At 72.6% G+C, this 54,126-nt stretch carries 59 protein-coding genes and 1 pseudogene (1 of these 60 cut by a window edge); 33 read left to right on the top strand and 27 right to left on the bottom strand.

The window, feature by feature from the left end; all coding sequences use genetic code 11:
- Positions 1 to 52: 52 nt before the first annotated feature.
- The gene (locus CHF16_RS08915) at positions 53 to 1,195 is read left to right on the top strand and encodes an acyl-CoA dehydrogenase family protein (protein ID WP_089325456.1); all 1,143 of its coding nucleotides are present in this window, start codon (positions 53 to 55) and stop codon (positions 1,193 to 1,195) included.
- Positions 1,196 to 1,263: 68 nt separating this feature from the next.
- Here the strand turns inward: CHF16_RS08915 and CHF16_RS08910 are convergent, their stop codons facing one another.
- The 4 genes from CHF16_RS08910 to CHF16_RS08895 all read right to left on the bottom strand — a co-directional run bounded on the left by CHF16_RS08910 (position 1,264) and on the right by CHF16_RS08895 (position 6,869).
- Positions 1,264 to 2,814: an acetolactate synthase large subunit gene (locus CHF16_RS08910; protein ID WP_089325455.1), complete on the bottom strand. Its 1,551-nt coding sequence runs from the start codon at positions 2,812 to 2,814 to the stop codon at positions 1,264 to 1,266.
- A 15-nt stretch (positions 2,815 to 2,829) separates the two neighbouring features.
- Positions 2,830 to 4,203, bottom strand: a complete 1,374-nt coding sequence (locus CHF16_RS08905; protein ID WP_089325454.1) for an FAD-binding oxidoreductase — start codon at positions 4,201 to 4,203, stop codon at positions 2,830 to 2,832.
- Positions 4,204 to 4,371: 168 nt separating this feature from the next.
- Complete coding sequence (gene htpG, locus CHF16_RS08900) at positions 4,372 to 6,237, bottom strand: molecular chaperone HtpG (protein ID WP_089325453.1); 1,866 nt, start codon at positions 6,235 to 6,237, stop codon at positions 4,372 to 4,374.
- 125 nt (positions 6,238 to 6,362) lie between these two features.
- Entirely contained in the window at positions 6,363 to 6,869 is a 507-nt protein-coding gene (locus CHF16_RS08895; protein ID WP_089325452.1) for a nuclear transport factor 2 family protein, read from the bottom strand.
- A 120-nt stretch (positions 6,870 to 6,989) separates the two neighbouring features.
- On the opposite strand from CHF16_RS08895, the gene CHF16_RS08890 reads away from it, so the two are divergent.
- Positions 6,990 to 7,928 (top strand): LysR family transcriptional regulator, encoded by a 939-nt coding sequence (locus CHF16_RS08890; RefSeq protein ID WP_089325451.1) that lies wholly within the window; start codon positions 6,990 to 6,992, stop codon positions 7,926 to 7,928.
- Position 7,929: 1 nt separating this feature from the next.
- A complete protein-coding gene (locus CHF16_RS08885) occupies positions 7,930 to 8,403 on the top strand; it encodes a GNAT family N-acetyltransferase (protein ID WP_089325450.1) in 474 nt (157 codons plus the stop codon).
- 28 nt (positions 8,404 to 8,431) lie between these two features.
- Here CHF16_RS08885 and CHF16_RS08880 read toward each other — a convergent pair whose 3' ends face one another.
- Entirely contained in the window at positions 8,432 to 9,448 is a 1,017-nt protein-coding gene (locus CHF16_RS08880) for a saccharopine dehydrogenase family protein (RefSeq protein ID WP_089325449.1), read from the bottom strand.
- A gap of 128 nt (positions 9,449 to 9,576) precedes the next feature.
- Between CHF16_RS08880 and CHF16_RS08875 the strand changes: the two genes are divergently transcribed.
- Positions 9,577 to 10,602, top strand: a complete 1,026-nt coding sequence (locus CHF16_RS08875; protein WP_089325448.1) for a helix-turn-helix domain-containing protein — start codon at positions 9,577 to 9,579, stop codon at positions 10,600 to 10,602.
- Positions 10,603 to 10,674: 72 nt separating this feature from the next.
- Here CHF16_RS08875 and CHF16_RS08870 read toward each other — a convergent pair whose 3' ends face one another.
- From CHF16_RS08870 to CHF16_RS08860, 3 genes are all read right to left on the bottom strand, one after another.
- Complete coding sequence (locus tag CHF16_RS08870; protein WP_089325447.1) at positions 10,675 to 11,229, bottom strand: serine/threonine-protein kinase; 555 nt, start codon at positions 11,227 to 11,229, stop codon at positions 10,675 to 10,677.
- Positions 11,229 to 11,906, bottom strand: coding sequence for a serine/threonine-protein kinase (locus CHF16_RS08865; protein WP_179271446.1), 678 nt, complete (start codon positions 11,904 to 11,906; stop codon positions 11,229 to 11,231). The genes CHF16_RS08870 and CHF16_RS08865 overlap by 1 nt, the downstream gene beginning before the upstream one ends.
- 61 nt (positions 11,907 to 11,967) lie before the next feature.
- Positions 11,968 to 12,306 (bottom strand): TraR/DksA family transcriptional regulator, encoded by a 339-nt coding sequence (locus CHF16_RS08860; protein WP_089325445.1) that lies wholly within the window; start codon positions 12,304 to 12,306, stop codon positions 11,968 to 11,970.
- 116 nt (positions 12,307 to 12,422) lie between these two features.
- On the opposite strand from CHF16_RS08860, the gene CHF16_RS08855 reads away from it, so the two are divergent.
- Both CHF16_RS08855 and CHF16_RS08850 read left to right on the top strand, forming a co-directional pair.
- Positions 12,423 to 12,647 carry a hypothetical protein gene (locus tag CHF16_RS08855; protein ID WP_089325444.1) on the top strand — a complete coding sequence of 75 codons (225 nt, stop codon included), beginning with the start codon at positions 12,423 to 12,425 and terminating at the stop codon, positions 12,645 to 12,647.
- A 366-nt stretch (positions 12,648 to 13,013) separates the two neighbouring features.
- The gene (locus tag CHF16_RS08850) at positions 13,014 to 13,427 is read left to right on the top strand and encodes a hypothetical protein (protein WP_089325443.1); all 414 of its coding nucleotides are present in this window, start codon (positions 13,014 to 13,016) and stop codon (positions 13,425 to 13,427) included.
- 104 nt (positions 13,428 to 13,531) lie between these two features.
- On the opposite strand, the gene CHF16_RS08845 is transcribed toward CHF16_RS08850, so the two are convergent.
- Positions 13,532 to 14,239 (bottom strand): polysaccharide deacetylase family protein, encoded by a 708-nt coding sequence (locus CHF16_RS08845; RefSeq protein WP_089325442.1) that lies wholly within the window; start codon positions 14,237 to 14,239, stop codon positions 13,532 to 13,534.
- Positions 14,240 to 14,270: 31 nt separating this feature from the next.
- Between CHF16_RS08845 and CHF16_RS08840 the strand changes: the two genes are divergently transcribed.
- Positions 14,271 to 15,335, top strand: coding sequence for an MGDG synthase family glycosyltransferase (locus CHF16_RS08840; RefSeq protein WP_089325441.1), 1,065 nt, complete (start codon positions 14,271 to 14,273; stop codon positions 15,333 to 15,335).
- Here the strand turns inward: CHF16_RS08840 and CHF16_RS08835 are convergent.
- Complete coding sequence (locus CHF16_RS08835) at positions 15,313 to 16,182, bottom strand: DMT family transporter (RefSeq protein ID WP_089325440.1); 870 nt, start codon at positions 16,180 to 16,182, stop codon at positions 15,313 to 15,315. The two genes, CHF16_RS08840 and CHF16_RS08835, sit on opposite strands and share 23 nt — an antisense overlap.
- Entirely contained in the window at positions 16,179 to 17,075 is an 897-nt protein-coding gene (locus tag CHF16_RS08830; RefSeq protein ID WP_089325439.1) for a DMT family transporter, read from the bottom strand. Before CHF16_RS08830 ends, CHF16_RS08835 begins: the two co-directional genes overlap by 4 nt.
- A 124-nt stretch (positions 17,076 to 17,199) precedes the next feature.
- Between CHF16_RS08830 and CHF16_RS08825 the strand changes: the two genes are divergently transcribed.
- Entirely contained in the window at positions 17,200 to 18,543 is a 1,344-nt protein-coding gene (locus tag CHF16_RS08825; protein WP_089325438.1) for a hypothetical protein, read from the top strand.
- Between the two features lie 119 nt (positions 18,544 to 18,662).
- On the opposite strand, the gene CHF16_RS08820 is transcribed toward CHF16_RS08825, so the two are convergent.
- The gene (locus CHF16_RS08820) at positions 18,663 to 20,303 is read right to left on the bottom strand and encodes a GMC oxidoreductase (protein ID WP_089325437.1); all 1,641 of its coding nucleotides are present in this window, start codon (positions 20,301 to 20,303) and stop codon (positions 18,663 to 18,665) included.
- A gap of 173 nt (positions 20,304 to 20,476) precedes the next feature.
- On the opposite strand from CHF16_RS08820, the gene CHF16_RS08815 reads away from it, so the two are divergent.
- Together CHF16_RS08815 and CHF16_RS08810 are read left to right on the top strand one after the other, a co-directional pair.
- Positions 20,477 to 21,556: an NAD(P)H-dependent amine dehydrogenase family protein gene (locus CHF16_RS08815; protein WP_089325436.1), complete on the top strand. Its 1,080-nt coding sequence runs from the start codon at positions 20,477 to 20,479 to the stop codon at positions 21,554 to 21,556.
- Positions 21,553 to 22,032, top strand: coding sequence for a carboxymuconolactone decarboxylase family protein (locus tag CHF16_RS08810; protein ID WP_089325435.1), 480 nt, complete (start codon positions 21,553 to 21,555; stop codon positions 22,030 to 22,032). Before CHF16_RS08815 ends, CHF16_RS08810 begins: the two co-directional genes overlap by 4 nt.
- Positions 22,033 to 22,186: 154 nt before the next feature.
- Here the strand turns inward: CHF16_RS08810 and CHF16_RS08805 are convergent, their stop codons facing one another.
- Both CHF16_RS08805 and sigJ read right to left on the bottom strand, forming a co-directional pair.
- A complete protein-coding gene (locus CHF16_RS08805; protein ID WP_089325434.1) occupies positions 22,187 to 23,086 on the bottom strand; it encodes a TauD/TfdA dioxygenase family protein in 900 nt (299 codons plus the stop codon).
- Positions 23,087 to 23,272: 186 nt separating this feature from the next.
- The gene (gene sigJ / locus CHF16_RS08800; RefSeq protein ID WP_089325433.1) at positions 23,273 to 24,190 is read right to left on the bottom strand and encodes an RNA polymerase sigma factor SigJ; all 918 of its coding nucleotides are present in this window, start codon (positions 24,188 to 24,190) and stop codon (positions 23,273 to 23,275) included.
- A 163-nt stretch (positions 24,191 to 24,353) separates the two neighbouring features.
- Between sigJ and CHF16_RS08795 the strand changes: the two genes are divergently transcribed.
- A complete protein-coding gene (locus CHF16_RS08795) occupies positions 24,354 to 25,820 on the top strand; it encodes an MFS transporter (protein ID WP_089325432.1) in 1,467 nt (488 codons plus the stop codon).
- A gap of 52 nt (positions 25,821 to 25,872) precedes the next feature.
- On the opposite strand, the gene CHF16_RS08790 is transcribed toward CHF16_RS08795, so the two are convergent.
- Genes CHF16_RS08790 through CHF16_RS08780 form a run of 3 tightly spaced genes read right to left on the bottom strand, consistent with a single transcriptional unit; the run spans position 25,873 to position 29,069 of the window.
- Entirely contained in the window at positions 25,873 to 27,144 is a 1,272-nt protein-coding gene (locus CHF16_RS08790) for an MFS transporter (protein WP_089325431.1), read from the bottom strand.
- On the bottom strand, positions 27,123 to 28,292 hold the full coding sequence (locus tag CHF16_RS08785) for a glycosyltransferase family 4 protein (RefSeq protein WP_218826595.1): 1,170 nt from the start codon (positions 28,290 to 28,292) through the stop codon (positions 27,123 to 27,125). Before CHF16_RS08785 ends, CHF16_RS08790 begins: the two co-directional genes overlap by 22 nt.
- A gap of 45 nt (positions 28,293 to 28,337) precedes the next feature.
- Positions 28,338 to 29,069: a hypothetical protein gene (locus CHF16_RS08780; RefSeq protein ID WP_143227922.1), complete on the bottom strand. Its 732-nt coding sequence runs from the start codon at positions 29,067 to 29,069 to the stop codon at positions 28,338 to 28,340.
- Positions 29,070 to 29,157: 88 nt separating this feature from the next.
- Between CHF16_RS08780 and CHF16_RS08775 the strand changes: the two genes are divergently transcribed.
- Positions 29,158 to 29,745, top strand: a complete 588-nt coding sequence (locus tag CHF16_RS08775) for a hypothetical protein (RefSeq protein WP_143227921.1) — start codon at positions 29,158 to 29,160, stop codon at positions 29,743 to 29,745.
- On the opposite strand, the gene CHF16_RS08770 is transcribed toward CHF16_RS08775, so the two are convergent.
- The 4 genes and pseudogenes from CHF16_RS08770 to CHF16_RS08755 all read right to left on the bottom strand — a co-directional run bounded on the left by CHF16_RS08770 (position 29,746) and on the right by CHF16_RS08755 (position 32,054).
- A complete protein-coding gene (locus tag CHF16_RS08770; protein ID WP_089325428.1) occupies positions 29,746 to 29,934 on the bottom strand; it encodes a hypothetical protein in 189 nt (62 codons plus the stop codon). It abuts the gene before it with no gap.
- Positions 29,931 to 30,128 (bottom strand): hypothetical protein, encoded by a 198-nt coding sequence (locus CHF16_RS08765; RefSeq protein ID WP_089325427.1) that lies wholly within the window; start codon positions 30,126 to 30,128, stop codon positions 29,931 to 29,933. Before CHF16_RS08765 ends, CHF16_RS08770 begins: the two co-directional genes overlap by 4 nt.
- Before the next feature lie 211 nt (positions 30,129 to 30,339).
- Positions 30,340 to 30,631 (bottom strand): annotated as a pseudogene (locus CHF16_RS08760) (IS481 family transposase); the annotation flags it as partial.
- Between the two features lie 178 nt (positions 30,632 to 30,809).
- A complete protein-coding gene (locus CHF16_RS08755) occupies positions 30,810 to 32,054 on the bottom strand; it encodes an HNH endonuclease signature motif containing protein (protein WP_179271445.1) in 1,245 nt (414 codons plus the stop codon).
- A 560-nt stretch (positions 32,055 to 32,614) separates the two neighbouring features.
- Here CHF16_RS08755 and CHF16_RS08750 point away from each other — a divergent pair.
- A complete protein-coding gene (locus CHF16_RS08750) occupies positions 32,615 to 33,454 on the top strand; it encodes a helix-turn-helix domain-containing protein (protein ID WP_143227920.1) in 840 nt (279 codons plus the stop codon).
- Positions 33,451 to 33,651, top strand: coding sequence for a DUF397 domain-containing protein (locus CHF16_RS08745; protein ID WP_089325424.1), 201 nt, complete (start codon positions 33,451 to 33,453; stop codon positions 33,649 to 33,651). The genes CHF16_RS08750 and CHF16_RS08745 overlap by 4 nt, the downstream gene beginning before the upstream one ends.
- Positions 33,652 to 33,662: 11 nt before the next feature.
- Here the strand turns inward: CHF16_RS08745 and CHF16_RS08740 are convergent, their stop codons facing one another.
- Positions 33,663 to 34,580 (bottom strand): hypothetical protein, encoded by a 918-nt coding sequence (locus CHF16_RS08740; RefSeq protein WP_245868297.1) that lies wholly within the window; start codon positions 34,578 to 34,580, stop codon positions 33,663 to 33,665.
- Positions 34,581 to 34,624: 44 nt separating this feature from the next.
- Here CHF16_RS08740 and CHF16_RS08735 point away from each other — a divergent pair, with 44 nt between their 5' ends.
- Both CHF16_RS08735 and CHF16_RS08730 read left to right on the top strand, forming a co-directional pair.
- Positions 34,625 to 35,461 (top strand): 2,3,4,5-tetrahydropyridine-2,6-dicarboxylate N-succinyltransferase, encoded by an 837-nt coding sequence (locus tag CHF16_RS08735; protein WP_089325423.1) that lies wholly within the window; start codon positions 34,625 to 34,627, stop codon positions 35,459 to 35,461.
- A 48-nt stretch (positions 35,462 to 35,509) separates the two neighbouring features.
- Positions 35,510 to 36,481 carry a hypothetical protein gene (locus tag CHF16_RS08730; protein ID WP_089325422.1) on the top strand — a complete coding sequence of 324 codons (972 nt, stop codon included), beginning with the start codon at positions 35,510 to 35,512 and terminating at the stop codon, positions 36,479 to 36,481.
- A 3-nt stretch (positions 36,482 to 36,484) separates the two neighbouring features.
- Here the strand turns inward: CHF16_RS08730 and CHF16_RS08725 are convergent, their stop codons facing one another.
- Positions 36,485 to 37,159, bottom strand: coding sequence for a 4'-phosphopantetheinyl transferase family protein (locus CHF16_RS08725; RefSeq protein WP_245868314.1), 675 nt, complete (start codon positions 37,157 to 37,159; stop codon positions 36,485 to 36,487).
- 29 nt (positions 37,160 to 37,188) lie between these two features.
- On the opposite strand from CHF16_RS08725, the gene dapE reads away from it, so the two are divergent.
- The 4 genes from dapE to CHF16_RS39345 all read left to right on the top strand — a co-directional run bounded on the left by dapE (position 37,189) and on the right by CHF16_RS39345 (position 39,864).
- The gene (dapE, locus tag CHF16_RS08720) at positions 37,189 to 38,265 is read left to right on the top strand and encodes a succinyl-diaminopimelate desuccinylase (protein WP_089325420.1); all 1,077 of its coding nucleotides are present in this window, start codon (positions 37,189 to 37,191) and stop codon (positions 38,263 to 38,265) included.
- Positions 38,262 to 39,062, top strand: a complete 801-nt coding sequence (locus tag CHF16_RS08715; RefSeq protein WP_089325419.1) for an LOG family protein — start codon at positions 38,262 to 38,264, stop codon at positions 39,060 to 39,062. The genes dapE and CHF16_RS08715 overlap by 4 nt, the downstream gene beginning before the upstream one ends.
- A 49-nt stretch (positions 39,063 to 39,111) precedes the next feature.
- Positions 39,112 to 39,552 (top strand): DUF6098 family protein, encoded by a 441-nt coding sequence (locus tag CHF16_RS08710; protein WP_089325418.1) that lies wholly within the window; start codon positions 39,112 to 39,114, stop codon positions 39,550 to 39,552.
- 132 nt (positions 39,553 to 39,684) lie between these two features.
- Positions 39,685 to 39,864 (top strand): hypothetical protein, encoded by a 180-nt coding sequence (locus CHF16_RS39345; protein WP_143227919.1) that lies wholly within the window; start codon positions 39,685 to 39,687, stop codon positions 39,862 to 39,864.
- A gap of 94 nt (positions 39,865 to 39,958) precedes the next feature.
- Here CHF16_RS39345 and CHF16_RS08705 read toward each other — a convergent pair whose 3' ends face one another.
- Positions 39,959 to 40,687, bottom strand: a complete 729-nt coding sequence (locus CHF16_RS08705) for a hypothetical protein (RefSeq protein ID WP_143227918.1) — start codon at positions 40,685 to 40,687, stop codon at positions 39,959 to 39,961.
- Between the two features lie 106 nt (positions 40,688 to 40,793).
- A complete protein-coding gene (locus CHF16_RS08700; RefSeq protein ID WP_143227917.1) occupies positions 40,794 to 41,330 on the bottom strand; it encodes a helix-turn-helix domain-containing protein in 537 nt (178 codons plus the stop codon).
- 220 nt (positions 41,331 to 41,550) lie between these two features.
- Between CHF16_RS08700 and CHF16_RS08695 the strand changes: the two genes are divergently transcribed.
- The 11 genes from CHF16_RS08695 to CHF16_RS08645 all read left to right on the top strand — a co-directional run bounded on the left by CHF16_RS08695 (position 41,551) and on the right by CHF16_RS08645 (position 50,390).
- The gene (locus CHF16_RS08695; RefSeq protein WP_179271444.1) at positions 41,551 to 41,790 is read left to right on the top strand and encodes a helix-turn-helix domain-containing protein; all 240 of its coding nucleotides are present in this window, start codon (positions 41,551 to 41,553) and stop codon (positions 41,788 to 41,790) included.
- Between the two features lie 112 nt (positions 41,791 to 41,902).
- The gene (locus tag CHF16_RS08690) at positions 41,903 to 42,721 is read left to right on the top strand and encodes a hypothetical protein (RefSeq protein ID WP_089325414.1); all 819 of its coding nucleotides are present in this window, start codon (positions 41,903 to 41,905) and stop codon (positions 42,719 to 42,721) included.
- A 9-nt stretch (positions 42,722 to 42,730) separates the two neighbouring features.
- Positions 42,731 to 43,084, top strand: coding sequence for a hypothetical protein (locus CHF16_RS08685; protein ID WP_143227916.1), 354 nt, complete (start codon positions 42,731 to 42,733; stop codon positions 43,082 to 43,084).
- Between the two features lie 259 nt (positions 43,085 to 43,343).
- Positions 43,344 to 43,571 (top strand): hypothetical protein, encoded by a 228-nt coding sequence (locus tag CHF16_RS08680; RefSeq protein ID WP_089325412.1) that lies wholly within the window; start codon positions 43,344 to 43,346, stop codon positions 43,569 to 43,571.
- A gap of 35 nt (positions 43,572 to 43,606) precedes the next feature.
- Positions 43,607 to 43,978, top strand: a complete 372-nt coding sequence (locus CHF16_RS08675; RefSeq protein WP_179271443.1) for a peptidoglycan-binding domain-containing protein — start codon at positions 43,607 to 43,609, stop codon at positions 43,976 to 43,978.
- Positions 43,979 to 44,033: 55 nt separating this feature from the next.
- Positions 44,034 to 45,176: an enolase C-terminal domain-like protein gene (locus CHF16_RS08670; protein WP_089325410.1), complete on the top strand. Its 1,143-nt coding sequence runs from the start codon at positions 44,034 to 44,036 to the stop codon at positions 45,174 to 45,176.
- A 103-nt stretch (positions 45,177 to 45,279) separates the two neighbouring features.
- On the top strand, positions 45,280 to 46,353 hold the full coding sequence (locus tag CHF16_RS08665) for a S1C family serine protease (protein WP_245868296.1): 1,074 nt from the start codon (positions 45,280 to 45,282) through the stop codon (positions 46,351 to 46,353).
- 102 nt (positions 46,354 to 46,455) lie between these two features.
- Positions 46,456 to 47,121: a TetR/AcrR family transcriptional regulator gene (locus CHF16_RS08660; RefSeq protein WP_089325409.1), complete on the top strand. Its 666-nt coding sequence runs from the start codon at positions 46,456 to 46,458 to the stop codon at positions 47,119 to 47,121.
- Complete coding sequence (locus CHF16_RS08655; RefSeq protein ID WP_089325408.1) at positions 47,118 to 48,026, top strand: ABC transporter ATP-binding protein; 909 nt, start codon at positions 47,118 to 47,120, stop codon at positions 48,024 to 48,026. The genes CHF16_RS08660 and CHF16_RS08655 overlap by 4 nt, the downstream gene beginning before the upstream one ends.
- The gene (locus tag CHF16_RS08650; RefSeq protein WP_218826594.1) at positions 48,023 to 49,675 is read left to right on the top strand and encodes an ABC transporter permease; all 1,653 of its coding nucleotides are present in this window, start codon (positions 48,023 to 48,025) and stop codon (positions 49,673 to 49,675) included. The genes CHF16_RS08655 and CHF16_RS08650 overlap by 4 nt, the downstream gene beginning before the upstream one ends.
- Positions 49,676 to 49,787: 112 nt before the next feature.
- The gene (locus CHF16_RS08645; protein ID WP_245868295.1) at positions 49,788 to 50,390 is read left to right on the top strand and encodes an LOG family protein; all 603 of its coding nucleotides are present in this window, start codon (positions 49,788 to 49,790) and stop codon (positions 50,388 to 50,390) included.
- A 42-nt stretch (positions 50,391 to 50,432) separates the two neighbouring features.
- Here CHF16_RS08645 and CHF16_RS08640 read toward each other — a convergent pair whose 3' ends face one another.
- Both CHF16_RS08640 and CHF16_RS08635 read right to left on the bottom strand, forming a co-directional pair.
- The gene (locus CHF16_RS08640; protein WP_089325407.1) at positions 50,433 to 52,241 is read right to left on the bottom strand and encodes a thiamine pyrophosphate-requiring protein; all 1,809 of its coding nucleotides are present in this window, start codon (positions 52,239 to 52,241) and stop codon (positions 50,433 to 50,435) included.
- Positions 52,242 to 52,308: 67 nt separating this feature from the next.
- A complete protein-coding gene (locus CHF16_RS08635; RefSeq protein WP_089325406.1) occupies positions 52,309 to 53,334 on the bottom strand; it encodes an SDR family oxidoreductase in 1,026 nt (341 codons plus the stop codon).
- Between the two features lie 114 nt (positions 53,335 to 53,448).
- Between CHF16_RS08635 and CHF16_RS08630 the strand changes: the two genes are divergently transcribed.
- Together CHF16_RS08630 and CHF16_RS08625 are read left to right on the top strand one after the other, a co-directional pair.
- Positions 53,449 to 53,922 carry a CBS domain-containing protein gene (locus CHF16_RS08630; protein WP_089325405.1) on the top strand — a complete coding sequence of 158 codons (474 nt, stop codon included), beginning with the start codon at positions 53,449 to 53,451 and terminating at the stop codon, positions 53,920 to 53,922.
- Between the two features lie 62 nt (positions 53,923 to 53,984).
- Positions 53,985 to 54,126: the start of an inositol monophosphatase family protein gene (locus tag CHF16_RS08625; protein WP_089325404.1), read on the top strand. 761 nt of this gene lie beyond the right edge of the window; the window shows 142 of its 903 coding nt (coding positions 1–142); its start codon is at positions 53,985 to 53,987; the stop codon falls past the right edge of the window.

Raw genomic sequence — 54,126 nt, 5'->3', positions numbered from 1 at the left:
AGTGTTACATTAATCATGTATCAGCACACACTTACTCGAGGGAGACCGCCGGATGGGACGGGACATCTACACCGAGGAGCACGAGGCCTTCCGCGACATGGTGCGCTCCTTCATCGCCAAGGAGGCCGCGCCGTACCACGAGCAGTGGGAGAAGGACGGGATCGTCTCGCGCGAGGTGTGGCTGGCGGCCGGCCGCGCGGGCCTGCTCGGCATCGACATGCCCGAGGAGTACGGGGGCGGCGGGAACGACGACTACCGCTACTACGTCATCTTCAACGAGGAGCTGGCCAAGGCCGGCGTCCACGGCCCCGGCTTCGCCGTCCACAACGACATCAACGGCGGCTACCTGCGCCAGCTCTGCACCGAGGAGCAGAAGCGGCGCTGGCTCCCCGGCTACTGCTCCGGCGAGATCGTCACCGCGATCGCGATGACCGAGCCCGCCGCCGGGTCCGACCTGCAGGGCATCAAGACCACGGCGGTCAAGGACGGCGACGACTACGTTCTGAACGGCTCGAAGACGTTCATCTCCAACGGCATCCTCGCCGACCTCGTCATCGTCGTCGCGAAGACCGACCCGTCCGCCGGGTCGAAGGGCGTGAGCCTGCTCGTCGTCGAGCGCGGTATGGAGGGCTTCGAGCGGGGCCGCAACCTCGACAAGGTCGGCATGCACGCGCAGGACACCGCCGAGCTGTTCTTCGACAACGTCCGCGTCCCGAAGGAGAACCTCCTCGGCGAGGAGGGCATGGGCTTCATCTACCTGATGACGAACCTCGCCCGGGAGCGGCTGTCGATCGGCGCGACCGCGATGGCCGCCGCCGAGCACGCCTTCGAGCAGACCCTGGAGTACTGCAAGACCCGCGAGGCGTTCGGCCGACCCATCGGCAAGTTCCAGCACAACCGCTTCACGCTCGCCGAGATGAAGACGGAGCTGACCGTCGCCCGCTCCTTCACCGACGACTGCATCGTCAAGGAGAGCGAGGGGGAGCTGACCGCCGACGAGGCCGCCATGCTCAAGTGGTGGAACACCGAGCTGCTCAAGCGGGTCGTCGACCGCTGCGTCCAGCTCCACGGCGGCTACGGCTACATGACCGAGTACCCGATCGCGAAGGCGTACCAGGACGTCCGCATCCAGACGATCTTCGGCGGCACCACCGAGATCATGAAGGAGATCATCGGCCGCGGCCTCGGCGTCTGACCGGCGACGGGCCGGGCCGCGACCGATACCGGACCGTCGCGGTACCGGACCGGGACCGCGACCCCGGCTCAGCCCAGCGGGGGCACCACCGCTTCGATGAGGTGCGGGCCCGGTTCGGCGAGCGCCTTGCCGAACTGGGCCGCGAACTCCTCGGCCGTGTGCGCGCGCGATGCCGGGACGCCCATCCCCGACGCCAGCGCGACGAAGTCGAGCGAGGGACGCGACAGGTCGACCATGTCGCGGGTGATGGTGCCCGGCTCGGGCGGGGCCGGGACGGCGCCGACGCGCGTGGTCTCCATCGACAGGATCGCGTAGGCGCCGTTGTTGAACACGACGGTCGTGACGTCGAGGCTCTCGCGCGCCTGCGTCCACAGCGCCGGGAGCGTGTACATGGCGCTGCCGTCGGCCTCCAGGCAGATGACCGGGCGGTCCGGGCAGGCGATCGCGGCGCCGGTCGCGACCGGCAGGCCCTGCCCGATCGCGCCGCCGGTCAGCGACAGCCAGTCGTGCGGCGGCGCGCCCGCGGTCGCGCCCGGCAGCCACAGCCCGGAGGTGTTCGCCTCGTCCGAGACGATCGCGCCCTCGGGCAGCAGCGCGCCGATGACGGCGGCCACCGTCTCCCCGGTCAGCGCCCCGGACGGCAGCTCGGGCCTGGCCGCGACCTGCACCGCCGGGCGCGCCCCCTTCGCGACCGAATCGGCGAGCCCGGTGAGCGCCCCGGTCGCGTCCGAGCCGAGGTCGTGCACCTGGCAGCCGTCCGGCACCAGGTCGCCGGGGAGGTCCGGGTAGGCGAAGAACGTCACGGGGCGGCGTGCGCCCGCGAGCACGATGTGCCGGACGCCCTCCAGCTGCGCCGACGCCATCTCGCCCAGGTAGGCGAGCCGCTCCACGGCCGTGACCCCGGCGCCGCGCTCCAGCCGCGCCGGGAACGTCTCGCACATCACCCGCGCCCCGGTCGCCGCCGCGATGCGCCCGGCGGCCTCCAGCCCGTCGCGCCGGGCCGCGTCCCCGCCGATCAGCAGGACGCACGGCTCGCCGCCGGTCAGTGCGGCGGCGGCCCGCTCCAGCGTCCCGCCCGGCACCGGCTCCGGGGGAGGGGCGGGGGACGCCGCCGCGGTGGCGCCGCCGTCCGACCAGGCCACGTCGGACGGCACGATCAGCGTGGCGACGCCGCCCGCCCGCGCCGCCGTGACGGCCTCGGCCGCCGCCTTGCCCGCCTCCGCCGCGCTCACCGGCCGGCCGAGCCAGGCCGACACCGACCCGGCCACGGACGCGATGTCGGACTGGAGCGGCGCGTCGTAGCGCTGGTGGCCGGTGGCGTGGTCGCCGATGACGTTGACGATCGGCGTCCCGGCGCGCCGCGCGTTGTGCAGGTTGGCGAGGCCGTTGCCGAGCCCCGGGCCGAGGTGCAGCAGGACGGCGGCGGGGTCGCCGGCCATCCGCCCGTACCCATCGGCGGCGCCCGTCGCGACGCCCTCGAACAGGCACAGCACGCCCCGGGCGCGCGGCTCGGCGTCCAGCGCCGCGACGAGATGCAGCTCGGACGTGCCCGGATTCGCGAACCACACGCCCACGCCGGCGTCCGCCAGCGTGCCCACCATGGCCTCCGCGCCGTTCATACGCCCTCCCAAAGCTCAGCCGAACAGGACACCGGGATTGAGTATCCCGTCCGGATCGAAGGATCTCTTGATCCGCCGCATCAGGTCCACCTTCGCGGGGTTCTCCAGGGCGCGGAAGTGGCGGATCTTCTCCCGGCCGATGCCGTGCTCCCCGCTGATCGTCCCGCCGAGGTCCGCGGCGGCTTCGAGCAGCTCGTCCATCACCCGGGTCAGCGCCTCCGGGTCCGGCTGGAACACCGACAGGTGGACGTTGCCGTCGCCGGCGTGCCCGCAGCCGCCGACCAGCGCGCCGTGCCGCCCCGCGATCGCGGGGACGGCCTCGAAGAACCTGGCGAGCGACGCGCGCGGCACGACGGCGTCGACGATCGCGTTGGCGCCGGCGTTCCGCGCCGCCCAGAACGCCTTCTCGCGGGCCGTGACCAGTTTGCCGAGGGAGTCGCCGCGCAGGACGTAGGCGTCCAAGGCGCCCAGGCCGGCCAGTTCCTCTCCGAGCGTCTGGACGTCCTCGTCCAGCCGCTCCGCCGACCGGTTCTCCAGCACGACCAGCAGGTAGGCGCCGGCGGCGGCGCGGACGCGCTCCGGCACCCCGAGGTCCAGCCCGGCGTTCTCGGTGATCGCCGCCATGGCGATGACGTCCACGTACTCCAGCACGAGCGGGTCGAGGCCGCCGCCGGTCAGCCGGGGCACCGCCGCGGTGACCGACTCGGTGCCGGGGAACGGCGCGAGCACCCCGGCCCGGTGCGGCAGCCGGGGCCGCAGCCGCAGCGTCACCTCCGTGACCAGGGCGAGGGTGCCCTCCGACCCCACGATGAGCTGCGTCAGGTCGTATCCGGTGGAGGTCTTCACGTACCGGCCGCCGGTCCGGATCACCTCGCCGGTGGCGAGCACCGCCTCCAGGCCGAGGACGTGGTGCCGGGTCACGCCCTCCTTCACCGCGTGCATGCCGCCCGCGTTCGTCGCGACCGTCCCGCCGACGCTGGCGCCGCCCTCGCCGGGGAAGATCGGGTAGACGAGGCCCTCGGCGGCGGTCGCCGCGTCGAGCTCGGCGAGGGTGACACCGGGCTGCACCACCGCGACCTGCCCGCCGGTGTCGATCTCCAGCACCCGGTTCATCCGCTCGAACGACACGACGAGGCCGCCGGGGCGCGGCACGGCGGCGCCCGACAGGCCCGTCCCCGCGCCGCGCGCCGTCACCGGGAGCCGGTGCGCGGTGGCGACCCGCAGCACCGCCGCGACCTGCGCGGCGTCCGCCGGCCGGACCACCCAGCCGGGACGGGCCGGGGCCACGCCCAGCGACTCGTCCCGGCCGTAGTCCTCGGGCACCGCGTCGCCCGACAGCACATGCTCCTCGCCGACGGCCTCCGCCAGCGCCGTCCCGACATCCGCCATGCTTCCCTCCCACCGGGAAAGGTTCCGCGCTCACCTCGCGGAAACCCCGCGGCTGCCAGGTTGGCCGCGTGGACGCACGTGACGAAGTGAACGCACTTGACGAAACGGTCGTACGGCTCGGCGCCGTGCGCAAGGCATTCGGCGGGGTCGCCGCGCCGGGTCGCGGGGCTACGGCGTCTCGGGTGCGCTCGACGTCAGGGAGACGAGGAGGTCGTTGAGGCGGGTGACGAACGCGGCCGGTTCCTCGATGCGGGCGCCGCTGGTGAGGACGGCCTGGTCGAACAGGACGTGCGCCCAGTCGGCGAGGCGCGGGTCGTCCTGCCCGCCGTTGAGCCGCTCGACCAGCGGGTGCCGCGGGTTGATCTCCAGGATCGGCCGGCTCGGCAGCCCCGACCCGCGCATCCGCTGCGCGAAGGTGAAGTCGGTCTCCGGCCCGTCCGCGACGATGCAGGCGGGGGAGGTGGTGAGGCGGCTCGTCACGCGCACGTCGACGGCCTTGCCGTCCAGGTGCTCCTTGAGCCTGCCGAGGAGATCGGCGTAGTCGGCGCCCGCCTGCTCGGCGGCCTTCTTGTCGGCCTCGTCCTCCAGGCCGCCGAAGTCGGGCGCGCCCTCCGCGACCGACTGAAGCCGCTTCCCGTCGAACTCCGGCATGGCGTTGACCATGAAGGAGTCGACGGGGTCGTCCAGCAGCAGCACCTCGATGCCCTTCTCCCGGAACGCCTCCAGGTGCGGGCTGGACGCGGCGTCCGACAGGCCGGGCGCGAGCAGGTAGTAGATCTTGTCCTGCCCGTCCTTCATGCGGGACGTGTAGTCGGCCAGCGAGACGCCGGTGCCGGTGGTCGTGGTGAACCGCAGGAGCCCCGCGAGGTCGTCCCGGTGGGCGGGGTCCTCGGGGACGCCCTCCTTCAGGGTGGCGCCGAACTCCTTCCAGAAGGCGGCGTACTTCTCGGGCTCGCCGTCGGCCATGTCCTTGAGCAGCCGCAGGACCCGCTTGACCGCGCTCGACCGGATGTGGTCCATGGCCTGGCCGCCCTGGAGGATCTCCCGGGAGACGTTCAGCGGCAGGTCGGCGGAGTCGATGACGCCGCGCACGAACCGCAGGTACCGCGGCATGAGCCGGTCGGTGTCCTCCAGGATGAAGACGCGCTGCACGTGGAGCCGCACGCCCTGGATCTGCTGCGCGAGCCACAGGTCGTACGGGGCCTGCGACGGGACGAACAGCAGCAGCGTGTACTCGAACCGCCCCTCCACCTTCGCGTGCACGTACGCGAGCGGGTCGGCGAAATCGTTCGTGAGCTGCCGGTAGAAGTCGTTGTAGTCCTGCTGCTTCAGCTCGCTCTTCGGACGTGCCCACAGCGCGGTGGCCTGGTTGACCGGGGTGTCGTCGTCGCCGAGCAGGATCGGCCGGCCGATGTGGTCGGAGTACCGCTTGATGATCGAACGCAGCCGGTACTCGCTGAGCAGCTCGTCCTCGCCCTCGCGCAGGTGCAGGACGATCGTCGTGCCGCGCTCGGCGCGCTCCACCGTCTCCAGCGTGTACCCGCCCTTGCCCTCCGACGACCAGCGGACGCCCTCCGACGCCGGCAGCCCGGCCCGCCGCGTCGTCAGCGTCACCCGGTCGGCGACGATGAACGCGGCGTAGAAGCCGACGCCGAACTGCCCGATCAGCGCCGTGTCGGCGCGCCCGTCGCCGCTCCGCGCGCGGAGGAACTCCGCGGTGCCGGACCGGGCGATCGTGCCGATGTTGTCGATGACCTCCTGCCGGCTCATCCCGATGCCGTCGTCGGCGACCGTGATGGTGCGGGCGTCCTTGTCGAAGGAGACCCGGATCCGCGGCTCGCCCTCCGGTTCCTTCCCGGCCGCCTCCGGATCCGCGTACCGCTCGATCCGGAACCGGTCGATGGCGTCGGACGCGTTGGAGACCAGCTCGCGCAGGAATATCTCCTTGTCGCTGTACAGCGAGTTGGCCATCAGATCGAGGATCTGGGCCGCCTCGGCCTGGAAACTGAAGGTCTCCTCCGCCGGCAGAGTCACCGTTTCCCTCCTGGTCAGCGCCTTCCGGACAACCCATCAGAATAGAAATGCGGCCTGGGGCGTGCAACCGGTCCGCCGAAGTGCCGGCCGAGGACGGCGGGGCGCCGGCCGAGGACGGCGGGGCGTCAGCCGAAGATGGCGGCGGGGTCGCCGCGGTACCAGGTGTTGTCGATGACCATCCGCCGCACGACCCAGCGCCGCCCGTCCCGGACCAGCTCGACGTCGTAGGGGTTCTTCAGCAGGGCGAACACGGTGTGGTCCGCGCTGAGCAGATGCTGCGCCTCCACCAGGGCGGTGAGCCGGGCGGTGTCGCCGTCGACGGCGATGCGCGGGTTGGTGACCTGGTGCGTGGTGTCCACCCGTCCCGTGAAGGAGCCGAGGATGGTGGTGACGATCGTGTCCCGTCCGGCCATCAGCGGCGGCCGCCCGCCCCACCGGGACGCCGCGGGCCGGAAGTCCAGTTCGGCGTCGGCGGCGAAGGCCGAGGCGAACAGCGCGGCGTCCTTGAGGTCCTGCCCGAGGGCGAACCGGTACAGCGCGTCCACGATCTCGGTCCGGTCCCGCAGCTCCCGCACCGCGGCGGCGGTGTCGCCTTCCGCGGCCGTGATCGCGTGCTCGTCCGTTACATACATGCCTGCTCCCGTGCACGTCAGAGGAATGATCCCCGTCACTCTCCGCCGGGCCGGACGCCTGATCAACGCGGCCCTGTGCAACGATCGTGAAGCGTGCATTAACGATCGGGAGGGGGCCGCGTGCTGGAGCGGCACGAGATCGAGTCCTTCCTCACCCTCGCCGAGGAGCTGCACTTCGGCCGGACCGCCGGGCGGCTGCGCGTCTCCACCGCCCGGATCAGCCAGACGATCGCCAAGCTGGAGCGCCGTACCGGGGTGGCGCTGTTCGACCGGACGAGCCGCCGCGTGGAGCTGACCCCGGCAGGACGGCGGCTGTACGACGAGCTGCGCCCCGCCTGGGACCGGGTCACCGCCGCCTTCGAGGAGGCCGTGGCGTCCGGGCGCGGGCTGACCGGCGTGCTCCGGGCGGCCTTCACCGACGCCGCGGGCGGGCAGCTGCTGGCCGGGGCCGCCGAGCTGTTCCGCCGCCGCCTGCCGGACGCCGATGTCGGGCTCCGCGAGGCGCGGCCGGGCGACCTCGTGCCCTGGCTGCGCGACGGCGAGATCGACATCGGGCTCGGCTGCCTGCCCGTCGACGAGCCCGGCATCGCCACCGGTCCCGCGCTGGTCTCGGAGGCGCGGATGCTGGCCGTCCCGGCCGGGCACCCCTTCGCGCGCCGGACGTCGGTCTCGCTGGAGGACCTGGCCCGGGTCGCCGTCCTGCGGTATCCCGACACCGTGTCCGCGTCGTTGCGCCACGACCGCGCCCCGGCCGCCACCCCGTCCGGACGCCCGATCGCGCCCGGCCCCGTGGTCGCCACGTTCGGCGAGATGCTCACCCACATCGGCGCGGGCGCGGGCGTCTTCCCGGTCGGCGCGCACGTCAGACGCTACTACGCCCGCCCCGACGTCGCGTACGTCCCCTTCGACGACGCTCCGCCCATCGAGTGGGGCCTGCTGTGGCGTGCCGGCGGCGAGACGGCCCGCGTCCGCGCCTTCGCGGAGGCCGCCCGGGACCTCCTCGGCGGGGACGGGGAAGAATGGTCCGGTATGTCAGCGCCGGCGGCGGGGAGAGCATGAGATGAGAATCGTCGTTGACGACCTGTCGGGGCCGCAGGTCGCGGAGTTCCTGGCCGAGCACCTCCGCGAGATGCGGGCCGTCACGCCGCCGGAGAGCGTCCACGCCCTCGACCTCGACGCGCTGCGCAAGCCCGACGTCACCTTCTGGACGATGCTGGACGGCGACGCCATCGTGGGCTGCGGCGCGCTCAAGACCCTGGACGTGGCCCACGCCGAACTGAAGTCGATGCGCACGTCCGCGGCGCGCAAGCGGAGCGGCATCGCGTCCGGGCTGCTCGTGCACATCATCGGCGAGGCCGAGCGGAGGGGCTTCAAGCGGCTGAGCCTGGAGACCGGCGCGGACGGGTTCTTCCTCCCCGCGCGCAGGCTCTACGAGAAGTTCGGGTTCGCCTACTGCGAGCCCTTCGCCGACTACCGCCCCGACCCGAACAGCGTCTTCATGACGAAGGAGCTCGGCACCGCCCCGCCCGGCTGAGCCCCCGCCCGGCTGAGCCCGCGCCCGGCTACCGGTCCAGCTCCAGGGAGATGTGCGGAGCGAGCGCGCGGAGGAAGTCGGCGGCGTCGAAGACCTCCCCGGCGGAGGCGACGCCGGTGGTGCGGGTCCGCCCGGTGAGCACGCGCTCGACCGCCTCCGCCGCCAGCGGCGCGGTGACGGCGTAGATGTCGCGGCCGGTCGCCACGGCCCGCCGCTCGGCGCCGCCGGAGCGCACGACCACGTCGACGAGGAACGTCTGCGCCGATCGTCCGTGCTCGTCGGCCGCGACCGGGGCCGGGGTCTCGGGGTCCGCCATGTCGCGGGCCGCCTCGACCGTCATGTAGGTGGTCACCTCGGGGATCGGCAGGTGGCTGGGGACGGTCACGACGTCGGCCATCGTGAACTCCCCGATGACGTCCCGGGGCCCCATCGGCTCGGGGAACGGCCACCGCAGCGCCGGCGGGTCGTCGCGGCGGTACTCCAGCCGCCCGTGCGCGTACCGGACGCGCCGCCCGTCCCGCCGGGCGTGCGAGACCGCGCCCGCGGCGCGCGTCCCAGGGGTCGGGTGCCAGCCGCTCAGCCCGTAGGCGATGTGCGCCTCGTCCGCGGCCGTCCAGTCGCCCATGGCGGCGGTGGCGAGCAGGTCGCCGAGGCCGCCGTAGAAGGCCATCGCGGGGACGACCACGGCCCCGGCATCGCGGGCGGGCCCGGCGAACCGGGCGAACGTGTCGGCGTTGGCCTCGATCTCGGCCGCGACGTCCACGTACGGGATCCCGGCGCGCAGGGCCGCCTCGATCACCGGGGCGGCCGTCACGGCGAACGGGCCCGCGCAGTTGACCACGGCCGCCGCGCCGGCGAGCGCGCGGTCGAGCGCGGCCGGGTCGTCCACGGGCGCGGGACGGGCCTCCAGCCCCGTCTCGGCCGCCGCCTTGTCCAGCTTGCCGGCGTCGCGCCCGGCCAGGACCGGGACGAACCCGCGCTCCCGCAGCTCCGCCACCACGAACCGCCCGGTGTGCCCGTACGCCCCGTAAACCGCCACCCGCATGAGGTCTCCTCTGTGCTCGTTCCCGCTGTGCTCGGTTCCGCTGTGCTCGGTTCCGCCGGGACCATCCTGGCGAGGGCGGTCATCCCACCGTGAGTGTCTGGAAGGCCAAGACCCATACAATTCCGGACATGAGATCGGTCGCGCTGGCCGTCACCGACGGCATGCTGCACTTCGAGCTGTCGCTGGCGCACGAGGTGTTCGCCGCCGCCCCGGCCGGCGTCACGGTCCCCTGGTACGACCTCACCGTGTGCGGGTCGGACGCGGTGCGGATCGGACGGTTCCGGCTGGAGCCCGACCACGGCCTCGACCGGCTCCGGGACGCGGACACCGTCATCGTCCCCGGCTGGGCGGACACCGACGTCGAGCCGCCCGGTGACCTGGTCGAGGCCGTGCGCGAAGCCCACGAGGCGGGCGCCCGAGTCGCGTCGCTCTGCACGGGCGCGTTCGTGCTGGCCGCCGCCGGGCTGCTGGACGGCAAGCGCGCGACCACCCACTGGGCGCACACCGCCGACCTCGCCGCCCGCCACCCCCGGGTGGACGTGGACCCGGACGTCCTCTACGTCGACAACGGAACGGTGCTCACCTCGGCGGGCAAGGCCGCGGCGATGGACCTGTGCCTGCACCTCGTCCGCCTCGACCACGGCTCCGCGATCGCCAACACGGTCGCCCGCCGCCTGGTCGTCGCACCGCACCGCGACGGCGGCCAGGCCCAGTTCGTCACCACCCCGGTGCCCGCCCCGGACGACCATCCGCTCGCCGCCCTGTTCCCCTGGGTGCTGGAGCGCCTCGACCAGCCGCTCACCGTGGAGGACCTGGCCCGCCAGGCGCGCATGAGCGCACGCCACCTGACCCGCCACTTCCGCGCCGTGACCGGCACGACGCCGCTGCAATGGCTGCTCACCCAGCGGATCAGGCACGCCCAGGAACTACTGGAGACCACCGACGACGGAATCGACGCGATCGCCGCGTCCACCGGCATGGGCACCGCCACGACCCTGCGCCGCAACTTCAGCCGCACCGTCGGCGTCCCGCCGGACACCTACCGCCGCACCTTCCGCGCACGGACCGGGAGCCTCACGCCCGATCAGGTGAACGCGCCGACGCCCTCGAAAGGCAACCCGCCGCCGCGGGCACCGGGACGCTACGACGGGTAGGCGTCGTACCGATCGATCCGGCGTGCTCGGCGTGCGGCGTTCGTCGTCCCGCTGTTGCGCGGTCCAGCGGGCCTACTTGTCGAGGGTCAGGCACAGGGTGACCGCGTGTTGCTCCTGTCCTGCGGGCAGCACCACGGTCTTCTCGGACGCCGGGCAGGACGTGGCACGCTCGTAGCGGTAGCTGAGCCGATAGTCGTCCGTCCACGGCAATGAGGTCGAGCAGGAATGCTTGCGCCACTGCCTCGACCCGCTGAGGTCCAGGCCGCCGAGCTGGACGCAGTCGTTCAGGCCGGCGCTCCGCGCACTGGAGCCGTAAGTCTCGACGTAGCCGACTCCCAGAACCAGCGGAAGGACGGCGATCGCCGCGACTGCGGCCCAGAGCCTCCGCCTCGGCGGACGCGACGCCGCGACCGTCCGTTCACCGTCGTTCCGCCGGGTCCGGGTCGTCACCGGGGACGCGAGGCCCTCGGCACCCGGCCGCCGACCGGAGGGGAGCTTGATCAGCTCGATGGCTTCGGCCGCCGTCGGGCGCGATTCGGGGTCCTTGGCGAGCAACCGGCCGATGAGGACGGCGAGCCCTGCAGCGTGCTCCGGACGTGGCGGTTCGTCGTGCAGGAGGGCCGTCACTACCTCGGCCGGTGTTTCCCGGCGGAACGGCGACACGCCCTCGACGCAGCGGTACAGGGTGACCCGAGCGAGAACAGGTCTCCGGCCGGGCCGTTGTTCTTGCCGCGCAGCCGTTCGGGCGCGAGGTACTCCAGCGAGCCGATGATCGCGCCGGTCGCGGTCATCGCCGTGTCGGCCTGGTGGACGGCGATGCCGAAGTCCGCGAGCAGCACCTCTCCGGTCCGGGTCAGCATCACGTTCGCGGGTTTGATGTCGCGGTGCACCACCCCGGCCGAATGCGCCGCGTCGAGGGCCTTCAGCAGCGCCTTCGCGATCCGGGTGGTCTCCTCGGCGGGGATGGGGCCGTCCTTCTTGAGCCGGTCCTCAAGGGAGTGCCCGTCGACGAGGCGCATGACGATCCACGGCACCTCGTCCCTGATGACGACGTCGTGGACGGGGATGATGCCGGGCTGGTCGCGCAGCCGCGCCGCGTTGCGGGCCTCGCGCCTCGCGCGGGCCAGGAACTGCGATCGCTCCGCGTCCGACACCGTGAGCGGCAGCCGCACCTCTTTGATGGCGACGTCCACACCGAGGGTCTCGTCATGGGCCTTCCACACCCGCCCGAAACCGCCCGCCCCCAGCTCCTGCACGAGCCGGTACCGGTCGCCTATCCGCTCCGGGCCGCCGCCGTCCGCCACGCGTCCCCCGCTATTCAACTCTGGCCGATGCGGCTCCATTATGGCCTTGCGAATAAGCGGATCAAGAGGCGGCGCAGGTGATGCAGGTGCGGGCGGCGGGACGGGCGGCCAGGCGCTCGGCACCGATCGGGCCGCCGCAGCGCTCGCACTGGCCGTAGGTGCCGTCGCGGACCCGGGCCAGCGCCCCGTCGATGTCGGCGAGCTGGGCTTCCGCCCTGCGCAGGGACGACTCGATCCGGGAGCGCTCGAAGGCGATGGTGGCGCCCTCCGGGTCGTGCTCGTCGTCCACCGAGGTCTGTGCCGACGCCTCGACGACGCCGTCCCAGTCGTCGCGCAGCGACGCCATGAGCTTCAGGACGGCGGCGCGGTCCGCGATCAGCCGTTCTTCCGCCGTGGTCATGCCTGGAGAACGCCCTCCGCGCCGCCCTCCATTCCAGGAGCGGGAAACGGGTGATCTCCACATAGAGGCGCACATATGGGGTAGGCGCGGAGCGAAGCCACATTGGGGGAGGAAACATGGCTGCTCAAGAGACAGGCCAGGTCACGGGGACCAAGGACAAGGACTACAACATCACCTGGTTCGTGGAGCAGTGCCTGAGCAACACCCTCAGGCTGGACTCCTACATCCAGGACGCCGAGCGCGAGGGGGACGTCGAGCTGGCCGACTTCTTCCGGCGGGCCCAGGGCGAGAGCCGCAAGGGCGCCGAACAGGGCAAGGAGATGCTCAAGCAGAGGCTCTGACCTGCTCTGACGCGGCACCGTAGCCCGTCCGGGCGGCCACCGCCTGGGCGGGCCGCCGCATGCCGCACCAGTCCCCCGAGCGATCGGAACGAACAGCGCGCCCGGCGCCGGCATAGGGAACGCGCACTGCGAAGGACCGGCATGACGCGGCGGCGGTTGAGGACGTTGCCGCCGTCACCCTATTTCGGTTGACTGATATGCCGGAAGTGAACTCGCCCTGGTGGAAGCCCCGACTGGTGGATGCTAGTTTGACCGACCAAATCACCGGCGGTGGTGACATTTTGACTGAATAGGGGCTCTCCAGGCGTTGTGTTCTCCCTTTCGCGGCGTGCGGTTCAGCGGGATCCGAGGAACCGTCGCAGGTTCATGTGGGTCCAGTTCTTCCGGCACGTGACGTTCGCCGTCATCTCGGGGGCGGTCGGGCTGGCCGGTGCCCTGGACGGCGACGTTCCGGTGGTCTTCGCACCGTTCTTCGTCGCGCTCGGCGCGGCTTTCGCCGGATCGGCGGTTCTCGCGGCGGCGACGGCGGTGGCGCTCGCCGGGCGCCGTCCCGCCGGGGCGCGGGGCGCCGCGTTCGCGGTGTGGGTCGCCGGGGTCGTCGGAACACTCGCCGCCGTGGGTTTCGTCCTCGGGGAAGAGCACGGCGCCTCGGCTCCGCTGATCGGGCTGCTCGCGGTCCCGTTCCTGCTCGTCGCGAAACCGCCGCGCCACCTGCCGCTCGACCCGGCCCCGCGCGGAGGGGCGCCGGCGGACGGCCGCCGCCCGCCCGGAACGCCGTGAGCCTCCCGTCGCGGCCGGGGCGTCGTGGCGGGGGTTCGATGAAACGGCCGTTGGTCCTACATAGAGGGCGGATGCCGGGGGAGTAGTAGCCCTGTGGCAGGGAGTTACGGGGGCACTCCGTGGTCGCGCAGGGGGCCGACGGCCAGGGCGGTGGCGCGGCATCGGGTCACGATCTCGGGCAGCGCGGCCAGGGTCGCCTTCCAGGCACCGGAGGCCGCGGTGACGTCGCTGTCGTGCAGCAGCAGGGTCGCGCCGCCGCGCAGGCCCGGTGCCAGGGTGCGCAGCACGGACTCGGCGGTCGCGGACGCCGTCCAGTCCCTTCCCCATGCCGTCCACAGGACGGGGCGCAGGCCGTTGCGGCGGGCGGCCACGAAGGCCTCGGTGCTCATGGCGCCGTACGGCGGCCGGTACCAGGACGGGGCGACCCCGCAGACGTCCTCGACCAGGTGCACGGTGTCGCGGATGCCCGCGGCGCTGCGGCCGGGGCGCGCCGTGAGGGTGTTGTCGTGGTGCCAGCCGTGGACGGCGATCTCGTGCCCGTCGGCGACGATGCGGCGGCCGAGGGACGGGGTCCGGCGCAGCATCGCGCCGAGGACGAAGAAGGTCGCGTGGCAGCCGAGGCGGGCCAGCTCGTCCAGGAACAGGGGCGTCGAGCCGGGGTCGGGGCCGTCGTCGAGGGTGAGGGCGACGTGGCGGGGGCCGCCGCGGCCGGCGACGCGGGGCGTCAGCCGCCGCACCGGGGGGAGCCAGGTGGCCGCGGGCAGGGCGTGGCCGAGCAGGGCGGCGGTCAGGACGGCGGCGCGGCGGGACATGAGATCAGTTTCACCGGGGGGAGTTCAACCGATGGGCAAACGACTCTTAATTCTCACGGCGGGCATGGGCGCGGGGCATGACGCGGTCGCCGCGGAACTGGCCCGGCGGATGGCGGCGCAGGGGGTGGAGGCGTCCGTCCTGGACGTCCTCGACCTGGTCCCGCTGCGGCTCGGGCAGGGGCTGCGGCACATGTACGAGGGGATGGTCCGGTCGGCGCCGTGGCTGTACGAGGGCATCTACCGGGCGTTCTTCACGTCCCGCCGCCCGCCGCCCTCGTCGCCGCTGACGTCGGTGATCGCGCGGCGGCTGGACGCGCGGATCCGGGAGCTGCCGCCCGACGCGGTCGTGTCCACGTTCCACGTGGCGGCGCAGGCGGCGGGGCGGCTGCGGCGGACCGGGCGGCTGGAGGTGCCGTCGCTGGTGCTGGTGACCGACTTCGCCGTCCACCGGATGTGGCTGCACCCGGGCAACGACCGGTACCTGTGCCCGGACGAGGCGTCCGCGAACGACGTGGCGGAGCGGACGGGCCGCCCGGCGACCCGGTGCGCGCCCGTGGTGCGCCCGGCGTTCCGCCGCCGGCGGGCGGCGACGGCCCGGCTGCGGGACGAGGTCGGGGCCCGGCCGGACGACCGGATCGTGCTGATCTCGGCGGGGGCCTGGGGCGTCGGGCGGGTCGTGGAGACGGCGCAGCACCTCGCCGCGTCCGGCCGGTACGTGCCGGTCGTGCTGTGCGGCCGCAACGAGCGGCTGCGCGAGCGCGTCTACGGGCCCGCCCTCGGCTGGCGGGACGACCTGCCGCAGCTGATGGCGGGCGCCTACGCGCTGATCGACAACGCGGCGGGGCTGACCTGCCGGGAGGCGTTCGCGTGCGGGCTGCCGGTGGTCTCCTACCGGCCGATCCCCGGGCACGGCCGGGACGGCGCGGCGGCGATGGCGCGCGCCGGGCTGAGCCGGTACGCGCGCGGGCCCGCCGAGCTGGTCGCCGAACTCGACCGGCTGGCGGACGGCGCGGAGCGCAGGGCCCGGGCCCGGTCGGCGGCCGCGCTGCTGCGCGCCGTCCCGGCCGAGCGGATCATTCAGGCCGCGCTGGGCTGACGTCGTGCTCCTCGTGCAGCAGCGGGGATCGGGCGATGCCGATGCTGCCGAGGAGCAGCAGCGCCATGCCGGCCACCTCCAGCAGGATCCACGGCCCGCCGCGGACGTCCTCGCCGAACAGGTAGACGCCCAGGATGATGCTGGCGACGGGGTCGGAGATGGTCAGGGCGGGCTGCACGGCGACGAGGCTGCCGCTCTGCAGCGCGTTCTGCAGCAGGAACAGGCTGGCGAGCCCGGCGAGGGCCATGGCGTAGAGCTGCCAGGACGTGAGGATGGCGCCGAGCCCGCGCTCGAAGTCGTGCGTGACGCTGTTCATGAACGCGGCCGTCAGCGCGAACCCGACCGAGGTCGTGATGCCCAGCAGGACGGCCCGGACCGGCCCGCGGAAGAGCCGGGACAGCGTGATGAGCCCGGCGATGCAGCCGGCCGTGCCGACCGTCGCGATGACCCAGGCGGTGTCGCTCGGCAGGTGGTAGCCCTCGTCGGGGGAGAGCGCGAGCAGCAGCACGGCCAGGCCCAGGCTGAGCAGGATCACGGCCGTCCACGGCACATGGGTCAGCCCGCGCGGCGGCAGCCACGCGATGAAGATCATGGTGAACGGCAGCTCCACCGCCAGCAGCGGCTGGACGAGCGACAGCCCCGCGATGGACAGCGCCGCCGCCTGCAGCACGAACGCGGCGATGAGCGCGCCGATGCCGCCGAGCCAGACGGGGCTGCGCAGCAGGTCCAGGATGAGCGCGATCTTGAACGCCTCCGACTCGGGCGCGGCCTTGGCGACCCGCCGCTGGAGCACGGACGCGAGGGCGTTGGAGGCGCCGGTGAGCAGCGCGAGGATGACGGCGATCACTGGTACTCCACCCCGTCAGGCGGCGCGGCGGCGGGGTGGTCGCCGGGCTTGCCGAGGTAGGGGGACCGGCCGAGGACGATGATCCCCCCGACCATCGCCGCGAGCCCGACCGCCTCCAGGGCGAGGTCGGACACCTCCAGCCGGACCCGCTCCCCGAAGATCACGATGCTGAGCGCGATGCCGGTCAGCGGCTCGGCCGCCGTGGTGGCGGGCAGCGAGATCCGCAGCGGCGCCGCGTCGAAGGCGCTCTGCGCGAACAGCAGCCCGAGCGCCCCGATGAACACCACCCCGTACGGCTGCCAGTTGACGAAGATCCGGGCGAAGCCGTCGTCGGAGATCAGCAGGACGCTGCGGGTCAGGGTGTCCTGGAGCCCGTAGAGCAGCCCGGCGCCGCAGGCCAGCAGCATCGCGCGGACGCGCAGGTCCCGGTGCAGCCCCCCGAACGCGCACAGGGCGACGAGGGCGAGCACCCCGGCGCCCGCGAGCCAGCGCACGGAGTGGACCCCCGGCAGGGCCCCGCCGTGCGGCACACCGATGCCGAGGAACAGCGCGACGCCCGCGGTCAGCAGCAGCGCCCCCAGCCACTCGTTGCGGCCGAGCCGCTCCCGGTAGATCACGTGGGCGGCGAACAGCGCGAAGACCAGGTTGACGGTGAGCACCGGGGTGACCTCGGAGACGTCGGAGATGTTCAGCGCGAACGCGAAGATGATCTGGCCGACGATCATCGAGGCGATTCCGGTGAGCCACAGCCTGCTGCGCACCAGGTCCAGCAGCAGCCGCGGGTGCAGGATCTCCTCCAGGGGCTCGCGGAACGCCGCGTGCTGCTGCGCCACGAACCCGAGCCCGATGAAGGCGGCCGCCACGACGGCGATGCCCATGCCGAGAATGCTCATCCGCGTCCACGATCTCCCCCGAGCGGCCCGTCCGCTCCCCAGAGCGGCCCGTCCGGATCCGGCCTCTCACATTCCACAAACCGACTGGACGGTATGTAATACGGAGGTCTGCCAGAGGAGCACCATGCGCATCCGAGCCCTCACCGCCCTCGTCGCGACCGTCCTCGCCTCGGTGGTCCCGCTGGGCCCGGCCCAGGCCGGCCGCACCCCCGATGACCAGCCGCTACCCGGATATACGGTCGACAATCCGCCGCTCCCGCCCGTCCAGGTGCACGGCGCGCCGTCGCGCGTGCTGCAGGGCGTCCACCGCCACGCGGCCTACATCATCGAAGTGCCGCCGCACTGGAACGGCAGGCTCGCGCTCTACGCGCACGGCTACGCCGGGCAGGGTTTCGTGCTCAGCGTCGGGCCGCCGCCGTTCGGGCTGCGGCAGCGGCTGCTCGACCAGGGGTACGCGTGGGCGGCGTCGTCGTACTACGCCAACGGGTACGACGTCCGCGCCGGTGTGCTGAGCACCCGCGACGTCTCCGAACTGTTCGCCGCCGAGGTCGGTCGGCCCAGGCAGCGCGTCATCGTGGGCGTGTCCATGGGCGGGCACGTGATCGGGCGGTCGATCGAGCAGTACCCCGGCTACTACGACGGTGCGCTCCCGATGTGCGGGGTGCTCGGCGACGACGAGTTGTTCGACTACTTCCTCGACTACAACCTCGTCGCGCAGGACCTCGCCGGCATCCGCGAGTACCCCGTGACGGACCGGTACGCGACGGTGACCGTCCCGAAGATCGAGGAGGCGCTCGGGCTGACCGCCCTGCGGCCGGGCGGGCCGGACACGGTCAACGAGCGCGGCGGACAGTTCCGGTCCATCGTCATCGACCGGACGGGCGGGACCCGTCCCGGCGCCGTGCAGTCGTTCGCCTACTGGAAGGACTACCCGTTCACGCTGGCCACGCCGTCCACCCCGGACGACACCCTCGCGGAGAACCCGGGCCAGCTCGCGACCAACCTGTTCACCCGGTACCGGCCCAACGAGCCGGTGGACGTGAACGCGTCCGTGCAGCGGGTCCGGGTCGCGAACCTGCCGGCGCGGCTGTCCAACCGGCTGTCGCAGGTGCCGCGCATCAACGGGCGCCCGCACGTGCCGGTGCTGAGCCTGCACGGGCTGGGCGACCTGTTCGTGCCGTTCTCGATGGAGCAGGTCTACGCGTCGGAGGTGGCGCGGAACCACCGGTCGCGGCTGCTCGTGCAGCGGGCGATCCGGACGACCGGGCACTGCGAGTTCTCTGCCGCGGAGGCGGGGACGGCCTGGGACGACCTGGTGCGCTGGATCGGCACCGGCAGGCGTCCGGCCGGGGACGTGACGACGAGGCCGCGGGAGGTGGCGCGTGCCGACTACGGGTGCCGGTTCAGTGACGAAGCCGCCTACGCGGCCGGGGCGGGGACGCGGCGGCTGTTCCCCGCCTGCCCGTGAGCACGCCTGCCCGTGAGCCCGCCCGCCCGGCGAGCCCGGGTGCGACAGCCCGGGTGCGGCTGTCCGGGTGCGGCTGTCCGGCCACACGCGCCCGTGGCCGGATCCCGTTCAGCGCGTCGTCACAGGTCGGTGGCGATGATCTTCTCGATGTTGCGCTCGGCGAGCGCGGTGATGGTCACGAACGGGTTGACGCTGGTGTTGCCGGGGATCAGCGACCCGTCGATGGCGTAGAGCCCGGAGTAGCCGCGCAGCCTGCCGTAGTTGTCGGTGGCCTTGTTCAGCACGGCGCCGCCGAGCGGGTGGTAGGTGAGGTGGTCGCCCCAGATCTTGTAGGCGCCGAAGAGGTCGGTCCGGTAGATCGTCCCCTCCTTCTTGTTGATCTTGTCGAAGATCGTCTTGGCCATGTCGATGCTGGTCTGCTTCCAGCCGGTCTGCCAGTTCAGGTCGACCCGTCCCGCCGCCGCGTTCCAGGAGAACGCGGCCCGGTGCGGGGTGTTGGTGATCGACAGGTAGAACGAGGCCCACGTCTCGATGCCGGTGGGCAGCGGCGCGACCTCGGCGAACGCGCCGCCCGCCTCCCAGTTGTCGATGCCGCCGGTCGGGATGGACGACTGGAGGCTGCCGGTCGGGTCCCAGAGGTGGTTGGCGCGGCCGCACATGACGTTGCCGTTGTCGCCCCAGCCCTTGCCGACCTCGCCGTTCAGCGCCGGCAGCGCGCCGGTCGCCTTCAGCTTGACCAGCAGCTTGCTGGTGCCGACGCTGCCGGCCGCGAAGAACACCTTGTCGGCCCGCACCGTCTTGGTGCCGGTGACGGCGCCGGTGGTGTCGATCTGCTCGATGGCGACGGTGTAGCCGCCGGCGGACGCGGGCGACACCGACGTGACGCGGTGCTGCGCTGAGATGGAGACGCGTCCGGTGGCCTTCGCCTGCGCCAGGTAGGTCTGCTGCAGCGACTTCTTGCCGTGGTTGTTGCCGTAGAGGATCTCCGCGGCCAGCGCCGACTTCGGCACCGCGCCCGCGGCCTCCTGCTTCATGTAGTTGAAGTCGTACACGTTCGGGACGTAGACGAACTCGAACCCCGAGCGCTCGGCGTGCTTCCGCCCCACCCGCGCGTACTGGTAGCAGTCGGTGCTGTCGAACCAGGCGCGGTCGACCGTGTTGACGCCGAGGCCCGCGTTGGCGCGGGGGTAGTACACGTCGTACATCTCGTCGGCGTCGACCGAGGGGAGGACGCCGCTGAACCGCGAGCGCTTCGGCGTCACCGCCATCCCGCCGTTGACGAGCGAGCCGCCGCCGACGCCCCGCCCCTGGTAGACGGTGATGCCGGAGAACTCCTCGGCGTCCAGGATCCCGGTGTAGCGGGGGACGTCCTTGTCGATCGGGAAGCCGAGGAAGTTGCTGAGCGGCTGCTTGGTGCGGGTCCGCAGCCAGAACGACCGGTAGTCGGGCGTCCGGGTGTTGGCGAAGATCTTGCCGTCCGAGCCGGGGGTGTCCCAGGCCATCCCCATCTCGACCATGTGCACGTCGACGCCCGCCTGGGCGAGCCGCAGCGCGGCCACGGAGCCGCCGTAGCCGGTGCCGATGATCAGCACCGGGACGTGCGCGCCGTCGCCGATCGGGCCGGCCGCGGCGCTGGACGCGGCGGCGGACGCGGCGGTGCCGCCCATCAGGCCGAGCCCCAGAATGGAACCGGTTCCAACAAGGAACCCGCGGCGCGAAACAGCGCCGAGACTCCCGTTGGGCATGACCGAATCGGTCATGTGACCTCCCTCACTGTCGCTGAGATTGGAACAGGTTCTATATCGACGAGCGAGGGAAGTCACTAGCTACGCAAAAGTAACTTACCGGTCATCACGGACGAGTGTTGCCAGGTCACAGGCTGTTAACCAAGTGCTTGCTTGGCAAGGCACGTGGGCTTTGTTACATTCCGCCCATGATCTCCGCGATCGTCTGGGGCACCGGCAACGTGGGGCGGCTCGCCCTGCGCGCCGTCGACGCCCATCCGGCGCTGACACTCACCGGCGTGATCGTCCACGACCAGGGCAAGGCCGGACGGGACGCGGGCGATCTCGCCGGCCTCGGCCGCGAGCTCGGCGTCGCGGCGACCACCGACATCGGCGCCGTCCTCGGCGCCCGGCCGCGGGCCGTGGTCTACGCGGCGTCCGGCGACATCCGCCCGGACGACGCCCTCGCCGACATCCTGAGGGCGATCCGGGCCGGCGCCGTCGTCGTCACCCCCGCGCTGTACGCGCTCTACGACCAGCGCAACGCGCCTCCCGAGATGCGCGAGGCGGTGCTCGACGCCATCGCCGAGGGCGGCGGCTCGCTGTTCGTCTCCGGCGTCGACCCGGGCTGGGGCAACGACGTCCTGCCGCTGATGATCAGCGGGCTGGGCGGCGTCATCGACGTCGTCCGCTGCCAGGAGATCTTCGACTACTCCACCTACGACCAGCCCGACTCCGTCCGCTACCTGGTCGGCATGGGCCAGCCCATGGACTACGAGCCGCCCATGCTGGCGGCGACCGTCCCGACCATGGTGTGGGGCGGGCAGGTCAGGATGATGGCGCGCGCGCTCGGCGTCGAGCTGGACGAGGTCCGCGAGACCTTGGAGCGGCGTCCGCTGGACGAGACCATCACCACCGCCTCCATGGGCGACTTCGAGAAGGGCACGCAGGGCGCGGTTCGGTTCGAGGTGCAGGGCATCGTGGAGGGCGAACCCCGCATCGTCGTGGAGCACGTCACCCGCATCCACCCGTCGTGCGCGCCCGACTGGCCCGTGCCGCCGGACGGCGACGGCGCCCACCGCGTCATCATCGAGGGCGTCCCGCGCATCGAGGTCACCGTCGAGGCCACCGACGAGCACGGCAACCGCGCCGCCGGCGGCAACGCCACCGCGGTGGGGCGGCTCGTCAGCGCCATCGACTGGCTGGTGGACGCCGAACCCGGACTCTACGACGCACTCGACGTCCCGCTGCGCCCCGCGGTGGGCAGGCTCGGAGGCACCCGCCCATGAACCTCGACGTCCCCGAAGGCAAGGACCCGATCCAGTACGCGTGGGGCGAGCTGGTGCCCGGCATCGGCCCCGCCGCGTCCCGCCTGTCGCTCGCGGTGTACGAGCACACCACCCTCGGCCTGCGCGAGTTCGAGGCGGCCCGGCTGCGCGTCGCGCAGCTCAACGGGTGCCTGTTCTGCCTCGACTGGCGGACGGAGCGGGACGGCCGGAAGGTCGAGGAGGGGTTCGCCGACGCGGTCGCGGACTGGCGCACCACCGACGCCTTCGACGACCGGACGCGCCTGGCCGCCGAGTACGCGGAGCGCTACATCCTCGACCACCACGGCCTGGACGAGGAGTTCTGGGAGCGGATGACCGCCCACTACGACCAGCGCGAGATCGTGGAACTGAGCATGTGCATCGGCTCGTGGCTGGCGTTCGGCCGCCTCAACCGCGTCCTGGGCCTCGACGCCATGTGCGTCCTGCCCAGACCCTGACACTGGACGGCCCGGGATCGGGCGGCTTGAGACCGGGCGGGCCCGGGGCCACCCCTGCCCCGGGCCCTGGTCTCCGGACGCGCGCGCGGCTCAGGCGGCGGACGGCTTGGCGGCGTGCGGCTCAGGCGACAGACGCCTCAAGCGGCGGACGGGCTCAGACGGCGGACGGCGTGTAGTGCGAGGCGTCGTCGCCCTCGACGCGGTAGCTCTGCTTCCCGTCCACGCCGACCGGGACGTCGCCGGCGGCGGTGACGCGGTGCAGCAGCCGCGGCAGGTCGCCGTAGTCGTCGGACGCGTAGTGCTGCGTGATCCGGTTGTCGAACACGATGAGGTCGCCCGGGGCCCACGCCCACCGCAGGATGTTCTCCGGCCGGGTCACGTACCGCTGGAAGAGGTCGAGCAGCGTCCGGCCCTCCTGCGGCGGCAGCCCGACGATGCTCTGCGCGAACCCGCCGATGAACAGGTTGCGCTCGCCCGACTCGGGGTGGACGCGGACGACCGGGTGCGCGGTCTTCCACGTCTGCGACACGAACGCCTTGCGGTGCTCGGCCGCCTTCACCGGGTCGGCGCCGCTGCTCGGCCGCTTCACGTAGTCGTAGTCGTTGGTGTGCACGGCCCAGAGCCGGTCGGCCAGCGTGCGCAGTTCCTCCGGCAGGTCCCGGTAGGCGGCTCCGGTATTGGCGATCAGCGTGTTCCCGCCGAAGGGCGGGATGACGAGGCCGCGCAGGGTGCTGATCTTCGGCGGCGCCTGGACGAACGTGACGTCGGTGTGCCAGTGGTTCGCCCGCTGCGCCTCGCCGTCGACCGGCAGGATCTCCCGGTGGTCGTCGGCCCCCGGGACGGTCGGATGCGCGCCGGTGAGCGGCCCGAAGCGGGCGGCGAAGGCGATCTGGTCCTCGTCGGTGAGGTCCTGGCCGCGGAACCCCAGCACCTTGTGCTCCAGCAGGGCCTCCTGGATCTCGCCGAACAGCGCGCCGCTCAGCTCGCGGACGTCGACGCCGACGACCTCGGCGCCGATGCGGCCTCCGATCTTGCGGATGTCGAACTGGGACATGGCCCACCTCCTGGATGACGGATGACGGACGGGTCGACGGGGCGGCGGTCCCGGGGCGCCTCGGAGCGGGGGCGTCCGGACCCGCTGACCGGTAGCGAAACACGACCCGGGCCAAAAAGCAACTATTCCGACTGATTTAGTAGGAATTTGGCGAGGTGCCCGCGCGAACCGGCCGCGGGCGGCGGCTCAGGCCCGGCCGTCGTCGGTGACGTGGGCGAGCTTGTCGGGGTTGGTGACGGCGTAGACGCCGCGGACCCGGTCGCCGTCCCGGTCCAGGTCGAGGACCATGACGGCGAACGGGGCGTCCGCGTCGAACAGCACCGCCGACGGGTCGCCGTTGACCGTCCGATAGCGGATGTCCAGGCCCGCCGTCCGGCGGCCCGCCGTGCCGGCGATGGCCCGCGCCACCTTGTCGGCGCCGCGGATGGGGCGCAGCGCCCCGCTGCGTCCGGGCTTGCCGCCGCCGTCCGTCCAGAGCGTCACGTCGGGGGCGAGGAGGCCCATCAGCGACGCGATGTCGCCGCCCATCGCCGCGTCCAGGAACCGCTCCGTCACCTGCCGCTGCACCTTCGGGTCGGCCTGGTAGCGGGGACGGCGCGCCTGCACGTGCTCGCGGGCCCGGTGCGCGATCTGCCGGACGGCCGCCGGGGTCCGGTCCAGGATCGGCGCGATCTCGGTGTGCCGGTACCCGAAGACCTCGTGCAGGACGAACACCGCCCGCTCCAGCGGCGTCAGCGTCTCCAGCACGACGAGCAGCGCCATCGACACCGCCTCCGCGCGCTCGGCGGGCTCGTCCGCGGCCGCCTCGTCCCGCACCAGCGGCTCCGGCAGCCACGGGCCGACGTAGGTCTCCCGGCGGCGGCTGATCGCGGCCTGCCGCGCCAGCGCCGTGTTGACCGCGACCCGCACCAGGTAGGCGCGCGGGTTCTCGACCGCCGCGGCGTCGCGGTCGCCGCGGCGGGCCGTCCACGCGAGCCAGGCGTCCTGCAGGACGTCCTCGGTGTCGGCGACGCTGCCCAGCATGTTGTAGACGACCGAGAACAGCAGCTCCCGGTGGTCGGCGAAGACCTTCGTGGCCTCGTCCCCTGCGGTGCCGTCCGGCATGGCTCGACCTCCTGTGCGCTCACCCCTGAGAGGTCGCGCCCCGCGCCGAGTGTGACATCGCCGGGCGAACTGTGATCTGGACCTCACACCGGCGGGCGGGCGTCACACTCCCGTCCCTCCGCGCCCTCCCAGGATCGCGAAACGACACCACTCGGAGGGCTCCATGACGGAGACACGACCGTCCTTCCTCGCGACCGGGCGCGGCAGGCTGACGCTGACACTGCTGTGCACGATCGCGTTCCTCGACTTCATCGACGCCTCGATCGTCAACGTGGCGCTGCCCGCGATACGCGGCGACCTCGGTTTCTCGTTGCAGGACCTGCAGTGGGTGCCGTCCGGCTACCTGCTGACCTACGGCGGGTTCATGCTGCTCGGCGGCCGCCTCGCCGACCTGCTCGGGCGCCGCCGCGTCGTCGTCGCCGGCACCGTCCTGTTCTCGCTCTCGTCCGTCGTCGGCGGCCTCGCGACCGCGCCCGGCATGCTGATCGGCGCGCGCCTCGCCCAGGGCGCGGGCGCCGCGCTGATGCTGCCGGGCACGCTGTCGATCCTGACGACGACGTTCCGAGAGGGCGGCGACCGGAGCAAGGCGCTCGGCGTATGGGGCGGCGTCGCGGGCGGCGCGTCCGCCGCCGGGGTGCTGCTCGGCGGGCTGCTCACCGACGGGCCCGGCTGGCGCTGGGTGATGCTGGTCAACGTCCCCGTCTGCGTCCTCGTGATCGCCGGGCTGTTCCTGCTCGTCGAGGGCGACCGGCGCAGCGCGCGCCTCGCCGACTTCGACCTGCTCGGCACCGTCCTCGTCACCGGCGGCATGCTGCTGCTCGTGTACACGCTGGTCAAGGCGCCGGACGCGGGCTGGGACGCGGCCCGCACCATCGGCGGCCTGGCCGGGTCGCTCGCCCTGCTGCTGGCGTTCCTCGCCGTCGAGCAGCGCGGCCGCAACCCGCTGCTGCCGCTGTCGGTCTTCCGGATCCGGGGCCTCGCCGCCGCGGACGTCACCCAGCTCGTCGCCATCGCCGGCATCGGCTCGATGTTCTTCTTCCTCAGCCTCTACATGGAGAACGTCCTCGGCTACTCGCCGATGCGGACGGGCTCGGCCTACCTGCCGCTGTGCTTCGGCGTCGGCATCGCCGCCGGGATCGCCTCCCGGCTGCTCACCCGCACCGGCACCCGCCCGGTGCTCGTCGCCGGGCTGCTGCTCGCCGCCGGCGGCGTGTACTGGCTGTCGCGCATCCCGGTCGACGGCTCCTACCTCACCGACCTGCTGCCGGGCCTGCTGGTCAGCTCGTTCGGGCTCGGCGCGGCGTTCGTCGCCGTCACGACCGCCGCCAACGCCAACGTCCCGCCGGACCAGGCCGGGCTCGCCGCCGCCCTGCTCAACGCGTCCCAGCAGCTCGGCGGCGCGCTCGGCCTGGCGATCTTCTCCGCGCTGGCGACGTCCCGCACCAGCGGGCTGCTCGCGGACGGCGCGCCGCCGAGCGAGGCGATGACCTCCGGTTTCTCCCGGGCGCTGCTGGCGTGCGCCGTCTTCCTGGCCGCCGCGTCGGCCGTCGCGCTGCGCGCCGCCAACACGCGCGGAGAGGCCGCCGAGGTCGAGGTCGGCACGGAACCGGAGCCCGCACGGGTCAGCTGAACGCGGGTCGGCTGAACGCGGGTCAGCTGAACGCAGGTCAGCTGAACACGGGTCAGCTGAACGACATCCGGCCGGTGCCGGGCGCCCGGATCAGGAAGGTGCCCGCCAGCACCACCAGCCCGGACGCGGCCAGCACGAACTGGCCCGGCGCCAGGCCGAGCGGCGTCGCGCCGGCCTCCTTCAGGAGGTCGGCCGCGACGCCCGACACCAGCGCCGCCAGCGCCAGCCCGAACCGCAGCACGGCGTGGAACGCGGTCAGCGCCAGGTTGCGCTCCACGCCGCTCAGCTGCTCCTGGAGGAAGGTGATGCCGCCGACCAGGGCGCTCGTCGCGGCGGCGCCGAACAGCACCGCCCCGATGTAGGACCACCAGATCGACCCCAGCGCCCCCATCGACGCGATCACCACGCCCTGCGCGGCCGTCCCCAGCTTGATCTGCGTCATCAGGCTGCCCGCGTTGCGGTGGATCAGCAGCAGCCCCGTGAGGGCGCCCACCCCGAACAGCACCACCAGCGCCCCGAACCCCACCGGGCCCGCGTCCAGGACGTTCCGGACGAACACCACGCCCAGCGAGAACAGCGCGCCCAGCCCGAGCGCCACCACCGCCACCCCCGGCAGGACGCCGCGCACCACCGGCAGTTGCAGCGACCGGAAGAAGCCGCCCTGCGCCTCCTTCTCGGTGTGCTCCATCCGCCGCCGCTCCGCCGGACCCGGCCCGAGGTCCGGGATCGAGCGGATCGCGAAGTACGACACGATGTACGTCACCGCGTTCAGCCAGAACACCACCACGTACCGCCAGTGGCCCTCCCAGCCCGCCATGTTCGACAGCCACAGCAGCAGCCCGAACGCGCCCGCGCCCACCGGGATCATCCCGTAGGACGTCGCCATCGTGATGCCGTTGGCCATCTCCAGGGTGCCGGTGTCGTGCTCCTCCTCCTCGTCCTCGATCAGGAAGGGGATGGCCGCGTCCCTGGCCGGCAGGAACACCAGCCCCACCACCTCGATGACGAACGCCCAGAAGTACACCCACACCAGCCACGGGACGATCGGCAGTGCCACCGCCATGCCCGTCCGGATCAGGTCCGACCACAGCATCACGCTGCGCCGCCGCCACCGCGTCACCACCCGCGCCGCCAGCGGCGCGCCCACCGCGGACGGCAGCAGCCGCAGCACCAGCACCCCGCCCACCGCCGTCGTGGAGCCGCTCAGCTCCAGGACGAAGTACATCAGCGCCAGCGTGCCCATCCAGTCGCCGAAGGAGGAGACCGTCTGCCCGACGATGAGCCGCCGGAAGTCCCGTCGGCTCAGCTGCTCCTTGAGTCCCACGCGGGCTCCATCCCCGGTCTCTCCGGCCGCGCCGGCGCGGCCGGGCCCGCCAGCAGCCCGGTGAGCCGGGCGGCGGCGGTGTCCCAGCTCCACGTCTCGCACGCCCACCGCCGCCCCGCCGCGCCCATCGCGGCGGCCCGATCCGGGGAGTCGAGCAGGCGGTGCAGGGCCAGCGCCAGCTCGTCCGGGCCCGTCGCGTCGACCAGCACCCCCGTCCGCCCGTCGAGCAGCGACGCGCAACTGCCCCCCGACCGTCCGACCACCACCGGCAGCCCCGCCGCCGACGCCTCGAGAACCGACAGCCCGAGCCCCTCCGTCTGCAACCCCCGCCGGTCGTCGCGGCACGGCAGCGTGAACACGTCGGCCGCGGCGTAGTAGCGCGGCAGGTCGGCCGCCGAGACGAGACCGGTCAGCGTGACCGTCCCCGGCGCGTGCACCTCCGCCATTTCCTCCAGCCGGCGGCGCATGGGGCCGTCCCCGACGATGACGAGCCGCGCGTCCGGGCGCCGCCGCACCACGTCCGTCCAGGCGCGGATCAGCATGTCGTGCCCCTTGCGCCGGACGAGCCGCGCCACGCTGAGCACCACCGGCCCGTCGCCGAGCCCGTGCCGCCGCCGGACCGCGGCCCCGTCCAGACCGGGCCGGAACCGCACCGTGTCGACGGCCCCGGCGAGCCGCACCAGCCGCGTCCGGTCGCCGACGGCGTCCGCCAGCTCCGGCAGCGTCTCCTCGCACAGGTGCGTCAGCACGTCGAACGACCGCGCCGCCGCCCGCAGCGCCGCCCGCGTCGGCGGCGCCCGGAACCAGCCCAGCTCCTGCCCGTGCGCCGAGACGACCAGCCGCCGCACTCCCGCCGCCCGCACCAGCGGCGCGTACATCCCGAACGGCGCCGCCGCGGTGATCCACCCCGTCCGCACCCGGTGCCGCGCGACGATCCGGCGCAGCCCCCGGAACAGCAGGTACCCGTGCCGCCGCACCACCGGGAACCCCAGCCCCGCGTCGAACTCCGCCGCCCCCGGCCGCGCCGGCGCCACCACGACCAGCCGCTCAGCCGGCAGCCGCCGCACGAGCTCCCATGTGAACGTCTGCACTCCGCCCGGTTCCGGCGGGAAATGCCCGGTCAGCACGAGGGTCCGCGGTATCTCCATGCGCACACGGATTCCCGCCCAGCCGCGCCCCAACCAACCAGTGCCCTACCGGCGAGCCCCACCGCCCCGCCGCCGGGCGGCATGGAACGGCGGCTCGGAAGAGCGCATGTGCAGAAGGGCCGGCGGGCCCGCACACTGAGGCCCCCAGCCGTCGGCCATGACGATGGTGATCTCGGCGGTGAAGTCCGAGTCGGGGGTGATGCGCAGGGCGTCGGTCCATATGTCCCGCCAGTGTGCGTCGCCCGTCAGGCGGGCGCCCCAAGACTCGTCCGCGGTGGACGTGAGCCGAGATGCGCATGTGCGCCGCAGCGAGATCCTGATGCTCTTGATGTGCAGGTCGACGAAGCGTTCGGCGACCGGCTCGGACTTGAACTCGGCCCATGCGACGCCGCAGCCGCCCCCCGGGTTGCCGAACAGGGTGAGGGTGCCGAGGTAGGTCCCGTCCACCGTATGGATCGGAATTGCGCCATATGCCTTGGTGTGGCCGCGCTTGATACCGGCCAACGACAGATGCAGGCCGTGGCGTTCGACCACCTGGTGGGCTTTCGTCGCCTGGAGCCAGACGAGGAACGGCAGGCACAGCGTGATGGAGAGCGCCTGCAGTGCGGCGGCGAGCAGTATGACGAGGTCGCGGCGGCGGAGGCGCGTCGGGCCGATGTCGGTGGACGCCGCCGGAGCCGGTGGTGCCGGGGGCGGTGCCACGAAGACCGGCGCGGACTCTCGCGGCCGGTTGTCCACGCGACTGCGGGGACGGGGAGCGGACGAACGCAGGATCACGCGCCCCCTCGCATCCGGTAGGACGGCCCCTGAAGCCGCCCGGGGCGTTGTCCGGGTTCCTTCTGCGCCTCCCGAGCCGATGCCCGCGATGCCGGACGGTGCCGCAGAAGCAGCCGACCCCAGGGCCGGGCAGGACCGTCGCGGCGTATGGGCGTCCATCGCGGTGACGCTGGTGGTGCTACTGCCGTTCCTCGCCTGGACGCTGGTGGTGCATACGAGGGGACCGCGCACCATCCACGTGGAGCTCCGGCCGACCGCCATCCCGGTTCCGGCCACACTGAACCCGGCCGGCCTTCTGCCTGACAACAGCGACCCCATCGTCGCCAACTGCAAGGCGAAGCGCGGCCGGACCAAGGCATACCGCGCGGAGAAGGTCCGTACGGAGGACGGCACCTACCTGGGCACCCTCACCCTGTTCGGCAACCCGGAGGGCGGCTGCGGCGTCGCATGGGCCGAGTTCAAGTCCGAGCCGGTCGCCAGACGCTTCGTCGACCTGCACATCAAGAGCATCACGATGTCGCTGCGGCGCGAACCACCACTGCCCTTGACGTCCACGCAGGACGAATACTGGGGCGCCCGCCTGACGGGCAACGCACACTGGCGAGACATATGGACCGACGCCCTGCGCATCACCCCCGGCGCGGTCTTCGCCGCCGAGATCACCATCGTCGTGTGATCACCACCGGGACCGCATGGCCTGGCGTCCCGCGAGCGGGAGCAGCCGTTGGACGAGATGCTCCGGGGACGCGGCTTCGATCAGACGGTCCGGGCGACCGGGGACGAAGGCCCACCACGAGCGCGTGTAGAGCCCGTACCAGACCTGCAAGCCGGGGATCCAGGGCTTGAGGCCGGCGGCCGGATTCACTGGCTCAGCTCCCCGCCGCTCGGCTGGACGGCCAGGGCCGCGCGCAACTCGTCCTCGGAGTCGGCGATGACGGTCGGAGGCAGCGACGAACTCGGGTCGCGCCGCACGGCGCCCCAGTACGCACCCTGCCGTGACACCCACACCATCCACGCCGGAAAGTCACGCTCGACCCCGGCCGTCCTCGTGTTCTTCATCGGCTGACCTGTCCCTTCGCCGCCGCCGGTCGACGGCGCTCGATATGCGGGACAGATTGCTAGGGGGCGATCACTGCGAGCTACGAAGTGGTGTCAACCGCACATCCACCTCCGGTGGAGCCGCGTAACCGGGTGCAGCCGTCAGCGCGGCGGTTCCCCGAAGGCACCACGATCACAGGCGACCCGGACTACCTGAAGAGGTCGAAGGCGTGCGGACGGCCCGTCCGGCGGCGCCGTCCAGGTGCCCCAGTCGGGGCAGGCCGTAGCGGGTCAGGACGCGGTGGACGGTGGCGGGGTTAAGGCCGAGCAGGTAGGCGATGCGGGCCGGTCCCAGCGGCGCAGCATCCGTACTGTGACGATCCGTATTTTGACGATCCGCTGCTCGGTGCTGGTGGGCGGCGCGGGACGCGGTGCGGGCGCGAGGACCAGTCGGCGGCCCGACGCAGCGGCCAACGGGCCTCCACGACGCAGCGGGCCGGGCACAGCCGTCCGGTCTCGGTCAGCGGGGCGGTCCAGTGAGGCCCGAGGGCCGCCCTCCTTCACCTTCAAGATCATCTGGCCGTGCCGCCGTGTTCAGTACCTCCGATGGTCAGTACATCTAGCGCGGCAGGTCATTGGGTATGGCAGCCAGGCCCGGGCCCGCGCCGCTGTGGCGGGCGGGCTCGGGTGTCGGTCTGTTGTTCATGCGGCTTCGGCCCATGTGGGTGGTGGTCTTCGGTGGTGGAGGGCTCCGGTGTCGGGTGGGTGGAGGCGGTAGGTGTAGCGGCCGTCGGGTGTTTTGGTGATGTGGAGTCGGTTGGGGTGGGTGTGTTTGTAGCGGTTGTGCCAGCCGCAGGTGAGGGTGAGTTGGTCGATGTCGGTGGGGCTGTTGCCGAGGGCCCAGCCGTGGACGTGGTCGACCTCGCACAACGTGCCCGGTACTTCGCACCCCTGTACCGCGCAGGTGTCGTAGAGCGTTTCCAGGACTTGGCGCTGCGGGACGGTGGCGAACCTGACCCGATGGCCCAGGTAGAGCGGCGTGTTGCCGGTGCCGAGTAGGAGGGGCGAGACCCCCGCCGTGAGCGCGATCCTGCGAGCCTGGGCTGCCGGGATCGGGGTGCCGTCGGTCAGTCTGGCCGGGGTGGTGCCGCCGGTGAGGGTGTCCAGGTCGCAGATGACGGTGACTTTGGTGGCCGTGTGCCCACCCGCCAGCACACCGGTGAGCGCGGCCGCCGTCCGCTCCGACAGATCACGGTGGTCGTCGGTTCCGGCGGGCTTGGCCAGCGGTGCCAGGGTGCCGTCCCAGATCGCGGCGTCCTCGGCGTTCAACCAGCCCTTGATGTACCGCCCGCCGTCCAGGGAGCGGGTGGAGTCGATCCAGGACCGCTCATATCCGCGTGCCACGTCCTGGGGGGCTTGTTCGCGTCCGTCGCGTTCGGCGATGACGTCGCGGATCCGCTTACCGAAGCTGGCGACCTTCCCGGCCGAGAAGCCCTGGTCGACCATGCCGAGCAAGGTGGTCTCGGCAGCGGCACAGTCATCCTCGTCCAGACGGGCGGTTGCCTCGGCGATCGTCGCGGCGTACCCGGCCGACAGTTCACCGGTGGTCCACCGCTCGGTGACCTCCGTCAGGCGGTGCCGCTGCCGCGCCAGCGTGAGGCGTTCCTTGGCGCGGGATTCGCGCATGCCCATGCGGGACCGCAGCCAGGAGCGGGTGGAGGGGAAACCCCACCGCTGCACCTCACGGGCCCCGTCCACCACGCCGACGAGTCCGGCCAGAGCGGCCTCCTGCAGATCGATGGCGGCGGCGAGCGCCTCGGCCAACTCCAGGCAGGCGGCGGGCGAGTCGGGGGCGGTACAGGAGGTGAGTTCAGCAGCGATCGCCGACACCGCGTTCACCAATTCCATGGTGCACCCGGCGTCAAGATCGCCCGTATTCGAACTCATGCATCCATGATATCCGCCAGGACGCCACATCGCTCCCTAGAATCGAAAAGCGATCATGATTCATTCGAACTCTCATGATCGTCGTCGGTCGGTTTTTGCATATATCGCATTTCGGGCATCCTGCTTTTGCTAAGGTGATTTCATCCTCATCTGTCCTGGTAGTCGAGAGTACGGATCGCTTTGTGGTGTAGCTCTGGCGAGGCCCGGATGAGATCGCCGCGCGGATCGATGGAACTGCATGCTCAGGTTATGGCGGCGATGCTTGCCCGAGAAGTAAAAACGATCACCTGCGCTCGACAGCCGGGGCCTCGACCTACCCGGAGCTCTTTCGAGTACCCGCGCGCCGCGCGGCCCGCGATCAGCCTGTGTCGGTGCGCTGGTGCGGGGCCTCCTCGGATCGATGATGCCGCCGGCTCCGTCCGGGCAGGTCAGTTCGAGGAAGCAGCCGCTGTGCGATTATCGAGACAGAGTGTGGTTGGTTGATTACTATCGGCTATGAAGTGCTCTCAACCGGACGTCCCCCTGACGCCCCCATCATCCGAGTGCCGGAGGCCCCCGCCATGGCCAGTGACCAGCACGACCTCGATGCCCTGCGCATACACTTCGGCGAAGAGCTGCGCCGGATGCGCCAGCGCGCGAAGCTGTCCCAGAACCAGCTCGCAGCCGCGCTCGGCTGCACGCCGCAGTGGATCTGCCAACTGGAGAAGGCTGACAAGACCGTCTCCGAGCAGACGGCCCTCGACCTGGACACCCACTTCAAGACGGACGGCTGGGACCAGAACGACGGCCACTTCCTGCGCCTGTACAAGACCATCCGCCGCGCAGGCCGCCACCGCGTCCTACGCCCGGGCTTCGAGGCGTACCTTCAGTTCGAGCCGAAGGCCATCGGCATCCGGTGCTTTGCAGCTCAAATCCTGCCGGGCTTGCTCCAGATAGAGGATTACGCTCGGGCGATCATGGACCCAAGTGAGCCAGCGGGGACTTTGGACAAGCGTGTAACGAGCCGTATGGAGAGGCAAGGGCTGCTCTTTCGTGAGAAGCCCGCGATGGCGACCTTCATACTGGACGAGTCAGTCCTTCGGCGGCCGGTGGGCGGGCCGGAGGTGATGGGAAAGCAGATCGATCATCTCATCTCCATGGCGCGATTGCCCCACGTGCAGCTGTTGATCATGCCGTTCGAGCGGATCACGCCAGAGGCGCTGTCGGGCGGATTGATTCTGCTGAGCTTCGTGAAGGACCCGGACCTCGTCTACATCGAGTCGGGAGCCATCGGCCAACTGCTCGACGACAAGGACGAGGTCTTCATGACCAGCGTATATTTCAACAGGATGATGGGCGACGCCCTGAGTCGGCTTGAAACCATCGAGTTCATGCGCCAGGCCAAGGAGGCTTACCTATGACCCAGACGAACCAGGTGGCTGTGCGATGGCGCAAGAGCACCCATAGCAATGGTGTGGGTGGTGAGTGCGTCGAGGTCGCCACGGTGTCGGGGCATGTCCTCATCCGTGACTCCAAGGACCCGGAGGGGCCGGTTCTCAGCCTTGACCTTGCGGCGGCGCGTGGCCTCATGAGCCGTCTGCGCGGGGTGCGGAGCTAGCCACCGCGTGGTCACTGGACGATGACGGCGTCCTTCGGGGCGTCCTCGTCTTCCGTCCAGCCGTCGTGGCCGGCGTCGGACTTCCAGTGCTTGCCCGCGTAGCGGACCTCGGTGAGGCCGTACGCCTGCGCGTGGGCGACGGCCCAGCTCGCGACGGCCCAGCCCTCCCGCGGGGTCGATGCCTTCACCGAGTTCCACTTGGCCGGGTCGGACGGCGCGCCCTGCGTCAGCGGGCTCGGGCCGGCGACCTTGAGGCGGCTGCCGAAGGCGCGGCGCATCTCCCGGATCGCCGCCGGGCGCCGGGACTCGGTCTTCTTGTCGGGCGGGAACCAGCAGCGCGCCGTGGCGGGCTCGCGGCCGGTGAACGCCGCCGCGAGCAGCTTGCCGTCCGGCTCGTGCTGGGCGTAGGCGGTGCCGTCCGCGCTGCGCTGCACCCGCTGGGCGGCGTCGTGCAGGTCGCGGTCGAGGTAGTCCTTCACCTTCACCAGCGCGTCGAAGAACTTGCTCGTGGACTGGACGGGGTCGCGGAGCTTGTCCGGGGTGCCCCAGCCCTGCGACGGGCGCTGCTGGAACATGCCCACCGAGTCGCGGTCGCCGCCCGGCAGGTTCCGGATGTGCGACTCCTGGATCGCCGTCGCGTACGCGATCACCACGGCGCGTTCGGGCAGCCGCTTGCGGAACGCCACCGCCGAGATCGTCGCGGCGTTGGCGGCCTGCTCCAGGTCGAGCGGCATCGTGCCCTGGGTCGTCCGCACCTCGCAGCCCGTCCCGTGCAGGTACGGGCGGGCGCGGTCGAACAGCACGAACCCGCCGACGGCCAGCACCATGACGGCGACGGCCAGACCGACGGCCCAGCGCAGGCCGCGGCGGCCCCCGCCACCGTCCGCGCCCTCCTCGGGACGCTCCTTCAACCTCGCCCAAACAGCCACGCGAAGAAGGTACCGGGAGTCGGGTCCCAGTAAGCTCATGAGGCATGACCGAAACGTTCACCAGCCCGATCTCCGGCGGCATCGACGAGCTGTGGGAGCGGCGCGCCGAGCTCACCCCGGACGACGCCGACGCGCGCGCCGCCATCGTGGCCGCCGTCGACCAGATCGACACGGGCGAGGCCCGCGTCGCCCGCATCGACCCCGCGACCGACGAGGTGGTCGTCGACGAGCGGGCCAAGCGGGCGATCCTGCTGAGCTTCAAGGTGCTCGGCATGGCGCGGGCCCAGGTGGGCGACTTCCGCTACCACGACCGCATCCCGCTGAAGAGCCGCCTGGACGGCGTCCGCGTCGTCCCCGGCGCCATCGCCCGCTGGGGCGCCCACCTCGCGCCCGGCGTCGTGCTGATGCCGTCGTTCACCAACATCGGCGCCTACGTCGACTCCGGCACCATGGTCGACACCTGGGCCACCGTGGGGTCCTGCGCGCAGATCGGGAAGAACGTCCACCTGTCCGGCGGTGTCGGTATCGGCGGTGTGCTGGAGCCCCCGAACGCCAAGCCCGTGATCATCGAGGACGAGGCGATGATCGGCAGCCGTTCGATGATCGTCGAGGGCGCGCGGGTCGGGAAGGGCGCCGTGGTCGGCTCCGGCACGAACCTGTCGGCGTCCATGCCGGTGATCGACGTCGAGACCGGCGAGGAGATCAGCCGCGGCCGCATCCCGGACTGGTGCGTCGCCGTGGGCGGCACCCGCTACAAGGAGTTCAAGGGCGGCACCTTCGGCCTCCCCGCCGTGCTGATCCTCAAGCGGCTGGAGGAGGGGCAGCGCCACGACAAGGCGTCCCTCAACGACATCCTCCGCGACCACGGCATCAACACCTGAGCCGAGGGCGCGCCCCGCTGTCGGTGGGGCGCGCTACGTTCGCGCGCCATGACACGCACCACGCCGCCGCGCCCCGTGGACATCGCGGCCGTGTTCCCCGAGCTCGCGCCGCTCGCCCGCACCGCCACCCGGCTGCACCCCCGCCCCGGCTCACCCGGCGTCCGCGACAGTTCGGTGGGCGGGCCGCTGCTGTGGCCGGCGGACGAGCCGTGGCCCGTCTGCGAGGAGGAGCACGACCCGGTCGAACCCATGCTCGTGGACGGCGAGCGGCGGCGCAGGCGCGTTCTTGCGGCGCTGTGGGGCCGGACGCCGGCGGGCAGGGGGTTCACGGACGAGGAGCAGGCCGAACTCGACCGCCTCGAACGGCTGGACGAGAAGGCCGATCCGGACACGCCGGCGACGATGCTCGCCGTGGCCCAGCTCTACGCGAAGGACGTCCCCGACCTGGCGGCGCCCGATCAGGCCGACGTCCTGCAGGTCCTGTGGTGCCCGCGCGACCACGACTCCCTGGACGCGCCTCAGCCCGTGCTGCGCTGGCGCCGGGCGTCCGACGTCGCCGACGTCCTCGCCGAGCGGCCCGAGCCCGAGATCATGGAGTACGGGTACCTGCCCGAACCGTGCGTTCTGCATCCGGAAAGGGTCGTCGAGTATCCCGACGCCCGGACCCTGCCCGCCGGGCTGCGGGAGGGGATCAGGGAGTGGGAGGAAGCGAGCGGCCACCGGTACTCGGCTCTGGCGGTCGCCGCCGGCTGGAAGGCGGGCGGGCACGCCTCGCGGGGGGACTCGAGCCCCGAGCCGACGGCCTGCGACTGCGGCGCCGACCTGGAACCGCTGCTGACGGCCGCGTCCGCCGAGTGGGACGAGACCGGGTACTGGCGCCCCGCCGAGGACGCCGATACCGGCGGCGGGTTCCCGCCCCGCGCCGACCCGACCCGCGTATCGATCGGCGGCGGCGGCGCGTTGCAGATCCTCCGGTGCCCGGTGGCGCCCGACCACGGGTTCGGGGTGTCCGTGCGGTAGGCGTCAGCCGGGCGGGGTCTCGATGATCTTGAGGGGGCGGTCGGTGAGGACGGCGGCGGAGGCGGCGTAGCCGGGGCCCGGGTCCAGGTCGGCGAGGCGGACGGGGGAGACCGCCGCGTCGCCCTCCCAGGCCAGCACCTCCGGCGGGTCGTCGGGGCCGGAGACGTGGATGTCGGTCATGGGGGCGGCGAGGCCGTGGCCCGTCGCCTTCAGCAGGGCCTCCTTGCGGCTCCAGTAGGCGTGGAAGCCGCGCCTGCGGTCGGCCATCGCCGCCAGCACCGCGCGCTCGGGGGCGGCGAGGACCATCTCGGCGAGGCGGTCGATGTCGCGGTCGCTCTCCCGTTCGACATCCACGCCCACCTCGGCGCCTTCGGTGAGGACGAGCACGACGCGGTCACCGGAATGGGACAGGGAGAAGTCGAGGTCGCTGCCGGGCAGGCGGGGCTTGCCGTGCGTGCCGCCGCAGTGCGGGCAGTCGGTGGTGAAGCGGATGGTCTCGGGGGCCAGACCGGTCGCCTCGGCGAGGGCCGTGCGGGCGAGGAAGCGGCCGGTGACGAAACGGGCCTTGTCCTCGGCGCGCAGGAAGCGGTCGTAGCGGTCGCGTTCGCGGTCGTCGAGCAGGGCGCGCATGGGGGGCTCGTCGACCGGGGCCGCCCAGCGGACGGCGCACTCCAGCATCTCCACGAACGTGATGATAGGACTTGGGCATGGGGCTGGATCTCTTCTCGGACGTGGCGGAACTGACGGCGGCGCTCGTCGACATCGAATCGGTGAGCGGTGGTGAGGGGCCGCTCGCCGACGCCGTCGAGGAGGCGCTGCGGGCGCTCCCGCACCTGGCGGTGGAGCGGTCGGGGAACAACGTCGTCGCACGTACCGAGCTGGGACGCGGCGAGCGGGTCGTGCTGGCCGGGCACCTCGACACCGTCCCGCTGAACGGCAACCTCCCGTCGCGGGTGGACGGCGACCGGCTCTACGGGTGCGGCACCACGGACATGAAGAGCGGCGTCGCGGTCGCGCTGCGGCTCGCCGCGACCGTCCCCGAGCCGAACCGCGACGTCAGCTACGTCTTCTACGAGTGCGAGGAGATCGAGGCCGAGCGCAACGGGCTGCGCAAGCTGGCGGCGGAGCGTCCCGAACTGCTCGCGGGCGACTTCGCGGTGCTGATGGAGCCGACGGGCGGCCAGATCGAGGGCGGCTGCCAGGGGACCATGCGGGTCGAGGTCACGGCGCGGGGGGAGCGGGCGCACAGCGCGCGCGCCTGGATGGGGTCGAACGCCATCCACTCGGCCGGGCGGATCCTCGACGTGCTGCGCGCCTACGAACCGCCGCGTCCGGTTGTGGACGGCCTCGAATACCGCGAGGGCCTGAACGCCGTGTTCATCTCCGGCGGCGTCGCCGGCAACGTCATCCCGGACGAGTGCGTCGTCACGGTGAACTACCGGTTCGCCCCCGACAAGTCGGTGGCCGAGGCGGAGGCGTACCTGCGGGAGCTCTTCGCGGGCTTCGAGGTGACGGTCACCGACGCCGCGTCCGCCGCCCGCCCCGGGCTGACGCACCCGGCCGCCGCCGCGTTCGTCGAGGCCAGCGGCGCCGAGGTCCGCGCGAAGCTCGGCTGGACGGACGTCGCCCGGTTCGCCGAGCTCGGCGTCCCGGCCGTCAACTACGGGCCCGGCGAACCCACCCTCGCCCACACCAGGGACGAGTACGTCGAGTTGCCTCTCATCGCCGAGTGTGAGCAACGTATGCGCACGTGGCTGGCCGGTCGCACTAACGTGGCTCCATGACTCTCAATGCGAATTCCCCCTCGCGACGCCAGGGGCCGGCCATGCTGCGCGGGCGGGCGGTCCCGAAGACGACCACCGACCAGCGGCTGCTCGACAGCCGCGGCCCCGCCGACTGGGTGCACGCCGACCCGTGGCGCGTGCTGCGCATCCAGGCGGAGTTCGTCGAGGGCTTCGGGCTGCTCGCCGAGCTGCCGAAGGCGGTCAGCGTGTTCGGCAGCGCCCGCACCAAGCCGGACTCGCCGGAGTACGAGCTCGCCGCCGACATCGGCGGCCGGCTGCACGAGGCGGGCTACGCCGTCATCACCGGCGGCGGCCCCGGGATCATGGAGGCCGCGAACAAGGGCTGCGACGAGCGCGGCGGCCTGTCCGTCGGGCTCGGCATCGAGCTGCCGTTCGAGCAGCGGCTCAACGACCACCTCGACATCGGCCTGGAGTTCCGCTACTTCTTCGTCCGCAAGACGATGTTCGTGAAGTACTCGCAGGCGTTCGTGGTGCTGCCGGGCGGCTTCGGCACCCTGGACGAGCTGTTCGAGGCGATCACCCTCGTCCAGACCAAGAAGATCACCCGCTTCCCGATCGTGCTGGTCGGGACCCAGTTCTGGGGCGGCCTCCTCGACTGGGTGAAGCAGGCGATGCTGCCCAGCGGCAAGATCTCCCCGCAGGACATCGACCTGATCCACCTCACCGACGACCCGGAGGAGGTCGTCCAGATCATCGTCGAGGGCCACACCCGCGCCGAGCAGGAGCTCATCGAGGCCCGTGCGCAGGCCGAGGCGGGGCCGACCGCCGCCGAGTGACCCCGGCGAAAGGGAGAGTCGAGCCGCGCGTACGGGGAAGGGCGCCCTCATGGCGCTGGACGTGATCACGACGCTGGAGCAGCTCGCGGCGCTGCTGGAGGACCGTCCGTCCCTGTACGTGCGCTGGTCGGCGGACCCGGAGGCCGACGAGTCCCGCCCGCACAGCGCGGACGGCCTGACCGGCGCGGAGCTGCCGGGCCTGTCCGCCAACCCGCTCGCCGTCGAGGAGTGGTGGGGCGACCGGTCCACGATCCTGTGGGTCGCGCGGCGGCTGCACGACTACTCCCACCTGGAGCGCGCCCGCGCCCGCGGCGCGCGGCCGTGGGTGCTGGAGGGCGAGGAGGCGGGCCGCGGCCCCGACAACGAGCCGGTCGTGGCCCGTCCCGCCGCCGTCGCGCTGATCGACCGGCGCGTCCTCGACGAGGCCGAGCGCCTCCTGAAACGCGACGCGAACACCGACTGGGGCCCCCTGGAGCGCGAAGGCGGCTGACCGACCGGGCCAGGTCCGCCACCAGGGTGCGCGGGGCTGAGGTGGTGCGGGCGGTGTGAGGGGGCCCGGGGCGGGTAGGGCGGCGCCTGGACATCGCGAAAGGCCTGGACATCGCGAAAGGGGGGAGCGGTCATGAGCGAGCGGGCGCCGGAGGGAAGGGCCGGTGACGCGGGACGTCCTCAGGAACCGCAGGCGGGCGGTTTCCGGGAGGTGTCGGAGGCCGAAGAGGTGCATCCGGAGCCGTTCAGGCCCGACTCCACCGAAGGGCGCGGCGGGCGGCCCGAGGATCTCAATCCGGACGACTTCGAATGAGCACGTGCCGGACGGCGAGGGTGCCCGCCTCGCGCGGAAACGCGCGGAGTGGAAGAAGCGAACACCCTCGAACGCACTTTCGTCAGTACGTCGATCAGTACGTCGAATCCAGGTCGTGCGAGGGGAGCGGCACGCCCGGCCATGGAGGGTGGCGGTCGAGCGGCCCGCTGTTCGCGGGCGACTCGTCACGTCGCGTTAACGGGAGCAGTTCGAAGTTCGGGGACATCGCGTACGCGCTCTCCGCCCGCACCTCCACGGCGCTGGGCGGCACCGCGCCGGAGAATCCGGCGGCGGCGGCGGTCGCGGCCGTATGGCCGTAGAGCAGCGTGCAGATGCTCAGCAGCGGAATGGCGGACAGTTCCATGAGCCGGGTCGCCGGGCGGCGTCTTTTGGCGCCCTCCCGGAGCATTCGGGCGGCGCGCGAGACCTGCCCGCGGCGCAGGTCGCGGTTGATGACGATGATGGTCCGGCCGCTCTGCTCGCGCAGGTACCCCAGCAGCCGGCTCGGCATCCGGGCCCGCGCGAACGGCCCGATCCGGCCACGCGGCAGGACGGCGGTCTGCAGGTGCCGCCACACTTCGCCGGCGGCGTCGGGCTCCTCCTCCTTTCCGGCTTTGCCGCCGCTGATCAGAATGAGCGTCGGTTTTTCCGGCATCAGCGATACCGTGAGGCACTGCCACCCCCGGGCCGAACGGAACGCCCGTTCGAGATCGAGCGGCGGGTACCACTGCTGCGCCACGGCAAGCTGAGTGCGCAGTTTCTCATTCTCGCGGGTCAGACGTTCGATGGTCTCTTTGAGGCGATGTTCATCAGGAAAATCCATGACGTCTCCCGATCGCGTCATCCGCGTCGTTCCGCACCCCCGCACAGCACGATCGCGCAGACAGAAAAACTGGGTAGCAGATGCGCCTGCTACCCAGTTACCGACACTATATGTTGTCGGCTTTCCGCTGACGACCCTGTTGTTCGTCGAGAGGTCGGGGAACCGGTCGTCGCCGCTTCAGCAGGACGCCCGTCACTGCCGCCCATTTGTCCTCGTCGTCGGCGAGTGATTCGGGGGCGTCCCAGATGAACCGCAGGAAGGGGTCGCCGACCACTTCCTCGGGATAGTTCCCGTCGTGGGAATGCTCGGCGGCCGGCGCGGGCGCCGGAGCCGCGGGGGCAGGAGAGGGGGCGGCGGCGTCCACGAGCACGGGCTCGCCGCCGTCGAGGATCGAGCGGAAGCTGCCGCGCCGCCAGCCGAGCCGGTCCTCCAGAGGGATGATGACGCGGTCGGTGTAGTCCCGGCCGCGGCCGGTCTCGATCTTGTTGACCACGGAGAGCGACGGGCCGCCCTCGGCGGCGAGGCTCGCCTGGGAGCCGAAGCCGAGTTCGATCCGCCGCTGCCGGACCATCTGCCCCAGCCGCCGCCAGGCCGCCGGCGGGTGGCCGGGCATGTCCTCGTCGAGTCCGTCCAACTCGTTCAAGGTGATCAGGCTCCTTCTCGTGTCGCGGGGTGACGGCCTGACACGGTGCGTAAGTGTAGCGGAGCAAAACGGACTTTGACGAGTCGTAACGCGTTTTGGCCGGTCGGCATCGGATGCATGCACAACTGCATGCACAACGCAGTGCATCGAGCACCACATGAGATGGTTAAAACGCGTCTTGATGCTGCACGACGCACTGAGATGCGTTACGCTTCCGGGCATGTCAAGATCTCCAGGCAGCGAGATTCCCGTGGAGCGCCTCCTGTACACGCCGCAGGAGGCCGCAGAGATCACGTCGTTCACCCGTGACTGGCTCGTCCGGGCGGCGAGCCGGGGTGAGATTCCGCACCGCCGCTACGGCAAGCGCCTGTTCCGGTTCGCGCACGAGGACCTCGAAGCGATCAAGGACATGGGCGCCTGCCCCGTCGAGCCCGCCGAGCAGTGGGACCGGGCGAACTGAGCCCCACGGGTGCCGCGAGCCCCGAAGACAGCCCCGCACGAAGGAACGTCACCATGAGCACCGCACCACCGCCCTCTCCTCCCGCCGGCGCCGATCCGGCCGGAGGTGACCGATGAACTGGCTCAGCCAGGGCACCATCGACGAGCTGGCCTCGTTCGTCGCCGAGCACGAGGTCGCCATCGAACGGGCCCACGAGCAGCTCGAGAACCACCGCAAGGCGGCCTACCAGGTCATGGAGGTCCTGCACCGGCACCAGGGGCTGGCCGCCGAGGCGAAGTTCCTCCTGACGATCGCGCACGGCGCCGCGCCCATCCCGTCCCCCGGTGAGATCCGCGAGGTCGCCGGGGAGGACGAGGGGCTCGGCCTCGCGATCGGCAGCATCCGCATGGCGCTGCCGCCGGACGCGTCCACCGCGCAGTACGGCCAGCTGGCCGAGTCCATGCGCGCCCTCTACGCCGCCGCGCACGTCGTCGCACTGCACGCCGACGAGCGCGCGCGCACCTCCGCGCCTCCGCAGCCCCGCCTCGCGCCGGAAACGGAGGCTCCGGCCGCCGTCCCCCGCGCGCTGGCGTCCCTGATGGGCTGCCAGGTCCGCGTCGACAACGCCGACGGCACCCACGACGTCGGCCTGCTCAGCTCCGTCGAAGGGGGGCAGCTCACCCTCCTCGACGAGGACGGCGTCCCCGTCGCGTGGCCGCTGCTGGACGAGGTCCTCGCCGTCCGGGCCTGGCCGCCCCCCGACGGGGCCGACGAGCGCGAGCCCGACGAGCGGGAGCACGGCGCGCCGGAGCGCGACCCGGACGACGAGCCCGCCGACGCCCTCGGCGGGTCCGGCCGGGAGGCCGGCGACCAGGCCGAGCGGCCGCGCACCGGCGGTGTGGTGTCGCTCGTGCGGCGCGGCGGACGAGCGAGAAGCGCCGCGGGAATGTGAGGTGACGGGGTGAGTGGAGAACACGCCTTGACCGCCGTCCTGGTCGCGGCGCTGCTGCTGGGCGCGCTGGCCCTCGCCGTCCGGCGCCGCCGCCGGCTGTACTGGCGGGCGTCCGAGACGCTGGCGCAGCTCCGCAGGGCGGAGAAGGCCGTCCGCCTCATCGCGGCGCAGCGCGACGAGGCGGTGGCGGCGCAGAACCGCGCCGAAGCGCTGGGGAAGACCGCTCTCTCCGAACACCGCTCGCTGACCGAAGCCTGCTACGACCTGGCCAAGCGCTGGGACGCGCTGCCGCGCGAGCACTCCGGCGCGCACGCCGAGCAGCTCCGCCGCGTCGTCCGGCTGCACAGCTGGGACCTGCGCTGAGGCGCCACCGACCACGTCGTCCCCTGGCTGGGGGGTAGGGGGACGACCTCCGGGGGCGGGTCTCGAATGGGGGAGGAGATCCGCCGTCGCCGGCGGCCACGCCCATCGCCCAGGCGTGGCCGCCGGCCTTTCCAGGGCCCGCCGCCGCGGCCCGTCCCTCCCGCGGCCGTCCAGCGGCGAGCCGCTCTCCGACCGGGCGCGACCCTCTGACCGCGCCGCTCCCTCCGGCGCGGCCGAACCGACCTCCATGGAGTGAGCCATGACCGTGCACGAACCCGAGATCGCCTCCCCGCTCCGGCTGGAGCCGCCCGACGCCTCCCTCGGGGCGGACGCCGCGCTGCCGCCCTTCCCCGGCCGCCCGCGGGTCTGGACGGACCTCGCCCTGATCGTGTGCGTCGTCGCGCTGGCGCTGCTCGGCGCGATCGTGATCGGCGTCGAGATGTCCCGGCTGGCCGCGGCGCCGGCGCCCTGCCTCGCGCCGCGCTGATGTCCGCAGTGAGAACGATGAACGGTGGGTTTCCGATGAATCAGGACGTGATGGGGACGGCCGGCGCGGCGTCGGAGTACGCCGCGCCGGCCCAGTGGGCGCCGTGGTCGCAGCGCGGGTTCGGCGGCAAGCACCGCAGGCCGCGGCGCAGCATCGCCCAGCTGGTCAAGGGCATGCCGCCGTTCCCGCGCCGGACGCTGAAGTACGCCGGCCCGGGGACGCCGATCATGCACGGCATGGACGTCGAGCAGTGGCAGCGGCAGGCGTGCAAGAAGGGCTACACGCTGCGCGTCGACGGCTGGTACGGGCCGCGGTCGAGCAAGGTCGCCAAGTCGCTGCAGCGCCGCGCCGGGCTGGTCGACGACGGGGAGATCGACGCGATGACCTGGGCGGCCACCTGGGACTGACCCGCCCGCGCCCGCGCGCCCGTTTCGGCCCCGCCTTCAGCGGTAGGGGACGCGCGTGGGCAGCCAGAGGCGCGCGGTCGTGGAGGACGTCGCCGTCCACGCGTTCGAGGTGCCGGTGGACGGCCCGGACGGCCTGGAGGAGGACGGCACCCTCCGCTGGGACTCGACGACCCTCGTCCTCGTCGAGGCGCGGGCCGGCGGGTGCGCCGGGATCGGCTACACCTACGGGGACGTCTCGGTCGCCGAGTTCGTCCGGTCGAAGCTGGCGCCCGCCGCCCGGGGCGCCGGCGCGCTCGATCCGCCCGCGGCCTGGGCCCGGATGTCCGCCGCGATCCGCAACGCGGGACGCCCCGGCGCCGGCGCGATGGCGGTGTCCGCCGTCGACATCGCGCTGTGGGACCTGAAGGCGCGGCTGCTCGGCGTTCCGCTGGTCACGGCGCTGCCCGCGTTCCACGACCGGGTGCCCGTCTACGGCAGCGGGGGGTTCACGAACTACTCCCTGGACCGGCTCACCACCCAACTCGGGGGCTGGGTGGAGCAGGGCATCCCCAGGGTGAAGCTGAAGACGTCCCGGCGTCCGGAGGACGATCCGCGGCGGCTCACCGCGGTCCGCGAGGCGATCGGCGCGGGCCCGGAGCTGTTCGCGGACGCCAACGGGGCGCTGACCCGCAAGGAGGCGCTGTACTGGGCGCACCGGCTCGCCGCGGAGTGGGACGTCCGGTGGTTCGAGGAGCCGGTGCCCTCCGACGACACCGCCGGGCTGCGGCTGGTGCGCGAGCGGGGGCCGGGCCGGACCGAGATCGCCGCGGGCGAGTACGGGTTCGTGCTGAAGGACTTCGCGGACCTGCTCGCGGGCCCGGCGGTGGACTGCCTGCAAGCCGATGTCACCCGCTGCGGCGGCGTCACCGGCGTCCTCCAGGTCGCCGGGCTGGCGGCGGCGCACCAGATCGACCTGTCCGCGCACTGCGCGCCCGCCGTGTCCGCGCACGCCTTCTGCGCGGTGCGGCGGCTCCGCCACCTGGAGTACTTCCACGACCACGTCCGGGTGGAGCACCTGCTCTTCGACGGGAACCTCACCCCCGTGGACGGCGCGCTCCGCCCGGACACCGGCCGTCCCGGGCTGGGCTTGAGCGTCAGGTGGGACGACGCGGAACCGTACCGGGTGTACGGCTCCCGCCCGGCCCGGGGCGGGCACTGAACGCCAAGAACTGAGCGCCCGGCTGTGAACGCCGGGGCAAAACGTGACCTTGCTCTGCGGCTGATTCGCGCAGCGCGGGAAGTGTCCTCTCCGGAGGTGGAGCGTGGACAGGAACGTGAAGACCGGTGCCTGCGCGCTGGCCGTGGCGGGGATGCTGGCGCTCGGCGCGTGCAGCGGAGGGGACGACGACGCCGGGAACGCCGCGGCACCGGCGGCGCGGACGTCGGCGCCCGTCGGCGACTCGGCGGCGGGGCTGGAGCAGCAGTACGAGAAGGTCGTCACGGCGGTGCTGCCGTCCGTGGTGAAGATCCAGACCGACCAGGCGGAGGGTTCCGGCGTCGTCTACGACGCGCAGGGGCACATCGTCACCAACGCGCACGTGGTCGCCGGGGCGAAGAAGATCCAGGTGACGTCGTCCAGCGGCGGCGCGACGCTGGACGCCGACCTGGTCGGCGCGTTCGCGGCCGACGACCTGGCCGTCATCAAGACGGACGGCGGGAACCTCAAGCCGGCGTCGTGGGGCGAGTCCGGCAAGGCGCGGGTGGGGCAGATCGTCCTCGCGATGGGGAACCCGCTGGGCCTCGCCGGGAGCGTGACGAACGGGATCGTGTCCGCGCTCCACCGGACGGTGTCCACGCGGGGCGAGGGCGCCTTCCAGGGGTCGACGATCGCCGACGCGATCCAGACCAGCGCGGCGATCAACCCGGGCAACAGCGGCGGCGCGCTCGTCACGCTGAGCGGGCAGGTCATCGGCATCCCGACGGCCGCCGCGTCGGACCCGTCGGCGGGCGCGGCGGCGGCCGGGATCGGGTTCGCGACGCCGAGCGACACCGTGAAGCGGATCGTCCCGCAGCTGATCCAGAGCGGGAAGGTGTCGAACTCGGGGCGGGCGGCGCTCGGGGTGACCGTCCGCACGATCGTCGACCCGCAGAGCGGCCGGGGCTCGGCGGTCGCGGTGGTGAACGTGGAGCGCGGCGGCGGCGCCGCCAAGGCGGGCATCGTGCCCGGCGATCTGATCATGTCGGTGAACGGCACCGCGACGCCGGACCAGACGGCGCTGTCCTCGGTGCTCGCGAACCTGAAGCCGGGCGACACGGTCAAGGTCGAGATCCAGCGCGCGGACGGGTCCAAGAAGACCGTCCAGGTGACGCTCGGGCAGCTGCCCGGAGGCGGGTGATCCCGGGCCGGCGGCGCGGGCGGCCATCCCCTTGACGGTGGCCTGTACGGGAGTACAGTGTACATCCGTACAGGCCACTGAACATTTGTACAGGGGGTGGGGATGGCGGCCGAGCGAGCCGACGACCTGACCGGACGCGCCCGCATCCGGGACGCCGCACTGCTGGAGTTCGCCGAGCACGGGGTGAAGGGCGCGACGATCCGCGGCATCGCCAGGGCGGCCGGGGTCTCGCCGGCGCTGGTGCAGCACCACTTCGGCACGAAGGAGGCGCTGCGCCGGGAGTGCGACGAGTACGCGCTCGCGGCCGTCCGCGAGATCAAGGAGGAGTCGCTGAGCGGGGGGATGGGCGACCCCGCGTTCCTGGCGCTCGCGATGCGCACGGCCCTGCCCATCCAGCGCTACTTCGCCCGGGCTCTGACCGACGGGTCGCCGGCGGCGGTCGTGCTGTTCGACGAGACCGTCGCCTATACGGAGGAGGTCCTCGGGCAGGGCAGGCCGGGGCTGTCCGCGCCCAAGACAGAGGACCTCCATGCCTACGCGGCCGTCATGACGACCATGACGTTCGGCCTCATGACCCTGCACGAGCACATCTCCCGCGCCCTCGGCGCCAGCACGCTCACCTCCGAGGGCTACTCCCGGATGGCGCTCGCGATGATCGACCTCTTCGACGACCGGCTGCTGGAGCCGGAGCTGGTCGAGCAGGCGCGCGCCTCCCTGAAGACGATGCTCGCCGCCGGCGGGCAGCCTCCCGACAAGGAGAACAGGTGACCGCGAACACGCCCCCGATAGCCGTCTCCGGCCTGGTCAAGAACTTCGGCCGGACGCGCGCGCTGGACGGTCTCGACCTGACCGTCCGGCCCGGTGAGGTGCACGGCTTCCTCGGCCCGAACGGCGCGGGGAAGTCGACCACGATCAGGGTCCTGCTCGGCCTGCTGCGCGCCGACGCGGGCACCGTCCGGCTCCTCGGCGGCGACCCGTGGCGGGACGCGACCGAGCTGCACCGCCGCATCGCCTACGTCCCCGGCGACGTGACGCTGTGGCCGAACCTGTCCGGCGGCGAGGTCATCGACCTGCTCGGCCGGATGCGCGGCGGCACCGACCCGAGCCGCAAGGCCGAGCTGCTCGACCGGTTCGAGCTGGACCCGCGCAAGAAGGGCCGCGCCTACTCCAAGGGCAACCGGCAGAAGGTCGGCCTCGTCGCCGCGCTCGCGTCCGACGCCGAGCTGCTGCTGCTGGACGAGCCGACCTCCGGCCTCGACCCGCTGATGGAGGAGGTCTTCCAGGAGTGCGTCCGCGAGGAGCGGCGCGCCGGCCGGACCGTCCTGCTGTCCAGCCACATCCTGTCCGAGGTCGAGGCGCTCTGCGACCGCGTGACGATCATCCGGAACGGCACCGCGGTGGAGACCGGCACGCTGGACGAGCTGCGGCACCTGACCCGCACCTCGATCCGCGCGGAGCTGGCGGCGCCGCTGGACGGGCAGCCGCTGCCGGGCGCGCACGGCCTGCGGGCCGAGGGCGCCACCGTCACGTTCGAGGTCGACACCCCGCAGCTCGACGCCGCGCTGCGCGCGCTCACCGAGATCGGCGTCCGCAGCCTGGTCAGCCGGCCGCCGACGCTGGAGGAGCTGTTCCTGCGGCACTACAAGGACGAACTCCAGGAGGCCGTGCGATGAGCGCCGCGAACCCCGGGGCGGCCGCCCCGCACGGGTCGCGCACGGCGCCGCTGACCGGGACGTGGGGGCTGATGCGCCTGATCCTGCGCCGCGACCGGTTCCTGCTGCCCGCCTGGGTGTTCTGGATCGCCGTCATCCCGCTCAGCCTCGTCGGCGCCACCGACGCCCTCTACCCGGAGGCCGCCGACCGGCTCCAGTACGCGCAGACCACCGGGACCAACCCGACCTTCCTCGCCCTGTACGGGCCGATGTACGGCACCGACCTCGGCAGCATCATCGCGCAGCGGGCCGGGTTCGTCCCGGTGGTGATCGGGCTGATCAGCGCGCTCACCGTCATCCGGCACACCCGCGCCGAGGAGGAGGCGGGCCGCCGCGAGCTGCTCGGCGCCACCGTCACCGGGCGGGGCGCCGGGCTGGCCGCCGCGCTGCTGGTGACGATGGCGGCGAACCTCGTCCTCGGCGCCCTGCTCGCCGCCGGGCTCACCGCGCAGGGCCTGCCCGCCGCGGGGTCGCTGGCCTTCGGCCTGCAGATGGCCGCCGCGGGCTGCGTGTTCGCGGCCGTCGCGGGCGTCACCGCGCAGCTCAGCGAGAGCGCGGGCGCCGCCCGGGGGACGGCGCTCGCCGCGCTCGGCACGGCGTTCGCGGTCCGGATGGCCGCCGACGTCGGCGGCGCGGGCAACGCGCTGACCTGGCTCGGCTGGCTGTCCCCGCTCGGCTGGACCGGCCGCGTCCGCGCCTACGGCGACGAGCGCTGGTGGACGCTCGCGCTGGCCGTCGCGTTCGCCGCGCTGCTGGTGGCCGCCGCCGGCGCGCTGTCGGCCCGCCGGGACGTGGGCGCGGGCGTGCTGCCGCCGCGGCTCGGCAGGTCGGACGCCCCGGCGCGGCTGTCCGGGCCGGTCGGGCTCGCCTGGCGGTTGCAGAGCCGCGCCCTCTACGGCTGGCTCGCCGGCTTCCTCGCGCTCGGCGTCGTCTACGGCGCCGTCGCGGGCGGGGTGGGGGAGATGGCGGACGACAACCCCGACGTCGCGAAGATCTTCACCAGGCTCGGCGGGAAGAGCGGCATCATGGACGCCTACTTCGCGTCCGTCATGGGGATGCTCGGCGTGTTCGCCGCCGCCTACGCGGTGTCGGCCACGCTGCGGCTGCGCACCGAGGAGAGCGGGCAGCGCGCCGAACCGCTGCTCGCCACCGCGACGGGCCGGCTGCGCTGGGCGGCGAGCCACCTGCTGTTCGCGCTGCTCGGCCCGGCCGCCGGGATGGCCGTCGCCGGGCTGTCCGCGGGGGTGGCGCACGGCCTGGACACCGGCGACCCGGGCCGCGAGGTGCCGCGCGTCCTCGGCGCCGCGATGGCGCAGCTGCCCGCCGTCTGGCTGGTCGCCGCGCTCGCGCTCGCGCTGTTCGGGCTGGTCCCCGGGCTGACGGCGGCCGGTGCCTGGACCGCCATCGCCGCCTGCGCGATGGTGACGCTCTTCGGCGCGGCGCTCGACCTCGACCAGTGGGCGCTGGACGTCTCACCGTTCACCCACATCCCGAAGCTGCCCGGAGCGTCATTCGAGGCGACGCCCCTGCTGTGGCTCGTCGCGCTCGCCGCCGTGCTCGCGGCGGCCGGCCTGGCCGGGTTCCGCCGCAGGGACCTCGCCACAAGCTGAGCCGGGCCGGTGGTGAGCTGGGACGGCGGTGGGCCGTGGCGGCTGTGAGCCGGGCCGGGGGTGCGCCGAAATGGTGGTGAGCCGTGACGGGGGTGAGCCGTAACATGGCCCGGTGACCACACCGAAACCCCTCGCCGTCTGCGTGTTCTGCTCGTCCAGCGGGAAGATCGACCGCCGCTACGTCGATCTCGCCGCCGAGACCGGCACCGAGCTGGCCCGCCGCGGCCACAGCCTCGTCAGCGGCGGCGCCCAGGTGTCGTGCATGGGCGCCGTCGCCCGCGCCGCGCGGGCCGGCGGCGCCCGCACCGTCGGGGTGATCCCCGAGGGCCTGGTCAGCGTCGAGATCTCCGACGAGGACAACGACGAGCTGATCGTCACGCCCGACATGCGCACCCGCAAGGGCGAGATGGACCGGCGCAGCGACGCGTTCCTCGTCCTGCCCGGCGGCATCGGCACGCTGGAGGAGCTGTTCGAGGTGTGGACGGCCCGGGTCCTCGCGATGCACGACAAGCCCGTCGTCATCCTCGACCCGACCGGCCTGTACGACCCGCTGCGCGAGCTGATGGTGAGCCTCACCGAGCAGGGCTTCGCCCGCCCGAAGATCTGGGACGCCGTCGGCTGGGCGGGCTCCGTCCCCGAGGCGTTCGACCTCCTGGAGCGGGCGCAGCCCCGCATCGAGTTCTCCCCGGAGGACTACGCCGAGGCCGAACTCTGAGCCGCCGCCGCGCCCGGACGGCGGCTCAGGCCGCGGCCCGGGTCAGGAGTCGTGCTTGCGGCCCGGCATGCTCTCGTACATCTCGGTGAGCTTCTGCCGGAAGCCGCGGGCCGCCATGCCGATCTTCTGGGGGTCCCTGAGCCCGGCCTTGAGGGTCTTCTTCGCCTGGTCCTTCATGATGTGCGGCGGGATCGGGGCGATCTCGTCGTCCACCACGAACTCCAGCACCACGGGCCGGTCGCTCGCGAGCGCCTCCTTCCAGGCGCTGGTGACCTTGTCCGGCTCGTCGCAGTAGACGCCCTTCAGCCCGCACAGCTCGGCGTACTTCGCGTACGGGAAGTCCGGGATGCTCTGGGAGCCCTTGAACTTGGGGTCACCGCCCATCGCGCGCTGCTCCCAGGTGACCTGGTTGAGGTCCCGGTTGTTGAACACGGCGAAGACGAGCGGCGGGGAGCCCCCGAGGCGGTCGGCGTACCGCTTGACGGTGAGCATCTCGTTCATGCCGTTCATCTGGAACGCGCCGTCCCCGACGAAGCAGATGACCGGGCGGTCCGGGTAGGCGAACTTGGCCGCGATCGCGTACGGGACGCCGGGGCCCATTGTGGCCAGCGTGCCGGACAGCGACGCCCGCATCCCGTCGCGGACCTTGATGTGCCGGGCCCACCAGTTCGTCGCCGACCCCGAGTCGGCGGTGAGGATCGCGCCGTCCGGGAGCAGCGGCGACACCTCGTGCGCCACCGCCTGCGGGTTGACCTTGCCTTCGAAGCTCTGCCCGGCGCGCTTGGCCATCACCGCGTCCCAGGCGCGGACGTTCTCCTCGATCTGCTCGCGCCAGGACCGGTCCTCCTTGCGCTCCAGCAGGGGGATCAGCTCCCGCAGCGTCTCCTTGGCGTCCCCGACGAGGTGCGCGTCCATCGGGTAGCGGATGCCGATCATCCGGCCGTCGATGTCGATCTCGACGCCCTTGCAGCTGCCCTCGTCCGGCAGCCACTCGGCGTACGGGAAGCTCGTGCCGATCATGAACAGGGTGTCGCAGTTCATGATCATCTCATCGCTGGCCTTGGAGCCGAGCAGGCCGATCGGCCCGGTGACGAACGGCAGGTCGTCCGGCAGCACCTCGCGGCCGAGCAGCGCCTTGGCGACCCCGGCGCCGAGCAGCTCGGCCGTCTCGACGAGCTCGGCCCGCGCGTCCGCGGCGCCCTGCCCGACCAGCATCGCGACCCGCTCGCCCTCGTTGAGGATCCGCGCCGCCTTCTGCAGCTCCTTCTTGTTCGGCAGGACGCGCGGCCGGCTCCACCCCACGCTGGAGTACACCGAGCCGTGCTCCTTGGGCGGCGACGGCACCGCCTCCGCCTCCTGGACGTCCTCCGGGACGATGATCGTGGCGACGCCCCGGGTCGTGAGCGCGGTCTTGAACGCGCGGTCGATCACGTGCCGCATCTGCCCCGGCGCCATGACGATCTGGCAGAACTCCGACACGTCGGAGAACAGGTTCTCCAGGTTCACCTCCTGCTGGTAGTGGGTGCCCTGGGCGAGCCGCTTCTGCTGCCCGACGATCGCGACGACCGGCTGGTGGTCCAGCTTGGCGTCGTACAGCCCGTTCAGCAGGTGGATCGCGCCCGGACCGGACGTCGCCGCGCACACGCCGACCTCGCCGGTGAACTTCGCGTGCGCGCACGCCATGAACGCGGCCATCTCCTCGTGCCGCGTCTGGATGAACTCGGGGCTGCCCTCCGCGCGGTCGAAGGCGCCGAGCATCCCGTTGATGCCGTCGCCCGGGTAGCCGTAGACCCGCTCCACGCCCCACTCGGTCAGCCGGTGGAGGACGTAGTCGGCCACTTGCTCCGCCATGCCTGTCTCCTCTCGCTCGTCGTGTGCGCCGGAGCGGCGCGGGTCAGCTGCGCCGTAGCGGCGCGGGTCAGCGCCGGAGCAGCCGCGCCGCGCCGGCCGCCGCGCCCGCGGCGGCCCCCGCCGCCGCGGCCCCCACCAGGTACTTGTGCTGCCCCGCCCACAGCTGGGGGCTCGTCCCGTGCGCCCGCTCGTCGAACCGGCCGTGGGCGCCGCGGTCCGTGCCCGGCGCGTCGTCCGCGGGCTCCCACAGGTTGGCCGGACGGTCCGGCCGGACGTCCTGGTCCGTCTGCTGGGAGGCGAAACCCGTCCGGGCGAGGTAGCGGTCCACCAGGCCCGCCACGACGCGGTTGGCGAGGATCGTGCCGACCGCGCTCGCGCCGACCCAGTACTCCCGGCGGGCGGGATGCTCGGCCGCGTACAGCAGCGCCTTCGCGGGGATCTCCGGCTGGTAGACCGGCGGGACGGGCTGCGGGCGCTTCGGCAGCCGGGACAGCACCCAGTCGAACTGCGGGGTGTTCACCCCCGGCAGCTGCACCATCGTCACCTTCACGCCGCTGTCCTCGTGCATGAGCTCCGTACGCAGCGACTCGGTGAACCCCTTGATGGCGTGCTTGGCGCCGCAGTAGGCGCTCTGCAGCGGGATGCCCCGGTAGGCCATCGCCGACCCGCACTGGACGATCACCCCGCGGCCGCGCGGCCTCATCCGCTCCAGCGCCGCCCGGGTGCCGTTGACGTAGCCGAGGTAGGTGACCGCGGTGGTGCGCTCGAACTCCGCCGGCTCGATCTCCCAGAACGGCGCGAGCACCGAGGAGAACGCGATGTTCACCCATACGTCGATCGGGCCGAGCTCCTCCTCGGCCCGCGCCGCGGCCTCCTCGACGCGCTCGCGGTCGGCCATGTCGACCGCGAGGGGGAGGGGGTGCCCGCCCGCCGCGGCCACGTCGGCGGCCGCGCCGTCCAGCCCCCGCTCGCCGCGCGCCAGCAGCGCGATCCGCGCGCCGCGCCGGGCGAACTCCCGCGCGGCGGCGCGGCCGATCCCGCCGGTGGCCCCGGTGAGCACGACGACGGCGTTCTCGCCGATCTTGTGTTTCATCTCATCCCCATAAGGGCGTTTTGTCAGGGCACAGGGACCCACTGCCCGTGACATGGGCGCTGTAACGCGCGCCGCGCCGCCGAGCGGCGGGCGGACCTCGGATACCGTCGTGGTGTGCGCGCCCGTGATCTCGCCATCGACTACCCGACCGTGACCAAGGACGACTCCGCGATGGACGCCGCCCGGCTCCTCGCGGCCCAGGGGCTGCCCGGCATCGTCGTGGTGGACGGGCGGCGCCGCGCGGTCGCGGTGCTCCCCGGCTCCCGGCTGGTGCGCCAGATCGTCCCGCCGCACGTGCGCGACGACGCCGCCCTCGCCCGCGTCTACGACGAGCGGCACGCCGACCGGCTGTGCGCGCCGCTCGCCGGGCGCACGGTCGCCGACCTCCTGGAGCCCGAGGGCGCTCCGCTGCCCGTCGTCGATCCGGGCGCCACCGTGATGGAGATCGCGAGCGTCATGGCGGGCGCCCGCAGCCCGCTGGTGGCGGTCTCCGACGACGAGCGGCACCCCGAGAAGGGCGCCGTGATCGGCGTCATCACCGCCGCCCACCTGCTGGAACGCGTCCTCCCCGCGGCCTTGGACGGCTGACCGGCCCGCACGGGCCCGGCACGGGACGCCGAACCGCTCACCAACGCCATCGGAGGAGACGCATGAACGTCGATGTCCCCGCGTCGCGGGAACTGGCCGGGATCGCCGAACTCGCCGCGCGGGCCACGGGGGACCGGCTGCGTACGGCGTTCCGCTCGCGTCCCGAGGTCGCCACCAAGAGCGACATGCACGACCCCGTCACCG

The organism is Actinomadura meyerae, from assembly GCF_900188445.1.
Classification (GTDB): Bacteria; Actinomycetota; Actinomycetes; order Streptosporangiales; family Streptosporangiaceae; genus Spirillospora; species Spirillospora meyerae.
This window is presented reverse-complemented; position numbering and strand designations above follow the sequence as displayed.

Bases quoted from the DNA above. Each gene is read 5' to 3' on its own strand.
- CHF16_RS08650 (WP_218826594.1), top strand. From the start codon at position 48,023: ATGAGCGCCGCGAACCCCGGGGCGGCCGCCCCGCACGGGTCGCGCACG.
- CHF16_RS08905 (WP_089325454.1), bottom strand. From the start codon at position 4,203: ATGGCGGATGTCGGGACGGCGCTGGCGGAGGCCGTCGGCGAGGAGCAT.
- CHF16_RS08660 (WP_089325409.1), top strand. From the start codon at position 46,456: ATGGCGGCCGAGCGAGCCGACGACCTGACCGGACGCGCCCGCATCCGG.
- CHF16_RS08810 (WP_089325435.1), top strand. From the start codon at position 21,553: ATGAACCTCGACGTCCCCGAAGGCAAGGACCCGATCCAGTACGCGTGG.
- CHF16_RS08675 (WP_179271443.1), top strand. From the start codon at position 43,607: ATGAATCAGGACGTGATGGGGACGGCCGGCGCGGCGTCGGAGTACGCC.
- CHF16_RS08830 (WP_089325439.1), bottom strand. From the start codon at position 17,075: ATGAGCATTCTCGGCATGGGCATCGCCGTCGTGGCGGCCGCCTTCATC.
- CHF16_RS08755 (WP_179271445.1), bottom strand. From the start codon at position 32,054: ATGAGTTCGAATACGGGCGATCTTGACGCCGGGTGCACCATGGAATTG.
- CHF16_RS08750 (WP_143227920.1), top strand. From the start codon at position 32,615: ATGGCCAGTGACCAGCACGACCTCGATGCCCTGCGCATACACTTCGGC.
- CHF16_RS08805 (WP_089325434.1), bottom strand. From the start codon at position 23,086: ATGTCCCAGTTCGACATCCGCAAGATCGGAGGCCGCATCGGCGCCGAG.
- CHF16_RS08725 (WP_245868314.1), bottom strand. From the start codon at position 37,159: ATGCTGGAGTGCGCCGTCCGCTGGGCGGCCCCGGTCGACGAGCCCCCC.
- CHF16_RS08730 (WP_089325422.1), top strand. From the start codon at position 35,510: ATGACACGCACCACGCCGCCGCGCCCCGTGGACATCGCGGCCGTGTTC.
- CHF16_RS08820 (WP_089325437.1), bottom strand. From the start codon at position 20,303: ATGACCGATTCGGTCATGCCCAACGGGAGTCTCGGCGCTGTTTCGCGC.
- CHF16_RS08815 (WP_089325436.1), top strand. From the start codon at position 20,477: ATGATCTCCGCGATCGTCTGGGGCACCGGCAACGTGGGGCGGCTCGCC.
- CHF16_RS08775 (WP_143227921.1), top strand. From the start codon at position 29,158: ATGCCGGACGGTGCCGCAGAAGCAGCCGACCCCAGGGCCGGGCAGGAC.
- CHF16_RS08825 (WP_089325438.1), top strand. From the start codon at position 17,200: ATGCGCATCCGAGCCCTCACCGCCCTCGTCGCGACCGTCCTCGCCTCG.
- CHF16_RS08640 (WP_089325407.1), bottom strand. From the start codon at position 52,241: ATGGCGGAGCAAGTGGCCGACTACGTCCTCCACCGGCTGACCGAGTGG.
- CHF16_RS08785 (WP_218826595.1), bottom strand. From the start codon at position 28,292: ATGGAGATACCGCGGACCCTCGTGCTGACCGGGCATTTCCCGCCGGAA.
- CHF16_RS08880 (WP_089325449.1), bottom strand. From the start codon at position 9,448: ATGCGGGTGGCGGTTTACGGGGCGTACGGGCACACCGGGCGGTTCGTG.
- sigJ (WP_089325433.1), bottom strand. From the start codon at position 24,190: ATGCCGGACGGCACCGCAGGGGACGAGGCCACGAAGGTCTTCGCCGAC.
- CHF16_RS08840 (WP_089325441.1), top strand. From the start codon at position 14,271: ATGGGCAAACGACTCTTAATTCTCACGGCGGGCATGGGCGCGGGGCAT.
- CHF16_RS08910 (WP_089325455.1), bottom strand. From the start codon at position 2,814: ATGAACGGCGCGGAGGCCATGGTGGGCACGCTGGCGGACGCCGGCGTG.
- dapE (WP_089325420.1), top strand. From the start codon at position 37,189: ATGGGGCTGGATCTCTTCTCGGACGTGGCGGAACTGACGGCGGCGCTC.
- CHF16_RS08765 (WP_089325427.1), bottom strand. From the start codon at position 30,128: ATGAAGAACACGAGGACGGCCGGGGTCGAGCGTGACTTTCCGGCGTGG.
- CHF16_RS08855 (WP_089325444.1), top strand. From the start codon at position 12,423: ATGGCTGCTCAAGAGACAGGCCAGGTCACGGGGACCAAGGACAAGGAC.
- CHF16_RS08875 (WP_089325448.1), top strand. From the start codon at position 9,577: ATGAGATCGGTCGCGCTGGCCGTCACCGACGGCATGCTGCACTTCGAG.
- CHF16_RS08705 (WP_143227918.1), bottom strand. From the start codon at position 40,687: ATGGATTTTCCTGATGAACATCGCCTCAAAGAGACCATCGAACGTCTG.
- CHF16_RS08915 (WP_089325456.1), top strand. From the start codon at position 53: ATGGGACGGGACATCTACACCGAGGAGCACGAGGCCTTCCGCGACATG.
- CHF16_RS08845 (WP_089325442.1), bottom strand. From the start codon at position 14,239: ATGTCCCGCCGCGCCGCCGTCCTGACCGCCGCCCTGCTCGGCCACGCC.
- CHF16_RS08745 (WP_089325424.1), top strand. From the start codon at position 33,451: ATGACCCAGACGAACCAGGTGGCTGTGCGATGGCGCAAGAGCACCCAT.
- CHF16_RS08690 (WP_089325414.1), top strand. From the start codon at position 41,903: ATGAACTGGCTCAGCCAGGGCACCATCGACGAGCTGGCCTCGTTCGTC.
- CHF16_RS08885 (WP_089325450.1), top strand. From the start codon at position 7,930: ATGAGAATCGTCGTTGACGACCTGTCGGGGCCGCAGGTCGCGGAGTTC.
- CHF16_RS08860 (WP_089325445.1), bottom strand. From the start codon at position 12,306: ATGACCACGGCGGAAGAACGGCTGATCGCGGACCGCGCCGCCGTCCTG.
- CHF16_RS08710 (WP_089325418.1), top strand. From the start codon at position 39,112: ATGGCGCTGGACGTGATCACGACGCTGGAGCAGCTCGCGGCGCTGCTG.
- CHF16_RS08895 (WP_089325452.1), bottom strand. From the start codon at position 6,869: ATGTATGTAACGGACGAGCACGCGATCACGGCCGCGGAAGGCGACACC.
- CHF16_RS08850 (WP_089325443.1), top strand. From the start codon at position 13,014: ATGTGGGTCCAGTTCTTCCGGCACGTGACGTTCGCCGTCATCTCGGGG.
- CHF16_RS08635 (WP_089325406.1), bottom strand. From the start codon at position 53,334: ATGAAACACAAGATCGGCGAGAACGCCGTCGTCGTGCTCACCGGGGCC.
- CHF16_RS08795 (WP_089325432.1), top strand. From the start codon at position 24,354: ATGACGGAGACACGACCGTCCTTCCTCGCGACCGGGCGCGGCAGGCTG.
- CHF16_RS39345 (WP_143227919.1), top strand. From the start codon at position 39,685: ATGAGCGAGCGGGCGCCGGAGGGAAGGGCCGGTGACGCGGGACGTCCT.
- CHF16_RS08680 (WP_089325412.1), top strand. From the start codon at position 43,344: ATGACCGTGCACGAACCCGAGATCGCCTCCCCGCTCCGGCTGGAGCCG.
- CHF16_RS08735 (WP_089325423.1), top strand. From the start codon at position 34,625: ATGACCGAAACGTTCACCAGCCCGATCTCCGGCGGCATCGACGAGCTG.
- CHF16_RS08715 (WP_089325419.1), top strand. From the start codon at position 38,262: ATGACTCTCAATGCGAATTCCCCCTCGCGACGCCAGGGGCCGGCCATG.
- CHF16_RS08695 (WP_179271444.1), top strand. From the start codon at position 41,551: ATGTCAAGATCTCCAGGCAGCGAGATTCCCGTGGAGCGCCTCCTGTAC.